Source organism: Lactobacillus sp. ESL0791, assembly GCF_029433255.1.
Lineage (GTDB): Bacteria > Bacillota > Bacilli > Lactobacillales > Lactobacillaceae > Lactobacillus.
In genome coordinates this window covers 346,029-403,699 of record NZ_JAQTHU010000001.1, presented here as the reverse complement: position 1 = coordinate 403,699, position 57,671 = coordinate 346,029, and the positions used below count along the sequence as shown (strand labels likewise).

Sequence of the window (57,671 nt, the reverse complement as noted above, 5' to 3'; positions counted from 1 at the left end):
ATGGGCCAAGGTCGTATTAGCAATCGTAAACGGGATTAAGCTAACGCCAAAAACATCATTTTCGGCCATTGTCACGGTCAGACTAATACCATCAATCGCAATCGAACCCTTTTCTACAATGTACGGTTCATACTTATGGGGAACGCGAAAGCGCAATTCAATTGAATTTTCCGTTTCTGTACGTTTAATCAGCTCGGCTGTTGTATCGATATGACCCGCAACCAGATGGCCATCTAACGTGCTTCCGAGTGTCACCGAAGGTTCTAAGTTAACCGTTGCCCCCTTGGCTAAACTACCTAAATTAGTGCGCCGCATAGTTTCCGGCATGACATCAACAGTAAAATTTTCACCGCTCCACTTGGTTACCGTTAAACAAATACCGTTGACGGCGATACTGGAACCCAGTGGTAGATTCTTTTGCGCCATTTTCTTTGAATTAATTTCTAGCAGCGCATGATTTTGCGTTACTGCTAAATTAGTTATTTTTCCTGTTCCCTGAATTATTCCTGTAAACAATTATTTTCTCCTCGCTTTCAAGCGCACATCATTGCCTAAGCGCCTGACATCAACCAGTTCATACTGCAGCTTTTCATTTAAGCCCGGGCCTTTAACGGCTGGCAAAGCGGTTCCGCCCAAGATCTGCGGGGCAAGATAAGTCACTACTTCATCCGCTAACTTGCTTTGGACAAATTGTGCCTGCAGATTGCTGCCGCCTTCAACTAATAGTGCTTGTAAGTCTTTGCTAGCTAAAAGCTGCAAAATTGCTTGCGGCGTCCACTGCTTTTTCACAAAAACATGAACATTCTTCGGTAATGATGTTGTAGCATCGGTTTCACTCAGCAGCCAAATCTCACCTGGCTCAGAAAATAAGCGGCTCTGCCAATTAATCTTCTGCACATCATGGGTCACAACTATGCGGATCGGTGGGATAGCTAAATTTTTAATGCGCACGGTCAATTCAGGATCATCAATTCTGAGCGTACGGGCACCAATTAAAATCGCATGCTGACAGCAGCGCAGCTTTTGCGCATCAAACTGCGCTTCCGGTCCCGTTAACAAGGTCCGCTCATTGCCCGCGCAATTAATCTTGCCATCAAGCGACATCGCATATTTCAAAGTTACCCAAGGGCGCCCGTTACGGTAGAAAAAGTTATAGGCAGGATTCAAATAATCGGTGCCACCAATCACTTCCGTTGCTACGCCATGATCCTCTAAATAATGCAAGCCTTTGCCCGCTACAATTTTGTGGGGATCAACTTGGCCAACCACTACTTTCTTAATCCCAGAAGCCACTATGCGCTGGGTGCACGGCGGCTGCTTGCCAAAATGGCAACAGGGCTCAAGCGTAACGTATAAAGTCGCGCCCTGGGCTAACTCTGGCTGCGGCAAATGACTCAAGGCATTAACCTCAGCGTGTTCATGACCATATTGGTGATGGTAACCTGTCGCCAAAACCCGATTGTTTTTAACGATTACTGCGCCAACTAGCGGATTAGTCCATGTCATCCCCTGTGCCTTAAGTGCCTCATTCGCCGCAATTTGCATAAAATCTTTTTCTTGCACTGCAATTATCACTCCTATACACAAAAAAACGCCTCGCTGAGAAGCGAGGCGCTAAATAATTAACCAAATAGATTTGTCCGAGTCAAACAATCAAAGTTAAAACAACCAAGATTAGCGACATGAGTCAAAAATCAATTTTTATTTCTTTTCTTCTCCCATCCAGACTTTAACTGTCGGTTCTAGACTTGCACTAGATCCACCGCTTGCAAGCGGGTCACGGACTCCAATTAGAAAATTGTTACCGTCGGTAGGGATTTACACCCTGCCCCGAAGAAATCGTATTCAATTAAAGACATAATAATACTCAAAGAATCATGTGTCAATAACGAAATTAAAAATGCATAGGATCCAGTGATGCCGCGTTTATAATCTAAGTGGAGCAGAAAAGTTAGGTTTTCTAACCGAGCATTATGTTTTATTAAGTATGCCAATTAATTCCTTTAGCATTTTTTTATTGTCTTTCTTATAAACTGCCACAACTTCATAACGCTGAGAATCATTATCACAAAATTCACAGTACTTCACTTCGGAATCCATAGCCATTTCATCCCTGCTAATCAATCCAGAAGGATAGAAAGCAATTGCCTTATTTAAAGCCACAAGCATGTGCATTTGTTCGGTACTAGAGACACGTTTAATTTCTTGATGATCAGGAATTGTGACTAAACTAGCAAGAAAGCACTCTAATAAAAAAGTTGAATTTTCTGGACAATAATAAATAATCGGTATATCTTTTAGCATCTCAGGCATCAACACATCTTGTCGGCTTAATGGATTGAGTTTGCTAATTCCCATAACCATATGATCGCAATAAACCACCTTATCACTTAAATTAGAGTTTGCTGATACACAAGTTTTGCCATAATTAATAGAAAACACAATATCCAAGTTGCCATTAATCACATTCTGCATTAGGCGTTCATTACTTTCTTCATGTATTACAATATTCAGTTGTGGTTCGGCATTCATTAATGAATAAAGCGATTTTTGAACAATTTTTCCCTCAAATGCTGAAAAATATCCTACCCGCAAGATTTTTTCTTCTTTATCATCTAAATAGTGCAAATCTGCGATTGCATCATTAAAAGTATTGACAATATCCTGAGCCGACGAACAGAAAACTCTACCTTGTGGTGTCAAAAAGATTTTATTACTACTGCGATCAAACAATTTTATTCCAAGTTCATTTTCCAAATGTGTAATTTGCTTCGAAATTGCTCGTTGAGATTGATAATTTATTTTTGCAACTTTCTCAAAGCTGCCAAATTGCACAACTTGTAGGAAAGTTTTTAAATATTCAATATTCATTTTTTATCTTTCTTTACCCGAACTAGAAGTTCGTCTACCCAAAAAATTCAGTGTCCAAATTATCGTTAACATTTATTATAATCAATAGTGAATAAGTGATCAATGGAGGTAATTTTTATGACACTAACAAAATATAATGCATATGATATCGTAGTTGCCGGCACTGGAGCCGCTGGAGTATCTGCTGCTCTGGAAGCCGCACAAAACGGGGCAAAAGTTTTATTATTAGAAAAAGGCCGCTCAACCGGTGGTAGTACTAATTATACTGAAGGTCTTTTTGCCGTTGACTCATATTTGCAAAAAGAACAGGGAATCAAAGTATCTGGAACCGATGTTTTAAACGAAGAAGTTGAATATTCAAAGTACAAAGCAGATTCAAGAATTTGGCGTAAATATGTTGATGATAGTGCCAACACTGTTAAATGGCTGAAAGACCAAGGTGTTAAGTATGAGGGCGTACAAGCAATGGGGGCTGGTGAAGCAACCTGGCACATTTATGAAGGTATGGGGGATGCAGTTATTCATAAGGCATTATTGCCGCAAGCCGAAAAATTAGGTGTTGAAGTGCTCAAATCAACTGCTGCAACAGAATTGAGAAAAGACGATAATGGAAAAATAACTGCTATTCAAATAGAAAATCAGGCCACAAAAGAAACCCAAACAATTGCAACAAAAGCAGTTATTTTAGCAACAGGTGGATACCTAAATAATTCTGATATGATGGAAGAACTAACTAGTTATGATACCTCGCGCTTAATCCCTGTCAGCTGTGGAAAAGGTACAGGCGACGGATTACGAATGGCTTGGAACGTTGGTGCCCAGAAATATAGTACCGGAATGGCAATGCTTTTCGGTGGATACTTAAAAGATCCAGATGAGCCATCTTTCAAGTATATGGCTTCACACATGGAAACTGCGGCAGGTCAGCAACCATTACTGTGGGTAAATGAAAATGGCGAACGATTTGTAAATGAAGAAGTTGTCTACAACTTTTCCTATGCAGGGAATGCATTGTATACGCAAAACAAGGTTTACAGCATCTTAGACCAAGCTGTCATCGACAGAATGATTAACAAAGGTAACTTTATGGGACTTGGCGTTTACGTCAGACGCGGAGAAAAATTAACCAAATTACAAGATGAATTAAATGATGCAGTAAAAGAAAATAAACCTTATATTTTTAAAGCCGATTCATTAAGTGAACTTGCAAGCAAAATGCACATTCCAGAGGACAAATTTAAGCAAACAATCGAGCAATATAATAATTTCTGCGCAGTAGGCGTTGACGGTGATTTTGGAAAAGATCCCCAATACCTAGTAAAAGTAGAAAAAGGCCCATTTTACGGATTTGAATTAAATGTTGGTGCCTTCTGTACAATGGGTGGGCTTCATATCTCAACTAAAAATGAAGTTCTTGACAATCATGGTCAAGCAATTTCCGGTCTTTACGCAGCTGGCAATGATGCTTCCGGTTTAACAGGCGACACTTATGGTCCGAACATGCCAGGTACATGTGTAGGATATGCCTTTTATTCCGGCAGAAATTCTGCAAAGAATGCTGTTGCGTACATCAAGCAAAATTAAAAGAAAAATCATAGTGGAATAAACTAGTTTATTCATTATCTTTCCCACATAAAAAGTCCGTCAGCAATCATCTGCTGCGGGCTTTTTTAGTGAGAATAGTTACTGGCAACTTTTTAAAGTTCTGCAATATATTTCTGGGCATTCATTGCCGCGTGCCGGCCCGAATTCACGTTATGCGCACACGCAGAGCCTCCCAAGGTTATCGTATAGACATTACGGTACTGCATCGTGCTGTCCATCCCCGATACATAAAGACCTGGAATTTTCGCAAAGTCTTCCCGAATGACTTCAAAATTACGGTTTGAGCCAACCCCGCCGACACCAATCAGGTTAGACGGATCCAGCCGGGCAATATAGAACGGACCCTCATCTAAAGCTACCAACATCTCTTTTTCCTTGTTGAATTCTTCATCCTTACCATTAGCAGCATACGAATTATACTTCTTAATCGTATCGGTAAAAGCAGCGACCGGCAGACCAACAGTCTTAGCCAGGTCCTCAATCTTATCTGCCTTGAACAGCGAGTTGCCATCGTTTGTTTTAACGGCTTCGGCCAAAATCTTGTCGGCACCGTCTATTCCTTTAGTTATCATGTCGTAAATCTTTTGGTTAAATACCTCATAAGTAACCTTAGTCGACTTGATGGCCATCCGTTGGTAAAGCAGATTGTACTTCTTAACATTCTCGTTTACCAGGCGGACACCATCTTGATTAACAAACACAACTGGTCCACCTGAAGGCAGCGACATGAAGCCGTTAATCGGATCGATATACAAATGAACCCCTTCGTGCGGCAACGCCTGAATATAATTCATCATAAATTCTGCCGATTCCAGAAGCATATCCTTTGCCCCCAGCGACATCGCCATCATATAGCCGTCACCTGTATTGCTTGGCATTGAACAATAATGCAGGTTCTCTGTCTGCCAGCCCTGTTTTCTGATCAATTCTGCGTTATGACCAACACCACCAGTAGCCAGCAGCGTTGCTTTGGCATTTATCTGAGTAATCGTTCCATCAGCATCACGGATATAGGCACCGGTTACCTTTGTACCATCATAAATAATTCCAATGGCACTAGAATTCAAAACAAAATTAATGCCAAGCTCATCTGCCCGTTTTTTCATATAAGGAACATAACCTTCCGAAGCAAAGCCGCCCTTAAACCAGTGAAAGGTCGGGAAGGCACAAGTACCGTGGTAATCATCAACTTTGGTCAGCTGAACCCCCTGTTTTAACAGCCAATTGATATTCTCGGCAGAGTTGTTGACCAAATCAACCCAGAAAGAACCATCAGCACGATATTGGCCTAGTTCCTGTTCCCGAGCAATGATTTCTTCTTTTTCAGCATGAATCCCTACGGCCTTTTGCATGTCGGTATTTATGCCGAAGATACCTTCAACGCCGCCGCCATTGCCAGCAACAAAACTGTTCTTCTCAACCACCGTTGTCTTCATTCCAAGCTCACCAGCCTGAACGGCTGCTGCTAACCCAGAAATTCCGGCTCCCAGAATTAAGAAATCTGTCTCCATCTGCCGATCGATCTTAGCTGGTTTACTGCACCATTTTTTATATTCAACTTCTTCTGCTTTTGCTGGTTCAGTTTCTGCAGTATTTGCTGAACTGTTGGTTTCACCATACTTAAATTCCTTAGGATCACCGCCAGCCTGCTTAATAACATCCGCAACCGCATCAATCAATCCCTTGCTTGAATAAGAAGCGCCGGTTAAGACATCTATAGCCAAAGACTGTTCTGAAATTATCTTTTGGGGGATTTGTGAAAACACTGCATCCTCAAGACTATTAGGAACTATCTCCTTATTTGTCGTAATTTTTTTGATTTGATTATCGGCAATCTCAACCTGCAAATTTGTTGTATTATTTTCATAACCTGCTGCAGTAACTTTATATGTACCTGATTTCAATTTTTCCATTATAATATTCTCCTTGTCTATTTTTATTATATGTTAAAAATATCACGTAAATTGCAAACAGTGAAATGAAACTGTATTATTATTAATAAAAAAGCTTTATTAATAATGGAGAAAAGCTATGAATACTGAATACTTAAGACTGTTTCTTAATCTTGCAGAGACGTTGAATTTTTCACAAACTGCCAAAAATGTTAATTTAACCCAGCCGGCAGTAACTCACGCCATCAATAAATTAGAACAAGATCTAGGCTTTAAATTATTTAACCGCAGCAAGCGCACTGTAGAGCTGACGGATGGCGGTAAAATTTTACATGACAACGTCCAGTCAATTCTCGTCAAATTAGATTCAACAATTGAAAGTGCGCGAACAGCGGAAGAAAAAGAATTTTCAGCCTTAGCAATCGGCTACACCAGTACCTACTACGAAATCAAAAAATTTCCCGAATTAATTAACCAATTTAATAGGCTGCACCCCACTTCCCGCCTATATTTGGAAAATTTTGATCACAATGTTTTAAAACAACATTTATTAAGCCAGCAATGCGATATTATTTTCTCAATGCAGGATATTATCAATTCACAAAATATTAACTTCATTCCGCTGATTAAAGGGCAATTTGCCTGTATTGTGCCTAATGATAATCGACTTGCTGACCGCAAATCCCTAAAGATTTCCGACTTAGAAAATGAGACAATGATTTTCTTTAATGCCAATATCTGCCCGCCGCGACAATTCAAGCTCCAACAGCTGATTAAGGAAGAATGTCCCAACGCTCATTACCTATATTCTGATTCGGTATTGCTGTGCCACACCTTTGTCAAAGGCAACCTCGGCATTGCTATGATGGTGGATTTAGCCAGCGTTAAAGATTCACCTGATTTTAAAGTCATCCCATTAGAATATCCAAATGAATATCCTTATGTTTATGGCCTGTCGTTTTTAAAAAATAGTATTAACCCCACTATCAAAGAATTTATTCCCTTCGTCATGAAGTACTTTATTTAACCTTTCTTCTACACTAAAGGCCCTCAGCAATCATCTGCTGCGGGCTTTTTAGCATGCTATCTTATTCTAAACTATTACTTATTTTATCTTATCTAGTGCATCTTTAACTGCATCTTTCAACCCACGCGTTGTGCTGGACGCACCCGAAACCGCGTCAACATCGTACGTATTCTTGGCAACCATTTCATCAGGTAATTCCTTAATGGCTTTCAAACCGTAATCATCGGATTCGGCTTGTTTCAAAACCTCGACGTTTTGCAAATTTTTCTGATCGTCAACAGTTACTCGGACAACAATCTCGTCGCCCATCCCAGTATTTGACTTACCAATATACTGATTCTTACCAGTTGCAAAATTGTCTTTTTTGATATCTGAAGCTAAGGAAACTTGTGGTTTAACCGCTGTCTCTGCATCAACTGTAACCTGATCATTCTTAACTTTAGCTGCATTTTCACCAGCAATTTTACCGAAGATCAAGCACTCGGCCAAGTTGCCACCGCCTTGGTACTGGTTAGCGCAAATGCCACCAAGTTCACCAGCAGAATACAGGTGCGGAATTGCTTGCCCTTTAACATCCAAAACTTCAGCTTGCGCATTTCTTCTCGGACCACCTTGAGTATTAAGCATTCCTTGCTCCATTTTTACTGCATAAATTGGGCCAGCAACAAACGCTCTGAGCGTTGTTGGATCACGATGAAATTCAGCATCATTCTTGGCAGCGGCTGCCTGATTAAAGGTATCGAAGGTTTCCCGTAAAACGGCCGGATCAACCTTAATCTTACCAGCCAATTCTTCAACGGAATCAGCTTTAATAATATTTTCTGTATAAGGAGCATATTGACCGATGAGCTCATCGCTATCAAGTTCCTTTTTCTTTACCTCATCAAAAATCAGATACGGATGTTCCTGGTTCATCGGCACCTTCCACTGACCGTGGTTCTTAATATGACCGTGACGATTTTCCTCAGCCTCATTAAAGTACCTGGTTCCATCATCACCAATCACAAACGAGCTGCCATTTGAAGCAACAACATTTTGCGGTCCAACTAGTAGTCGACCGCGTTTACCATCTTCAACAGCAAAAGCCATTCCATGAAACAAACCAACAGATTCAAAATTATGCATGTGCCACATATCGGCGCCAACTTCTTGAGCCATCTTGACTCCAGCACCCTTATTATACATAGTGCCTACTGGCGCAAGTTTCTTAGCTCCTAAATAGTCTTCAATCATCTGTTGATTATTTTCAAAACCACCAGTAGCAAGCACCACACCATTCCTAGCTTCAATCTTGAGCAGTTCATGGTCACGCTCAATGACAACACCGACAATTGCCTTAGAAGTAACATCCTGAATCAATTCCTTAGCAGGTGTATTATATAAAACCGCAATTTTATCCTGTCGATCAACCACCTGCTGTTTGAGGTTTTGCCACAAGGCAGCATCAAATAGTCCCTTATGAACAGTGGTAAAATCATAAGACTTAACACCATCATATTCTGGATATTCCCAATATCCACTCTGCATTTGTGGTAAATATTCCCGCAGGCTACACGGCTTTACGCCAAGATACTTTTGCACATAATCACGCATGTTAACCATCCCATTAACAAAAGTATCAACCATCTCTTCATCAAGTGTCATCGGTGCCGTCAATTTTTGATAATATTTTTTCATCTCGGCAAAATCATCGCCGCTACCGATTAATTGGGCTGAATACCTGGTATTTCCACCCTCATGACCTTCCGGTGCGGAATCAACCATTAAAACCTTGGCACCATTATCAGCAGCAAAACGCGCGGCAGTTGCGCCGGCACCGCCAAAACCAAGCACAACAACGTCATAACTTGCATCATAGTCAATTTTCGAATTTACAATCATCACTTACCTCATCTTTCACAATCAGTGACTTAATCACGATTACTTATATTCTGATTACTGATCATATTATATAATCTTAGTCTTCAATATATTAAACGCTTTCTTTCACTTAACAAAAATTTATCATTTGTGCAAAAATTAGCAATTTACTGCAAAAGAAAATCCCTAATTTTTCAAGATTAGGAATTTTACACAATTATATAAACTCAAATAGTAAATTCGTTTTAATTGGAAGCACCACTAGTTGTATCAGTAGCAGGCTCAACAGGTTTTTCTTCTGTTTTATTATCCTTTAACACCGTTAAGTTTTCACGTCCCTCAACTAAAAACGGTGTATCTTTCATTAAAAGCAGGTCTACCAACGCATCAGGGAAAGCCAGACTCTGTGCTGATTCGCGTGTAATTTCTGTTCGAATTTGCTCGACATTGCCCGTTTTAATTTTTTCAGTAAATTCAGGTTCAACCAGTGATTCCCGCCCGATTGCAATAATGTCGCCGTGATTTAAAGCATCTAATGCATCATCAGCAGTATGAACGCCTGAAGAAATAATAGTTGTCACACGATCGCCAACAGCCTCTTTAAGCATTTGACCATAGCTTTGCGAGCTGCCTTCAGGACCAACATCATACTTACTAAAAAGTGAATAATGGATGTAGTCGATCCCCAAATCAGCAAGCTTATTTGCCAATTTCAAACCATCTTCCACAGAATAGCCCTTAGTCGTGGCCAAATTTGCAGTCATCCGACTCGGCATATTTTCTTCGGGAGTCATTCTAAAGCCAATAATAAAATCAGGCTTAATTTCAGCAGCTTTTTTGACGGCTTTGACAACAGCTAATGGAAAGCGCATCCGCTTCTCAAGACTGCCACCCCAATTATCAGTCCGCTGATTATAAAGCGGTGAGAAAAATTCATGTAACAAATACCAATTAGCACCATGAATCTCAACACCATCAAAGCCAGCTTTAATAACCCGCTTGGTCGCAGATGCAAAGTCATTGATAACATTTTCAATATCTTCTTCGCTCATTTCCTTTGTAGGAACCCCATCAGAGTCTGTCGTCGGTAATTTGCTTGGTACTTGAACAAAGCCGTATTTAGCCGCAGTACCTGAGGCTTGCTTACCAGCATGATGAAGTTGAACAATCGCTTTATTGCCGTCTTTTTTCATTATTTGCGCTAATTTAGTCAGCCCTGGAAGAAATTTATCATCGTTCAGGCCCAATTCGTTATCATAAAAACCATATTCCGAAACATAAGAAGCACCCGTTATCAATAAGCCTTGTGCTTTTGACCTAGTTCCAAAATAATTTAATGCTGTTTGACCAACGGTCCCATCTTTTTCTCCATAAAGCGACAGCATCGGCGACAAGGCTGTTCTAGCAGGAATCGTTACCCCGCTTCTCTGGAAAGTTAAGGGTGTCAGTAACTTTTGATATTTATTAGTCATTTTACAAAACCTCATTTCTATCATCCAAATAAATATATACGTTCATACTATTACAAACATTCATAAAATTGCAGTATGTGTCTAAGATCTTAATTAATTATTTAAAAAGAGATAAAATTCACAAAACAAAGAAAAATAGAAGAAAAAAGAACGCTAAAAACTCGTTTTAGCGTTCCTTTCGTAATGAAAATTTTTTACTTTATCTTATCCAGTGCATTTTTAACCGCATCTTTCAAGCCGCGGCTTGTGTTGGAAGCACCTGAAATGGCATCAACGTCATATGTATTCTGCGCAACCATTTCGTCGGGCAATTCCTTAATTGCCTTCAAACCATAATCATCAGATTCGGTCTGTTTCAAAACTTCAACCTTCGTTAAACTCTTCTGGTCATCAACGGTTATTCGCACAACGATTTCATCACCCATACCGGTGCTTGATTTGCCAATATACTGGTTTTCACCAGTTGCAAAATCTTCTGTCTTAATATCAGAGGCTAATGAAACTTTGGTCTTAGCAGAAGTTGCCGTTTGCCCAACCGCATCATTTTTAACTTTGGCCGCATTTTCACCAGCGATTTTACCGAAAATCAAGCAGTCAGCCAAGTCAGAGCCCCCTTGATACAGGTTTGACATGTTGCTGCCCAACTCACCAGCACCATACAAATGTGGAATTGGTTTCTTATCAGGCGTGAGAATTTCTGCATGTGCATTTCTTCTTGGGCCTGCTTCCGACCAGCCGATCGTCTGCACCAACAGAGCTGCATAGTAAGGACCAGCTTCCGCAAACTCCCGCAAAGTTTCCGGTGCGCGGTGGAAGGCATAGTCATGCTTATTCTTAGCGAAGAAGTTAAATTCATCAATCGTCGACTGTAATTTTTCGGCAGGGACAGACATCTTTTCTGCTAATTCTGGAATTGAATCAGCCTTAATAACATGGTTTAGCGCCTTATTATCAGGGAAAGTTGTGATTTTACTAATTTCATCATATTTTGTTTGATCAAAAACAAAGTACGGCTTAATCGGATTAAGCGGCTTATACCAAGAACCATGATTTTCCACATAGCCTTCGCGTGCCAGCTGGTCTTCCTTAAAGTAACGTGTGCCGTCATCGCCAACCGTAAAAATACTGCCAGTATAGAAAGTTGGGTTGCCCATGTAAAATGGTGCGCGTTCCATATCAGGCTCCCAGAAGGCGAAGGCCTGCTGCATCCCGCCAGCGGCATACATCGACATGTGCCACATATCGGCACCAACTTCGTGTGCTAAGTCAATTCCTTTACCCTTATTATACAAACCACCTAGTGGCACCAATTTATATGAGCCAATGTAGTCTTGAACCATTTGCGGATTGTTTTCAATCCCGCCGGTAGCCAAGACGATACCATTTTTAGCATGAATATTGACCAAAACGCCATCTTTTTTGATTTGCGCGCCAACAACCATGCCGTCTGCAGTCTGCAAAATGTGTTCAACCGGTGCTGAATACCAGACATCAATCTTGTCCGCACGGTCTAAAACATTCTGCCGCAGCACATTCCACAGCGAAGCGTTAAAGATTCCCGGCGCAAGTGTAATCATGTCATAGCTGCCTGAGCCTGGAGCATTGGGGTGATCTGCCATATTGCCATCTGGCGGCAAGCCCAAAACTTCCGTTTTGTAACTGTGAGTAACTGGCGCACCCAAATATTTCTTGAAGTAGTCCTTCATGTGCGTTATTCCGTGAACAACCACTTGCTCAATTTCGGGATCAATCGTAAAATGCTGTGCCAGATACTCATAATACTTTTTGTAGTCTTCTTCACTAGAACTGTAACCAAGAAGTTGACCAGCATACCTGGTGTTGCCGCCCTCGTGGCCTTCCGGTGCGGAATCAACCATCAAAACCTTGGCGCCATTATCAGCCGCAAAACGCGCAGCGGTAGCGCCGGCCCCGCCAAAGCCAAGAACGATCACGTCATAACTTGCATCATATTCAATTTTTGAATTTACAATCATTAATTTATCTCCATTTTGCCATCAATTAAAACTATTTTTTGGAAAATTCAGCGGCATTTTTGCCCGCAATTCGGCCAAAGACGGTACAAGTCGTCAGCATTGTCCCCGTTGATGGGTAAGTGTGAACAAAAATCTGCCCGGTTGCATCTTCGCCAGCAGCATACAAGCCAGCAATCGGCTGCCCATCTGTGTTCAAAACTTGTGCTTCTGGATTAATCGTCAAGCCGCCAAAACCAGCAACGGTTGTTGGATACCCTTCAATTACATAATATGGGCCTTCCGGAGAAACGGCAATAATGTCATCTCTGCCAAAATCAGGATCTTTTTTACCTGCAAAAGAATTGTAGCGTTCAATTGTTGCTAACAAAGTTTGCTCATCAGCTCCAATTAGTTTCGCAACATCACTGAGTGAATCACATTTAATGCTGCCATCAGTGTGGCTAGCAGTTTTATATTGCGGCTGATTTTTATCAAAAATCCAGAAGAAGCGGGCACCGCCTGAGTTCTTTGCATCATTGTACATTATTGAATAATGCTGACCTTCCTTAGTAAACCTCTTTCCTAGATTATTTACGGCAATCGGCGTATTCAGTAAAATCAACGTGTTGGCACCAACAGTGACATCAAGATAGTTAGCAGTCATGATACCCATTACGCCATCTTTGAATTCAAGTCCAGCATTAAACTTCTTAGTCAGATCAACATAATCACCATTATTGTATGGACTAGACATTGAGCGGGCACCCTTAGCACTTGGAGCATATTTATCACGCGTTTTGGCCGAACCATCAAAACCGCCAACTGCTAGCACAATGGCTTTGCAGCTAATTTCATAATCATCATATTTACCTTTAGTGGTAACACCAACGATGTTGCCATTTTCGGTTTTAATTTCTTCGTGCGTTTGGTTGTAAAAGATCGGAATCTTTAATTCCTTAACCCGGTTAAAAACTGGCTCCAAGATGGCAACCGGCCCCTTTTGAAAATCAATATGGGTCCGCGGGTGCGGTGAAAGTCCCAACGGCATCGCCGTAAATTTAACTCCGTACTTGTCAGCATAGTAATTGACCGCACTTGCAGAATTTTCCGCAATCGTCTTGACTAGTTCGTGGTCAACGCTGCCGCCCTCACTTTTGGCAAAATTCTCATAAAACTTAGTCAAATCAGCCGGATCATTATCCTTGTCTTTATTGAATTCACTGCCTGTTGCATACATGAAGCCACCGGAAACAACGGAGTTGCCGCCAAAACGACCTGCCTTTTCAAGCAGCACGACGTCAGCGCCGTTTTCTTTAGCAGTTATTGCGGCATCCAATCCTGCAAGTCCTGTCCCAAAAACAACAACATCGGTTTTCACTTGGTGCTGGTGCTTAGTGATTTTTTCTTTTTCATTAAATTCATCAGTACCGGCTCCAGCCTTGGTTAAGGCCTTTCTTGCCGCATGTAAAATTCCGTTGGAGGTAAAAGTTGCCCCGGAAATTGCATCCACTGCCGTACTTTGATCGGCAACGATTTTAGCCGGAATTTCTGCCAACGCCTTAGCCGAGATAAGCGGGGTTTCAGCATGTTTAGTAACTTCAACCTTCGCAATTTTGTTGTCGTCAACCGTGACTGCGACAGTTATTTCATCATTATGACCCTGTGCTGCAGCTTGATAAGTTCCGTTTTTAACCATTATTGTCCTCCTTATGCTTGATATTGATCGTCAAAAACAATTACCGGCTTAATTGTTGTCCCAGATAGCGAATCTTCAATTGCCTGATTAATTTGTTCAGGTTTGTAAAACTTAGTAATTTTATCAATTGGGAATTTGCCAGCACGGTAAAAATCAATTAATTCAGGAATAAATTGCTGCGGCACAGCATCACCCTCAATTACTCCCTTAATCGTGCGGGAAAAAGTTAAAATATCAATCATTGGGCTGATCTCTTTCAAGGATTTTGTCCCCATGGCAACGACTGCAAACTGACCCTTAATTGTCAATGCTGAAATACCTGCCTTAATGACATCCGGTTCGCCCGTTGTGTCAACTGCATAATTCAGGCCGGCAGAACCAACTATTTCGTTAATTTTCTTAACGATATCTTCCTTAGTGTTGTTAATAGTATCGGTTGCGCCAAACAGCTTGGCAGCCTTCAAGCGCTCATCATTTTTATCAACGGCGATGACGTGCTTGCAGTTGGACACTGCGGCAGCCATAATTGCGGCCAAGCCAACAGAGCCTGTGCCCAAAACCACTAAGTTGGAATTAATTTCAGGCTTTAAGGAATTCAAAACCGTGCCGGCACCGGTCATGTAACCACATCCCAAAGGCCCAGCTAATCGCAAATCCAGATCATCCGGCACTTTCACCAAGTTATTTTGATCAGCAACAATGTGATCGCCAAATGATGACTGACCAAAGAAGACACCAATGTTTGTGCCGTCAGCTTTATGCAGGCGGTAAGTTCCATCACCCATCGGTCCACCGCTTGTGTTCAACTGGTTAAAGTTAACACATGAGCCTGGTAGGCCAGCGCGGCAGAACTTGCAGGTGCCATCGGACGCAAAACCCACGGCAACGTGATCGCCCTTTTTAAAGGCCGTGACATTGGAGCCGACTTTTTCAACAATTCCGGCGCCTTCATGACCTAACAAAAGCGGTGTTTTTACAGGAAAACCGCCATGTTGAAATTCAATATCGCTGTGACATATTCCGGATGCGACAGTTTTAATTAAAACTTCATTGCTTTTTGGTTCATCCAACACAATATTCTCTAACTCTAGGTCCTGATTTGGCTTATTTAAGACTGCTGCCTTAATCTTCATGATACTTTTCTCCTTTACAAATAATTTTTATCACATGAATAGCACCAAACTATTCATCTTTACAAGTAGTATTATATAATTGCTTTGTTCAAAATAAATAAAGCGATTTCAAAGCTTAATAAAAATTTATACTTTGTGTAAAAGTTTCAAGTAAACCAAAATTTTTTCATAAATAGCTCTTCAAGCTTGGTCAGAATTACTTGCTTCTGTAAGATCAAAAAAATCCCTAACCCATTTAACGGATTAGAGAATTTTCGTGATTGTTTTAAAGTAACGCGCTAATTAATCTTATCTAATGCATTCTTTACAGCGTCTTTTAGGCCACGGCTGGTATTTGATGCACCAGAAACAGCATCTACTTCATAACTATTCTGTTTGACCATTTCTTGCGGCAGTTCCTTGATCGCTTTCAAACCATAATCATCGGATTCGGCCTGTTTAAGTACCTCAACATTTTTCAGGTTCTTGTGGTCGTCAACTGTTACCCGCACAACAATTTCGTCGCCCATGCCAATTTGGGACTTGCCGATATATTGGTTTGTACCAGTAGAATACTCCTCTTCTTTAATGTCAGATGCCAAATCAGCAGCAGACAGTTTAGTGGCATTCAAATTTGCTTGCCCGTCTGTCGTGCTATCAGCCTTTGCTTGTGCAGCATTTTCACCGGCAATTTTACCAAAAATCAGACAATCAGCTAAACAGCAGCCACCTTGGTAAAGATTTAAAACAGCACTTCCGGCTTCACCAGCAGAGTACAGATGCGGAATCGCATTGCCGTTCACATCAATTACTTCTGCTTTTGAATTGCGCTTAATCCCACCAAGCGTTGTTGTCAAAGCAAGCATCAGCGGAATTGCATAATACGGTCCTTGATCAAAAGCGGTCATGTTTTCTGGTTTTCGATTGAATTGGTAATCGCGGTGTTCTTCTGCAAAGTAATTGAAGTCATTGACAGTGCGTTTTAATACTTCCGGATCGGCGGAAATTTTACCGGCTAGTTCTTCTAGTGAATCGCCTTTGGTTACCTGTGCCAATGCTTTTTGTAAAAACTCATTTTGATTTTGCGATAACTGCTCATATTTCTTTTGGTCAAAAATCATATGCGGATGAACTTGTTTGTAAGGCGGTACCCAAGTCCCATTATTATCAACAAAACCTTCACGAAGCGAAGAATCTTCTTTGAAGTATCTTGAGCCGTCATCACCAGCTAAGAAAATACTGCCTTTGTAAAATTCCTCATAGTTGGCTAGGTATGGCGAACGTTTACCTTCAAAGTACTTATAGGTCATGCCGTAGTAAATCCCGTTGCTTAAATAATTGCCCGGGTGGAAAAGATTAGCATTTGCTTCTAAGCCCAAATTGATGCTGGCGCCGTGATTATACATTGCACCCAAAGGAGCCATTTCTTTTACACCAAAGAACATTTGCAACTTAGCACGGTCATTTTCGAAACCGCCAGCAGTAATAATCACACCATTATTGGCATGAATGTTAACCAGCTGACCATTCCTCTTGGCCTGAACCCCCATCACAGTCTTCGTTTCCGGTGACTGAATTAGGTGACAAACAGGCGAATTGTACCAAACATCAATTTTATCCGTTCTCTTAACTACTTCCTGCTGCAGAGCCTTATATAATGCGCCGTCAGATAAATTCGCGTGCATGCCGATAATTGCCGTGTCACGCAGTTTGGTATATTCAGGAAAAGAAGGCATCGCCTCCATAATCGACTGCAGCCCGCCAATTGATTCCATTGCATTCTGAGTATTTAACTTTTTCAGTTCCTGAATTTGAGCATTAGCTGACTTGCGGTCGTAAATAAACGGCTCAACCCCAAGATACTTTTCAAAATATTCTTTCATGTGTGAGACACCATCAGCCATGGTATCAAGCAGCTCTTCATCGTAATCATATGGTGCAGCTAATTTCTTCAGGTATTCTTTAAATTCTGCGGTCGCACCCGGCTCATATGCGACAAACTGACTGGCATACCTAGTATTGCCGCCTTCATGTCCTTCAGGTGCAGAATCAATTAATAACACTTTAGCGCCATTATCTGCTGCAAATCTTGCTGCAGTGGCACCGGCACCACCAAAACCTGCAACAATGACATCATAATCAATATCCCAATTTATGTTCTTTGTATATTGCATAATAAAATATATCTCCTGTCTTTATATAGTTTTGCTATTGATAATAGTATCACATATTCATGCCATTGATGCAAGCGGTTTAGTAAAAAATTATTGATGCATTCGCATGTTACAGAAAAATTTAATGATTATTTGTTTCACATTATTCTAAATTAACAGTATTAAAAACTGCTTAGTTTCAACCACTTCACAAATTATGCCTGATAATTTATTGAAATATATTTACAAATATTTTATTATTAAAAACAAATAACATTATGTACAAGAAAAGAAAATTAATGGATCATAACAAGTTTTTTGCTAAAATGCCTATAAAAAAATTCCCCAACTTTTGCGGTTGAAGAATTCTCTTTATTAACTATTTGATTTTTATTTCAAAATGAATTTTAAGCCAGCAGCTAAGATGCCGCCAACAAGCGGCCCAAACATCGGCACCCAGGCGTAACGCCATTCAGCATTGCCACGGTTCGGAACCGGCAAGATTGTGTAAACTAGGCGCGGACTCCAATCACGGGCTGGATTAAGCGCGAAGCCCGTTGTTGAACCCAAGGCTGCGCCAACCGCTGCCAGGGTAATGCCACAAATAAATGGTTTCAATCCTTGGGTGAAATCACCTAGGTTCAGCAAAACAAAAATAAAGGCAAAAGTCCCGATCGTTTCGGAAACAAAATTCCAAAATGGGGCATTAATTGCGGGACGGGTAGCAAAAACACCAACGTGATTGCCTTCTGCTTCATTTTTACTTGCCTTAAAGTGCGGATAATAATGCAAAATCACTAAGGCTGCGCCGACAAATGCACCCAAAAATTGTCCTGCTAAATAAGGAAAAACTTTTGCCCACGGGAAAAAGCCAAAAATTGCCTGGCCAATAGTTACAGCCGGATTCAAATGCCCTTGCGAGCCAAAAGTCCCCGCAACGTAAACGCCCATGGTCAATGCCAAGCCCCACGAAATAGCCATGTACAACCAGCTGGAATTACGCGCATTCGCTTTTTGCAGGTTTTGTCCGGCACAAACACCCACTCCTAGTAAAATAAAAATCATCGAGCCTAAAAATTCACCGATAAAGCCATTCATTCCATACCTACTCCTCTACTTTTTTAAATTATGTCGCAGTTAATAATAACAAATTTGCTTATTAACGTACTTAATGATTATGTTAGAGTATAGATATTCAGTCTACTTTTTTGCTCACTAAAAATAACAAATCGTCAGCATGCTTGCTTACAATCTGCTTTTTTATCATCCTAATATTCTTAAATTTATCTTCTCTCATCAGTCTCTTCTTGATCAAGCCAATCTTGAAACTCAGCTTTGGTTGAAGTATAGACATCGGCATATAAAAAGCCTTTAAACATCTCATAGCCAAATTTTATAAAATGTTTTTTAGCATTTTTAGAAATTCGTCGTGCAATATAATCGCGGCTTGGACTATCATTTTTATTTAGCAATTCAGGTGCATAATCAGTAACATAGCCTTGATTTTTACTTTGAACTAAATTTTTACCTTCATTATAAACAAGGACAAAATAACAAGAACTTCTTATTTCCTGCATAGTTATATTGAGCAGTTCAGATAATATAATTGCACTGTCATACATCTTTTTCTCAACATTGAACTTATTAAACTTTCCATTCTTAAATTCAATAAAAACATACTTGCCAGCAACTTCTAACAACGCATCACTAGAACTTGGTTTCCCTGGTATATTTTGATATACCTCTCTGAGCATTACATTCTTAATTGCATCAAAATTATATGCTACTTTTGGTGAAACAAACATGTACTCATGATTATCATCGTCATAAGAGCATTCTTTAATCGTGCTTTTACAATGTCTAACGAGTGATAATTCTGTCAGATGCTTATTAATTTTCATATTTACTTCTCAAATTTTCCAGTTCCTGAAGTGGTTGTGCCAACTTAGCATAAATTTTTTCGATATTATCACTCACATCTTCAACCGTACGTTCATCAGTATCTTTATCCATATCTGCCAAATAATATTTGGTACTAACATGATATTTAGCAGAAAAAACTTCAATTGCCTCAATAAAATATGGGCTATGAGTTGTAAGTAGAATTTTCATGTTAAATGTTTTCTGAATGAGAACAATTACTTCTGCTAGTTTAATCTGCCATTCTGGATGCAAATGAATTTCCGGCTCATCTAAAATAATTACACCGTCATTTTCTAAGCTTCCATTTTCAAGCAGTGTTTTCAAAATAATAAACGGTTTTAATCCAGCCGAAGTATTCCCAATGTTTAGCGAAGTAGCCTGACCTGCCTTAACATATTGACATGACCGATTAAATGGGGCCGTATTAATTTGTAATTCACCATCAGCCACTAAATTAATTTGCTTAAAAATTGGTTTTAGTCTTTGATCAACAGCTACCTGTTCAATAACATTTTTTTCATTATTTTTAGCTAAACTACGAATCAGCTTGTTCTCATGCCGATTTTTATCTCGTTTAGGTCGTAAGTATCCTAAAGATACATTATCAAGTGCAAACGGATCATCAATATATTCAATACTATGATTCAAATTAAACAGATTATTGATGTTAGTTACACGATTATTGGTAATTTGAATTTCTAATGTCTGATCATCTACTTCTAAAGAAATTATCGCTTTACCATGATTATTTTCAGAAATATCATTAATTTGATCATGAAATTCGGATCTTAAAATATCACTTAAAATCTGCTTTATTCCATCAGTTTCGGACACATTAATAATTGCAAGTAAGGAAGCACAATCTTCATTAGAAATGTCAACCTTAGCATATTCTGGAATGTTTTCTATTCCAGTAAAAAACATTTCAAAAAAATTATTAACAAAACTTTTTGTTGCCGTTAAATTATTTTTCTGATCAAATAAAACACGTTTATTTTGATCGTTTTCAACTTGGTCGCAAAATTTTTCAACAAACGAATTTATATTTACGAAAATATTTCTTGAACCAGCACCATTACTATCTTGCTTCGAAAATAATTTATTAAAAAATGTATTCAGTGCAGCCTTTTTCTGCATCTCTAAATTTTCTTTATAATTGTTTAAGCCTTCAAACACAGAATACAAGCTTTTACCGATTGTGCTCTTCCCAACATTATTTTCACCTGCCACAATCGTTATGCCGTTAAGTTCAATTTCAGAGGTACCGCTACCGGCGATATTCTTTAGTTTTAGTTTCATTTCTTAGCCTCAATCAGCAGTACTAATTTTATTAGCACTATATTTATCACTCTACTTAACACAAATTATAACAAACAATTATCTTTTTAACTCTGCAAAACCATATTTCAAAATAAAAACTCTCTCCTGCAAAACAAGAGAGAGTCTATCAATTATTCAGTTAAACCTTAGTCATCCAACTTTTCCTTATTGGTAACATTAAGCTTGTCATCGAAGGTGTAAACCACTGGTTCACCAGTCTTCATTTCCAAGTTCATAATGTCAGCATCAGAAATGTTTTCAATATACTTAGTCAATGCCCGCAGAGAATTACCATGAGCAGCAATAATCACGTTCTTGCCAGCAAGCAAATCTGGAGCAATGTGATCTTCCCAGAAAGGCATAACCCGCTCAAGGCAGACCTTCAAGTTCTCAGTCCGCGGGATAATGTGTGGGTCAAGGTCAGCATAACGACGGTCATGAACCTGACTGTATTTAGAATCGTCCGCAATCTTTGGCGGCAAAACATCGTACGAACGACGCCAAATATGAACTTGTTCGTCACCATACTTTTCAGCCGTCTTCTTCTTGTTCAACCCCTGCAAGCCGCCATAGTGACGCTCATTCAGCCGCCATGACTTAGTTTCAGGAACCCAAAGCTGACCGCTTTCTTCAAGTGCATAGTGTAAAGTCTTGATCGCACGGGTCAAAACAGAAGTATAAGCTTGGTCAAACTCCAAACCGTGTTCCTTAATCAATTTACCAGCATTCTTGGCTTCCTTAACGCCCTCTTCTGACAAATCGACGTCAATCCAACCGGTAAATTTATTTTCAAGATTCCATTCACTTTGACCGTGACGAATTAAAACTAATTTCGACATGAAATATTCTCCTTTTTACAAATTAAAGTTTTCACTTATCATTTTACACATTTAGCGAAATTTTTCATAGGGTTAAGGACTAAAAATACCGTTTCTTAAGTTTTAGTTTTACGATAGAATAGTATAATAAGAAGCAAAGAAAAGAGAAAATTTAATCATGAAACTTAAAAAAATAATTACGGGCTTGCTGTTAACCGCAGCCTTGTTTGGCTTAGCCGCTTGTGCTAAACAAAAAAAGGCAGCCGAACCCGTTTTAAATAAAACCCAAGTAATCAAAATTGCCAAAAAGGATTTCAAGAGCGGGCAAGTCAAGCAGGTCATCAGCTTTGGTACCGATACCACCAAGCAGATCATCACTTCTAGTGCCGCCTTCGGCGGTAACCCCACTGTTTTTCATATCAACTACCAAACGCAATCTAAGGGACAAACGCAAACTTCGGAAGAATGGATTGACACAAACAACATCTACTTCAACGGCCAGAGCAGCTGGTATAAGGCCGGACTTGAAACCCTTACCGGTCATAATTATGCCCAGATGATTGACGCCATCATGGATAACAAGATGCTGGCAGATCCACCGACAGCTTTAACCAAAGCTTACAAAATGAAGCGGAGCAGAAACACTTACACCCTGACTGCCACAATTAAAGATCACGGCATAATGAAGCAGGCAATCGACCCGATTTTCACCACCAATAACCAGAGTGCCAAGCAGGAACAATCCTACCGCAGCATTCAAAAGTATGGCAAATACCAAGATATGCCGGTCAAGCTTGTTGTCAAAAATGGTAAGCTCTTTAGCTTTACCTACACGGTCAACATGAGCATTGATAAAACAATGACGATGAGCGTCAGTCAAACATATAACAACTTTGGCAGTCATGATTTTTTAAAAGTGCCAAATAACGCCTTAGCTGCCAAGCCACTGCCAAAAAGCAATAATCAAAACAAAAAGTAATTAATAAATAACATAATAAAAAGCATGGAGCCTAAATAGTACCTTCATGTTTTTTATATAATTATTAATAATAGCGTTTTAATATAGTCTGTTTTCGGTTATAATTAATTAAAAGAATTAAATATGGAGGTAGATATACTATTATGAAACTAAAAAGATTACTTGTCGGTCTGGCAATGACATCGGCACTATTCACCGCAGGCTGTTCGCAGCAAAACAATACCCTAAGCAAGGAGCAGGTCGTTTCAATTGCCAAAAAAGACTTAAAATCTGCCAAAAGCGGCAAACTCCAGGAAGATATGACGATGACAATTGCTGATAATAAAAGAAAAGTCAGTAGCAACGCAACTTTTTCGACGGCTAACGCAGTTATCATGCACTATTACGTAAAAACCAATGCTTCGTCTTCTTCTCAAACGGAAGCTTGGATGGATGCCAAGAATATCTATATTAAGAATCCCGCTCAAGATAGCAAGACAGCTTGGTACAAACAAGCCCTTCCAGCCGGTACCCAAGAGTCAATGAAAAAAATGATGGATAATCAAGCAATGCCGCAAATCGCAAAAAAGTTATCTACCGAAATAACTAAGGTTGGCAAAGTAAAGCAAACAAACGATAATGCGACGTTAACCGCCAATATTACCGACAAGGATTTCTTAGAAGATTACATGGACTCCAGTGCATCCCTGGGTTCACAAAATCCGGCACTTTCCAGCTCTTCCAAGGCTTTGGAAAAATATCTGAAGCTTAAAGAGCTTTCAATCAAAATGATGGTCAAAAACAAAAATCTTACTGCTTATAATGCAACAATGGAAATGGTCTACAGCAACGCCAGCGACAAAGACAAGAGCCACAAGCTTGATTATGTAATTACTGTTAAGTACAGTGACTTTGGCAAATATGATTCATTAAAACTTCCAAGCAACGTTCGCGCAGCCAAGAAAATTAAAACTAATAGTGACAAATAAGCATGAATAAAAATTAATGGGTGCGTGAAAACGCACTTATTTTTTATTCACTAATTTAAGGCATTCTGTTACCATTAAGGTACACTAAGAAATAATCTACAAGATAAGAGGTTTAAGCATGAAATTAGGAATCGTCGGCAGCGGCATGATCGTTCATGATTTTTTAACTACCGCAAACCAAATTAAACATTTAGAATTAACAGCCATCTCGACCACTAAGCGCAGCGAAAAAATTGGCCAGGAGTTGGCCCAACAATATCACATTAACAAAACATATACCGATAACGAGCAGCTTTATCGCGACCCGGATGTGGACACAGCTTATATTGCTGTTCCTAACTCACTCCACTATCACGAGGTCAAGGCCGCACTTGAAGCCGGTAAAAACGTCATTTGTGAGAAACCCTACGTTGAAACAACGGCGGAAGCAGCGGAACTGAAAAAATTAGCGGACCAAAATAACTGTATCATTTTGGAAGCAATCACCAATATCCACCTGCCTAATTACAAGAAAATCAAGCAGGCGATTGCGCAAATTGCACCGTTACATATTGCTTCCCTCAACTACACGCAATACTCCAGCCGTTATGACAACTTTTTAAAGGATATCATTGCCCCAGTCTTCGATCCAGCCAAAAAGGGCGGTGCCTTAAACGACTTGAATATTTATAATATTCACTTGGCAGTTGGCCTCTTTGGCAAGCCGGACAAGGTGCAATACTATCCCGTCATGCAGAAGGGTATCGATACTTCGGGGATTCTTACCCTAACCTATCCTGAAATGCAGGCAGCCCTTATCGCTGCTAAAGACAGCTACACAAATCCGCGCTCTTTTATTGAAGGAGAGAAGGGAACCATTTATTTTGACGGAGCAACCGGTGTTCTTGATAACTTTACCGTTGATCTGCGTAAGAGCAAGCCTGAACATTATAACTACAACCAATTTCCGCACCGCATGGCCAGCGAATTTACTGACTTTACCAAAATTATCGATCAGCACGATGTTAAAAGTGCTGACAAGCTTTATGAGCACAGCATGACTGTCATGGAGGTTTTGGCTGCTGCTCACGAATCGGTTAAATAAATTAATTTTTCGCTTCAAAAAAGACGACACCTGTTAATAAAACAGATGCCGCCTTTATTTTTTACTTAAAAATTACTGGCCTTCACAAATTCTGTCGGACTAATTTGAAAATATCCTGTTCCTTGAATCAGAACCTGACCACCATAAGTTTGTACAACGCTGGCTTTCAGCAGCTTTGTATTGCCGCTGCGCTTTCCTGCCGTATCGTAAACATAAGCATTGCGTGTCAATTTACGTTTGTTGCCATTAACGTTGCTGGCAACGACATACTCATTTGTTCCTATCTGCAGGTACTTTTTGCCGTTAATAATCTGCTCGCCGCCAACTATAACCTGAGTGCCGGCCGTTTTTAGGCTTGAAGTAGTTCGCCTGCCCTTTTCATCATAGGTATAAGCATCATGCATCAAGGTTTTGGCTCTACTAGGTGCTTGACTAACCGTATCACTGCTTGTCGTATTTGGATTATTCGGATCTACCGGTGTCGGCTCTGTGCTATTTGGCGTTGGATTGCCTACCGCTCCATTTTGAGCATCATTAGAATTATTGGGCGCTGGGCTTGGATTATCATTAGGAGTATTGGATGGACTTGTATTGCCACCCTGCAGATCATAATAATACTTAATCAACGAATAAAATTTATCCATTGAGTAACCCCACTTAGCAAAATAACCGTCAGGATCGGTATGGTTGGTCCCGCCTAAGAATCTGGTAACTGCATGATGAGACCAAACAGTTCCCTTGCCTGTCTTAGTGGCATTGCTCGGCTTAAGATGATATTTATGAAGCATCTTAGCCGCAAAGATTGCATCGTTATTCACGCTTTTGGCAAAATTAGCACGGCTGCTTTCCTGACAAAGTTCAAGCTGAATAAAGCGGTTGTTGGCTTTCGGTCCCCCGCCCCAGACGCCATACTTTGTGGTCATCATCTGAATGACGCCCTTATGGTCAATAAAGGCATGCACGTACGAATACATGCTGCGCCAAGCACGGTTAAAATAAATTGCTTCATTATAAGCGCTTGCTTTGGGTGTTGCCGTTTCGTGAATAACTATTCCCTCGGGTTTGCCTTTACGGTATTTAATCTTATTGCCGTTAGCATAAAAACAATTATATTTAATACCCTGTGTTTTTAAAATCTTATGTAAATAACTAGTGCCTCCATAGTTATACTTTTTGGCCGCTGCATTAATTGATGCCGCATCTGCTTCTTCATCCGCAAATGCTTGGTTAACTTGGGCAAGCGGGATAAGCAGCATAGTGCTAACAGTAATTGTGGTAACAGCTTTTTTTAACTTCATCTAGTTTTCAATCCTTATCAATAATTTCGAAGTATAAATTTAACTAAAATTAGACTTTTTAACGTATTGTCCAATGCCGATCCGATAATATTTTACCCCATAGATGGTAACCGCACTGCCATAAGTAGCAAGCGACTTACCCTTCTTTTCAATAAGATGATTATCACGGTTGGCATAATCATTGTAAACATAGGCGCTACGTTTCAGAAGACGCATCACGCCATCAATATTGCCGGCAGCGATGTAATGGCTAGCAGCGATGCGGTAATATTTTTTGCCATTAATTGTCTTAGTACCATAGGTAGGAACGATTTTGCCCGTACGTCCAGCCTTAAGGGCTTTGGCGCCCTTTACACGTTTACCCTTGCTATTATAAATATAGGCATTATGCAGCAGCGTCTTATTAGTTTTGGCTACCCCTGTGGGCGCCTGTGAAGCTGGTGGCAAGGCACTATTTAAATCAAGCGAGGAACCGTTAATCCACCCTTGCCCAGAAACATACATCCGCTTGCTGCCATTATAATAAGTAATTGTTTTCGTGACGGTCACATTGGCGCCCTTGGTAACCGAGCCGGTAGTAGCAGAAATTGCGTGGTCAGTTGGCCAAGCGTAAGTCGAGCCGGATTTGGTGACCACATAGCTGGCAGAGACATTGGAAATTTGCGGGTCATATTGAGTAAGATTATAAGCTGTAATGCGCTGGTTCAAAGTTGTATTGTAGTTATGTGCTGTGGCATAGGTTCCGGTTAATGCTTGTGTTGCATCAGAATATGACTTAGCATCTTCAAGCCACGCACCCTTATAGCGCTGCGGTTGCCATGAAACACCCTTACGCAGTTTTTTACCATTATCATCAAACGAGCCTGCGTACGAACCATATTTTCTAAACTTAGCAATAATATAATGACTCTTGCCGTTTTTATCTTCCTCACGGGTCTTTGCCGAATAAGTTGCACCCTGCCAGCTGCTGTCAGCCTTCATGCCAAAGAGATTATTGGCATTAACAGCAAGTCCCGATGTGCCCCAATTGGATTCAACGATTGCCTGGGCAATCATCACCGAGGGATATAAGCCATATTTTTTGGCAGTTTTCTGTGCCAACTTCGCAGCTGTATTTAAAAATTGTGTCTGACTAGCAGTCGTACCTGCTTCGACGGTCGTCACCGTTTCATTAGCAATCAGTTTGTTGGTAACTGGTATGACAGCCGATGATAATAAGGCTGCGGCAGCAAAACCAGTGATAAATCTTTTCTTCATGAATTTCCTCCTTGTCAACATATTCATTGTATCTAGCTAATTGGAGCTAGACAATAGCTAAACGCTAATTGTAGTTAAAAAGTAATATTATCGTGTATTATATTACAAATGACTTTCAATAATCTTCTGCTAATGTTTGACGTAATCTGCACAGCAATTTACGCTTAACGCGTTGCAGTTGCACCCTAGTTAAGTCACATTCAGTGGTCAATGATTTGAGCGTTTTCCCAGCAATGAGATGCTCTTGAAAGATTACTCGTTCTACCTGAGTCATTTGGTCCATTTCCTGTTGTAACACGATTAGTTCGTCCCAGTTAAATATTATGCCCACATTTATTGCGTTCACCAGCTGACAGTTATGTTCATTGAACCGTTGCAAGCGCCGCAAGTGATCGGTGGTATACCAGATAATCTTGCGAAAACTTAAACGATCAATGTCTTTTTGGGATAATTCAGGATGACTTTCTAACATATGCGCGTAAAGACAAATTCCTTCCTGCAGCAGATCCTCATAATTGGCATAATTTGGCCAGATATGAGCACTTTTTAACGCTCCAGCAACTAGTCGTTTATTCTCCCATGCTATTAAAAAATTTCTTTGCTTAATCTTCATTTTGTGACTGTTCCTATTCTTTAGTATTGTCACAAGCGCTTGTGCACTATTAGATTAGCAAAGCATATTTAAATAAGATAATCCAAGTCTGCACTATTTAATGCTAGTTATTGATTAAAAAGCTATCCGATAAGTAAATCTGAAATACAATCAGCAGCGAACTTGTCCTATTTAATCATGGGGTGAAATTTTGGGCACAAAAAAACGGATAATTATCCGTGCCCATAAAAATATTGATTGATTTAAAAGAGATTGTCACCACGCCTAGACAGACGATAGACAAAGTAGTGATCTTCTCTAATAAGTTGGAGTTCAAACAAGTCTGCCATACATTCACCATATTTAAGATATTTATGCTGAAGCACATCGTTCCAAATATCCCTGATTGTAAAAGGCTCGTGAATAAAATGTGGCAAATAATATTCTGCTTTATCCAGCAGTGATTGCGATCGCTTCTTTACCACGTTCCAACCCAAAATATTTTCCAAATGCGCTTGTCCAAGCTGAGAGAGTACATAATTATAATAAAGCGAATCACTGATTTTGCGTTTAATGTAACGCCCGCAATTAACAAACTCAAATGTATAATTAAGCCCATTAATTGGCAGCGACTTGAATTTAACCCGATTTATTTCGCTGACTTGGTAATTAACCATTTGATGAAGTGACAGCCAATCCGTGTTGCCAGTTGTGTAGCCATGAGTAGAAAAATATGCTAAACGTCCTGTTGCCAGAACATAATGTGACTTAAAGTTTAAACGTTGCGCAATTTCTTTTTGAAAAGTGAGTCCAGCAAGAAAGTGGTTTTTAATTAAATCGTTGATTAATGCCTGACTGCTGCGCTTACTCAAAATAATTCCTTGCTCACGGTCAATGACAACACTCTTAAACTGATTTAATAGCGGCTTTCGTTGAAACTCATACAGAGCAAGCATGTTAGAATTTACCTGATAAGATGGATCAATATGAATATACGCGGTTAATTCAGTATCACGTCCAACATGACTTTCAATAAATTCCTTGCTCCAATGACAATATTTTGGGTTTAGTGGTAAAGCAGAGCCTTTACCGAAATTTGTCGTTACAGGCAAACCTTCGTCCTCCTATTCTTAAAACTCGATAGTCTATATTCTAATTATCTACTTCCTTTTCTATTATTATATCATATTACTTTTATAATATCATAGTATTTTAAAAATAAAATATTAATTATTTACTTTACATGCTAAAAATAACAATAATCTTATAAAAGCTTGTAATAAAAGGCTTCAAAATACTTAATTTGTAGATAAAGGCTTTTGTGATAATTATATTTTATTTAACAGCGCAAATGAAATATGGAAGGAGAATTACTTCACTAGAAATTGTCAAGCTTTAACTTTTTGATAAAAATTAAAGTAGCCTTGTGATAACAGTTTGATGGTTGGTAATAAATCAAGGGTAAGCACAAAGTAAACACATATACTTGAAGGCATACAATTAGTAACACAAAAGCGTCAAGATTCTTCCATTCTTGACGTTTCTGTTGCTTAAGCGATTTCTTGGCTTGCAATCTTTTGTTCCCATAGCATGTAATTACTCACATCTTTTCCTTGGAGAAGTTCCCTAATTTCGTCAGCTCCTCTAACAAAAGTTTTAGATTACAAACGCATCTAAGCTATTTTCAGTCGTACTTTCAATTAATGTTAACCAAATTGCATTGGTTTCTACTCCTGTTGCCCATTTGCATAAGAAATGGCATTACCCAAATTCAGCTAGTAGTGTGAAGTGCTCTATAATTGTTAGACATAGAACCAATATTCGGCGAAACTAGAAATAGAAATTGTTACTAAGTAATCTTGATGGGCCAGTTTAGAGACTTTAGCGTATCAGATTAGTTATTCACCTAATATATCTTTAGTCTTAGATATGTTAACCGAACTTAAGGATAACTTACCTAACAATAGCCAGGCTAAACAGTTAATTCTGCATACAGATCAAGGAATACAGTGTCAAAGGTTCAAATTAAAACAAATGAACATCACCCAGAGAATGTCACGCAAGGGACATTGTCATGACAATGCTTCAGACGAGACAATCTTTAACTTAACGAAGCGAGAAACAATTATTCGACTTAAGATTGGCTCTTTAGACAAAATGAAAGAAGTTTTGGCTAAATATGTTTATTGGTATAACAGTATTAGAAGATCAAAAAAATTAAAATACACGACTCCAGTAAAATACCAAAATCGTGTATTAGCAACAATGTAAATTTAAAAATGTTTAATTTTTCGGTACTTGGCGATCAGCCTAAATCTTCTGCTTACACAAAAAAAGCGATGAATTAACATCGCTTTTCTTTATAGTTAAGATAAACTACTTAATTAGAAGTTAGCAACCTTGATGTATTGCTTACCTTCACCAATTCTGTAGTACTTCTTACCATCCTTGAATGTGTAAGGATCGCCATAAACAGTTACAGCTGAACCCTTCTTCATACTCTTCTTACTGTGCTTCTTGCTTGTTGAGTAAACATAAGCATTATGCTTCAAAGTAAGCTTAGTACCATCAATGTTAGTAGCTACTACGTATTGATTGTCACCAATTGCGTAAGCCATAACACCATCGCTTAACGCAACAGGATCACCAGTTACTTGAACATCAGTGTATGAAGCAATTCTCTTAGTACCTACACGTTTATGATCTTTATCGTAAACGTATGAAGCGTGCATAACTTTCTTAGAAACTGAAGCAGCAGGCACATATGAACCATCAATGTACTTAGTCTCAACGTATTGATCAGAACCAGATTTATTAACTCTTGAATACTTAACTCCACTTACAATAATAGGATTTGCATCTGTCTTATCAAAAATAGCAATTTGTGTACCATCAGCAACAGTTGAGCCGTCACCGGTATTCTTTGTTACAGTATTACCATTAATGGTATAAACCGGAATAGATAGACCAGCACCAACTTTAACGGTCTTATAAGTAGCACCAAATTCACCAACAGCAATATTAAATGTAAGAGTGGTCTTCACGCCAGCAAAGTTAGCAACAGTGATACTTACAGGATACTTACCAGCAACCTTAGTATTAACCTTACTTACATCAACATTATCTGCTGTAACCGGAATTTTAAGTGTATTACCATCAGTACCTGTGCCGTCTCCATTTGCACCTCTAGCAGATATAGCAGTAAACTGATCTGCAATTGTTTTCTTATTAACTGTAGCGCCAACTGGAGTATAATACCAATCAGCATTTTCAGCAGCAGTTTCAACACCAGTAGTTAAAGTGTTATCTTTTAAGAACTCGCCAGCTTCACCATATCTAAAGATTGGAGACTTAGTACTCGAATCTTGTTGAGTGAAGTCTAATGTAACTGGTAAGGTCAACGAATTACCATTTGTAAGTGTATAAACAACTTTAACATTTACAGGAGCTGCAGGTGCATCAAAAGTACCATCATCTTTAACTGTAACACCAGCTGTCTTTAAAGCATCCTTAACTGCATCCTCTACTGATGACTTAAAGGATGCAACTGGTTTAGCTGTTGATGCGCTTTGAGTGATATTCATACCAAATGTATAAATAGTACTGCCATTATTCTTACCATCAACAATTTGCTGTGCAATATCAGATACCTTATATGAACTGCCAGTTTTTACAGGAGTTAAAGTAGCTTTTGATATAGTTGTAGCATTAGTACCTGTGCCCGTTGTTACTACAGGGTAACCAGGAAGGCTTGAATCAACAGGAGTAATTTCCTCACTGGCTACATTAATAGGACCGCCGGTACCATTACTGGTAATATTACCATAAGCATCTGAAGTCGCTTGTGCCTTATTTACTGTATACTTTTGACCAGCTGTTAACCCACTTAAGGTGACACTAGGTACATAGACACGATATGTATGGCCTTTTACAAATGTAGTAGCAGGTTTTGCATCAGCTTTTAAAGCAACGCTTCCTTCTGCTACACTGGTAAAGTCAGTTACATCATAAACACCAAACTTACTATTAGAACTACTATCAAATTTAGTTGTACCAACATTTGAAGTTAAGCTGGCACTCACTGTTGAAACTGAGTCACCAACTTTTAAACTAGCTACATTCTTAACTGGAACAGTAACTGTAATATCGCTTGTAGTTGCAGGTGTAGTAGATGATGAGCCACCAGGTATTACGATTGGTGTATCAGCCATTACAGTTGAAACTGAAGTAGCAACAACTGGAGCAACTGTCATTAAAGCAGCAGCAGCAGCGCTAATAATTCTTAAATTTTTCTTCATGTGGTCTTTCCTCCTTGTGTATATACAAAATCGTAATAGGCTATAGGTTCAGCTTGTCAGAGCCTATAATGTACAAAACCCTTCAAGATAAGATTCATGAGTTTATAACTCCCATGAGGTAGTGTATCTCACTGAAGAATCAGCATGCGTACAGGCCTTGCGCCTGAAGCATAGCCCTATTACTTACCACGATTCATATTGTACTAACCTTTTCGGTAAAATGCAAGGCATCTACAAGTTTAAAACACTTTTGTAATAATTTTTTACAAGCATTAAAAGTCTTTTATTTTGCTGATATTGAAAAAGCCTTGCGGCACAACAAAAAGGTTCTCCTAATTAGTAATTGTTTAATTATCGCCTTCTTAAATATCCTCTAATTTTACAAAATTATAACAAAACTGGTCACTTTAGTAATAATAGCTTCTTCAACATTCACTTCTAAACTTGCTGTTGTTTTCGTTCTAACATACAGTCAAGCTACAATTTAAATTCTATTAGTAATATTGTTGTGTTTTGTTACACTGTGCCCTCCCTTACTAATGCTCATTTTCTTTTCTTCCATCACAATGCCCATGCTATAATATTCTTGTAAATTAAGAGAAGACCTAGTGCAAGGCTTTCTTGAACTTACTGGCTCATCCGCTTTAAAGGCGGTGACTGAATTATAATTACTAAAAAGCTGTCTTATAACCTGCCGAAGTTATTGATGAGACAGCTTTTTGCGTTACTTGTTGCGATGATCGAGATATTCGACTAAAGCAATAACAAATGTGCCAAACGTCAACATTAAAATTAACGCCTGAAAAACACTCACGTGCTGCTTCCTCTTTCCGTTGATTTCTTCCATTATCCATAGAAGCCACCGCTTTTGTTGCCCTAATGCTCAATATCGTCAATCAAAGCACATTCATCAAATAAACCATGGTTAGCGGCCATCATAATGCATAGATTATGGTATGATTTTTATAAAAGCAAGCAGACAGCAATGCACTTTTAAAGAAGGTATAAACATGAATAAGATAAAAACAATTAAAAAACTGACTGCAGTTTCAGTTGCATTGATGGCAGCAGGCACACTCGTACCTGCCCTCAATATTAATAGCAACGTCACAGCGGCCAGCAAAAAAGATAAAAACATCAACATTCCCAGCGGTGTGCGCGTTCCCTGGAAGATAGTGCACAGAACAAAAAACATCCCAAAAATTAAAAAATTTACCTTGAAGCGTTTAAAACAATATCATCTAACCGGTAAGCGCTGGAAATCGCCGACGATCACTTATAATGACTCTGCCTTATCCGCTACTCAGCAAAATTTAACCGCGGAGACAGCTGAACAAATCAATCAGCTGAAAATTGTGCACCTTAAGCAGACAACAAAAAAAGCAAAAATCACCATTAAGATTGATGAAGCCGACATTAACCATCCTACTGATGTCGGCAACACATCATTTGATATCGGCACTGATATCCACAAGGGTCTATACAATTATACTCACGCCAAAATTACCATGCACGATAAAATCATCTACCACCAGTTGCAATCGGCAGATGCCCAAAATGGTGAAAGCAGTCCTACCTACCAGCTCTACTTCAAGCATTTTATGGCACACGAATTGGGACACGTCCTCGGCCTGACACATACCGGCAATTTAACTACCAGCACGATGACTTCAAACTTGGTTAATAATGCTTCCGGCACAACCTTGTTAACACCCGATTTTATTCAATCTTTAGCTGTTTTATACGAAAATTAGGCAAGAAGTCCCGCTAGTCATCTAAGAAAATTCCATCTATAATGTAGAATAGATATTAATAAGGAGGAAATTCTCTTATAATGAAAAAATCAACTATTTGGACCATCGTGGCCGTAGTCATCATTGCCCTCGGCGGCGGGATTGCCTATGTTACTCATAATACAGGCAATAATACTGCCTACGGTCAAGCAATGGCCCGCGGCAAAGACGCGGTTGCCAGCAAAGAGTACCATCAAGCAGCCGATAGCTTCGAGCAGGCCGAAAAAATCAAAAATACCAGCGAGGCGCAGGCTTATAAGTCACAGGCTAACGATATGCTGGCTGCAATCAGTGACACCAAAGAAGGCTCCTATTCTTCTGCCCTTTCTTCTGTTAAAAACGTAATCAGTCAGCAAAACGGTTATTCTGTTTTAAAGGAACAGGGACAAAAACTAAAGACAACGATTAGCAATGTCAAAGATAATTACGAGCATGAAATTAAACCGCTGGTTAATGATGCCGAAAAGGCCGAAGAAAACGAAAAATATAGTAAAGCCGTGAACGCTTATAAAAATGTTTTGGCTCTTCCTTACATTAATGGTAAGTATTACGCCAAATATAAGAAAGAAGCTAAACACGGAATCAAGCGCAATAAGCAATTGGCAAAAGAAAATAAAACTAGCACTCCTTCGTCCTCAAACAGCAATAATGCCTCGTCTTCAAGTGGTGGTGACACGGGCAATGCCGGCAAAACCGGCGAAGGTGCGCCTGGTGATCACACAGTCAACGGCAAAACCGTAACACCTGCTGAGATTAAAGAAATTAAGGCGCAGGTAGCAAAAGCAGGTGAAGATGCTAATGCTTGGAGCCCACAGGACCTAATTGACCTGTACAGAAGCAGTAAACGCACTAGTCCAAGTCAAATCACCAAGCAAGATATTGCTAATTATTTAAAGAAGTAATTGTCAGTTTTACCGCTTGACGATAAACAATATTAGCAGCTCAAATACTGCAATAGTTGCTTTTACCCAGTAAAATCGGTAAAATTACTAAAGACTTTTCGATTTTCCATTTTTTAAAAAGGAGTGCACACTTTGACTGACGAAGAAAAGAAGATTACAAGTAACGAACCTGACGTTGAGGAAGAGAAAGAAAAAGAAGATTTTGAAGTTATCATGCCGGAAGCTTCATGGACAACCATGGATGCCGAAGAATTTAAAGAGCAGCCAGAAGAATTAAAGGTATTCGCCAACTTTTATATTTCCCAATTCTCCCAACGCGATTTAGAAATTATGGATGCTTATGATACCTCATCAAACACGGTTGACATCAATCACTACCTGCTTGATAACATTCATTTCACCCGTAAAAATTTGGTAAAGCATGCATTGCAATATCATGATTACAATTTCCAAAGTTTGCTAGATGAAATTGCAAAAAAGGATAAAATTAATCCTAAGGAAATGACTTCCTATGAGGACTGGAATACCTGGTACGAAAAACGCCGGCGTGAAATTCCAAATTCTTTGTCATAATTCACTTGCGTAAAAGGCATAAAAAGAACAGAATATATATGATTAAAAAAGAATGTCAATAGGGCGTTCTTTTTTTATGGCAACTGTATATACGCAACTAGAGGAGTTTACACAAAGTATGGAGCAAAAAAAGAAACACATTACAGCAGCCGGCTTACTGATCACAATCGGTATCGTCTACGGCGATATTGGGACTAGTCCTCTCTACGTAATGAAATCAATCATCAGCGGTAATGGCGGCATAGCTGCCGTTAATCGCGAGCTAATTATCGGTTCGATTTCATTAATTCTTTGGACTGTCACCCTACTGACCACGGTCAAATATGTGCTGATCGCATTAAATGCTACTAACCATGGTGAAGGCGGCATCTTTGCCCTTTATGCTTTGGTACGCAAAATGGGTAAGTGGCTGGTTATTCCGGCTCTTGTGGGCGGTGCAGCATTGCTTGCCGACGGAACCTTGACCCCAGCCGTGACCGTTACAACTTCAATTGAAGGCTTGAAAAAAATGCAGTTCGGGTCAAGCATTCCCGTTCCCAACCAAACTGTTGTCATCGTCATCACGATTATTATCCTGCTTTTGCTTTTTTCAATCCAAGCCATGGGCACAAGCAGCATTGGCAAAGCCTTTGGACCAATCATGTTTGTCTGGTTTACCTTCTTGGGTGTCATTGGCATCTGTAACATGGCGCAAGACTGGTCAATTTTGGAAGCCCTCAACCCCATTTGGGCTATCAAGGTGCTATTCAGTCCTGCTAACAAAGTTGGCATTTTTATTCTGGGTTCGATTTTTCTGGCAACCACCGGTGCCGAAGCCCTTTATTCTGACGTGGGGCATGTCGGCAAAGGTAATATTCGCGGTTCTTGGCCATACGTTTTTATTTGCTTGACACTTAACTACTTGGGGCAAGGTGTGTGGATTTTACAAAATCCACATTACCAAACTCACGGCGGCGAACTCAATCCCTTCTTTGAAGCCGTTCCGGCTAACCTGCGTTTTTTTGCGATTATTTTGGCTACTATTGCCGCAATCATTGCCTCGCAGGCACTGATCACCGGCTCTTTCACACTGGTTTCGGAAGCGATTGGCTTAAAATTTTTACCGCGGATGAATATTAATTACCCATCAACCGAACAGGGGCAAATTTATATTCCATCCATCAATAAGATGCTCTGCGTTGCCACCATTGCAATTGTGATATTCTTCCAAACATCGCAACACATGGAAGCAGCTTACGGCCTGTCAATCACGGTAACCATGCTGATGACGACTCTGCTTCTTTACGAGTACTTACATAAAAAGAAATACCCGTTTATCCTGCGTATCTGCTTTTTAGTGGTTTTCGGCTTTATTGAGTCAATGTTCCTGATTTCCAGCCTAACCAAGTTTTTGCGCGGCGGCTATGTAACGGTTCTGATTGCTGGTTTTATCGGCATCATCATGTTCATCTGGTACTTTGGCAACAAGGTACGCGATGCCCACGAAGAAACCAACGCTTACGTACGGCTTGATGAGTACACTGACATGCTGACCGACCTCAGTCATGATGACGATTATCCAACCTATGCCACTAACCTAGTTTACATGGCCAATGTCAAATACAACAAGTTTATCAAACGGGAAATTCTGTATTCGATTTTGGATAAACGGCCAAAGCGGGCCAAGGCCTATTGGTTCGTGACGGTTAACATCACCAATGAACCTTTTACCGCTAAGTACGCCGTTAACACTTACGATACCAAAAACGTGATTAACGTTCAGCTGTACCTTGGATTCAAGCAGCAAACTAGTGTCAATGTCTATCTGCGTCAAATTGTTCACGATTTAATCAAGGACGGAACAGTTGAGGCGCAACCGCAAGAATACACAACCACGCCCGGCCGAGAAGTCGGCGACTTCTCATTCGTTATCGTCAATGATGTCGTTAGCCCTCTAACCAACCTTGTTGGTTATGACAAGTGGCTTGTGCAGTCCCGGGTCTGGCTGCAGAACCTGTCTTCCAATCCAGCCACTTGGTTTGGCCTGGAATATGCCGACACGGTAATTGAACGGGTACCGCTGATTTTAGGCAGAAAGCGTACGGAACAAAAAATTCGGCGCGTTGCGGCAATCAATTACGCAAAAGCAAAGACCAAAATTGATCTATAGTTGCAAGCAAAAAGTATTATCTAGCAAGAAACTAGGTAATACTTTTATTTTGCCAATTGATGTAAATATTTTAAAAATTCGAAATTTCAATTATTCTCCCAAACAATATCTACCAGGGAACTGGGTTCATCCAGATAACATCAATTACTATTTTTTTAATTTGAGAATTAAAATTTAATATTATGCAAACTCTATTTTGACAGATTTACCAAATGCACTACCAATTTTAGACATTGTATCCATACTAGTATTCGCACCATTCTCAATCCGCGCAATTGTTGATTGTGGCACTCCTGCTTTGTCAGCCAATTCCTGTTGCGTCCACCCATACTCTTCGCGTTCCTGCCGAACAGCTACAGCACTGTCCAATTTATTCAGTTCGGCTTGAACACCCTTAGCAAATTCTGGATCTTTTTCATATTCTGCAAACATCTCATCAACATCTTTCACTGCATTTTTTCTCATAATTATTCGGCTCCCCTTTCTTGATAATATTCAGCTCTGATTATTTTTGCATGATTAATTTCTCTAACAGCTGTTTTCTGAGTTTTCTTAATAAATCCATGGGTAATCATACAATCATTATTATCAACATGAAAATATAAACCTCTTTGAATATTACTGCCTAACTTAGACCTAATTTCATACAAATTAGCATCAAGCCGTTTTATCCATTCTTGCTGTATTGCCACCAACAAGCCATATTCTTCAATAGCCTTAATAGTAGCATCAAGTTTTTGCTGATCTTTTTTAGGTAATTTAGCAAAAAACTCATTGAATTCATTATGACCATTAGGACGCGTATAACTCTTAAATTTTGGCTTTTTCATATTTTAAGTATAGCATGAACAAATTTAAAATCAATATTTGCTATATTTGTTTTACCATTAATTATGACTATTTATTTTGCCAATTTATATGAATTCTTGCTTCTTAATTGCTTTAATCAAGCGAGCCACATTCTCAGCCGTGACGGCAACGTCATGTTTTGCATCCCGTATTGCCTGACTCAGGTTTTTGGCCCCTGTTGGCGTCGCAAAAATCGCACTAATGATGTCATCTTTATACAGGGCACTGATATCCTTGCCGATAGTCCCGGCAAGCGCCAGCACGGGAGCCTGAGGGGCCACTTTTTTGGCCGTCATTGCCACCCCGTAAGGTGTTTTGCCAAACTGAGTCTGATAATCAATCCCGCCTTCGCCAATAATCACCAGGTTGGCGTCCTTCATTTTTTCCTTAAGATTGCTAAACTTAATCACAATCTCAACGCCCTTAGCCATTGTCGCATTAGTAAAAGCAAGTAAGCCAGCACCTAAGCCACCGGCGGCACCGGCACCCGAAAGATTCTTAATCTCCTTGCCCAGCTCGGACTTAATCACGTCAGCATAATGCGCAAGGTTTGCGTCTAATTGTTCAACCATTGCCGGTGTGGCGCCTTTTTGCGGGCCAAAAATCCGACTAGCTCCATTCGGACCCACCAGCGGATTTGTCACATCCGAAGCAATCAGAATTTCGACATCCTTGAGACACTGATCAACCTTGCTGACATCAATTTGTGCTAAATCAACTAGCTGACCACCACCAAAGGCCAGCTCTTGCCCTCTTGCATCAAGTAATTGGTAACCAACGGCTTGAGCCATGCCCGCGCCGCCATCATTGGTAGCAGAACCGCCAATACCTAAGATGATCTGCTTGACACCATGATCGAGCGCATCAATGATTAATTGCCCCGTACCAAAAGTGGTCGCAATCAGTGGATTGTGGTTTTGCTGATTGACGTACTGCATCCCGCTAGCTGACGCCATCTCAATGACCGCGGTATCCGAGCTGCCAAGCAGGCCATAGGTTGCCTGGACTTTCTGTCCCAAGGGGCCAACAACTTCTTTTTGAATAAATTTCCCGGAGGTCGCCGCTGTCAAAGCATTTACTGTGCCCTCACCACCATCGGCCATTGGCACCAGAGTGTATTCCGCATGTGGTAAAATTTTTTCCATCCCACTTTTAATAGCTTGGGCCGCTTCCGCTGCCGTTAGGCTGCCCTTAAATGAATCCGGTGCAATCACAATTTTCATACTAAAATTTCTCTTTCAAAAAGTCATATTACATGCATAAAGCTCTACAAGACAGTGGTTGCAATCATGGCACTAACTTCTAACAAGTAATTCGTAAGTAAGTGCCTAGAAACACTCCATTTTATCTTTTAAATTACCAAATTTTAACCCGCTTATCCGGATCAAGCCACATCCCGTCTGTTGGCTGAACATCATACACTTTATAAAAATCGTTTTGGCACTGCACCTGCACATTGGCGCGAAGCGCATCAGGCGCATGATTGGCATATGCGGCACAAGGCAGAATTGATTCTTCAGTCTGCTTACAAACATTAGTCCGCGCGTAATTTTCAAATAATTCCCGCAAGTCTAAACCTTCCTCTTTAGCAGCAGCAAGGGCAACGGTGAGACCGCCTTGATCGGCAATATTTTCAGCAACGACTTGCTGACCATTCATTTTTGCTGGACCATACTCAATGCCATCAAACAAAGCCGCTTCCGCCGCCACCCGCTTACGAAATTCGGCCAAATCTGCTTTTGTCCACCAATTTTTCTGGTTGCCTTGCTCATCATACTGGGAACCATTATTATCAAAGGCATGCGTAATCTCATGCCCAATCGTTTTGCCAATCCCGCCATAATTAGCAGCACAGCTTTGCTTCGTATCATAAAACGGAGCCTGCAAAATTCCTGCCGGAAAAGTCAGATCATTTAGCTGTGGATCGTAGTAAGCATCAACAGCAGTTGCAGTAAGAGGCCACTTATTGTGCACAACCTTTTGCTGCAGCTGCGCCAAATTATACTTGTTAATTACGAATGAAAAACGCTTAAGATTACTGTATAAACTGCCGCCTTGGCTTGCGGGAATTATTTTTAACCTATCATAAAATTCAGGAGCCTTATCAGGATAACCAATTTTCAGCTTCATCGCCCGCAACTTAACAATGGCTTTTTTCTTAGTTGCCGCTGACAACCAAGAATTATCTCGTAAAATTTCTTCGTAAACATCTAGCAAATGCTGCACCATGGCCGTAACTTCTTTTTTGGCAGCTTCACCCAAATAAGTGCGACCATAATAAATACCGATAACCTCTTCATAGCAGCCAGCAGTAATTTGATATGCTTGGTGTTGCGGAGAAGATAGTTCTGCCTGACCCGCGCTAATTTGCATGCAGGGAAAAATTACCGCGCGAAAATCCTGTGATAAATAAGCTGCCGCATCGAAAACAAAACCGACTAGCAGCCAACTTTTAAATTCAGCAAAATTAGCTGTATTGAAAACTTCACTAAGATGAGCAAGATAATTAGGATCCTTTACAATGATTTGGTCTGGGACTTCACCCACCATTTCTTTTAAATAATTTTCAATCGCAAAGTCGCCAAATTGCTGGGCAAAATCCTGCCGTTTCATCGGGTTATAAGAAGACGCGTAATTCGCCCATTCTTCACTAGGCTTGATCAAACCGGCAATTTTATGGTCGAATTTAATGGCCTGAGCAACATTTTCTTGCAGCTCAGTTTCCGACAAGCCAATCATCTGCAATAATTTTATTGTTTGCTTACGAAAAACGGCTAACGTTCTTTCATCAATGGGAAAATATGTCCTAGAAACACTAAAGTATAAACTATTTACTTGGGTATTTGTTTTATCAACGCCAACATAAAATGAAAAAGGCGGATCAGCAATCAGACTGATTTTAGCTGCCTTCCTGTTATAATCGGCAAAGTCCTGCAAGTTTTCAATCTGTGCTACATCTTCTTTGATTGGAATGGCACCATCACGATTGCGTTTAGTAAAATCCCGCGCCAATTTATATAATTCCACCGCATCAGCAAGATGCTGGATTGCGGGAATTTTCTTTCTATCCTCGGCAAAATCTTCAAAATCGTGCATTAACAACTTTTCTATTTTTAGCTCAACTTCACTATAAGCACTTATTGCATATTTATCTACGGGAATTTGCGTTTTGGTCAGCCAGTCTGAATTAACCGCTAAATACAAATTATCTTGGGGACGTGTGCCGATATGTGGTTCAAGAATATTACCCATGCCGCCGCGGTTATCAACTTGTTCTTTCATTTAGTGAGCCTTTCATATAATTGATAAAATTTAAATTAGATAAATCATAACATTTCAATTTTTAAAAAGGTAGCGCAAAAATTGCCTAAATAGCATCTTTCAATTTGCTTTGCAATGGTACCACGTGATACTATACTGATGAGGTGATAATCATGATGAAGCAAATAAAGTTAAATATATTCACTAAAAATTTCATTCAACCTAAATATCCAAATCATGAGTTAAAGCGTTCAATAGATAGCCATAATTACGTTCACTTTACTAATGCAGACGAAGGATTAAAGTGGCTCAGTGACTGATATTCATAAAAATAATCAGTAGCACACAAATGGTTTTATCAACACTGGTTCACATGCAGACTTATTTAAATAAAGGGATAATTTCAAACCAAATTTGAATTATCTCTTATTTTTTCCCACTATAAAAGCGCTGCTTCCCGATGAAACAGCGCTTTTATTTTAAACTACCAAATCTTAACCCGTTTGTCCGGGTCAAGCCACATCCCATCTGTCGGCTTAACATCAAAGACCTGATAAAAATCATCTTGGCATTGCGCCTGCACATTAGCCCGTTCGGGTTCTGGACCGTGAACATCAAACGAAAGAATTGCCTTAATCGTTTCCGGAGTGGATTTCATCTCCCAAATTCGCGCATAATTTTCAAACAATTCCCGCAAATCATCGCCTTCGGCTTTCGCAGCTTCAACCGCTGCGGTTAAACCACCTTGATCGGCAATATTTTCAGAAACCATCTGTTTACCATTTAACTTAACCGGTCCATATTGAATACCATCAAACAAGTCAATTTCTGCTTGCGTCCGCTTCTTAAACTCAGCATAATCTTCCTTTGTCCACCAGTTTACCATATTGCCATGCTCATCAAACTGCGCACCATTATTATCAAAAGCGTGCGAAATCTCGTGGGCAATAACCGAACCGATACCACCAAAATTAGCCGCCCTGCTTTGGTGCAAATTATAATATGGTTTTTGCAAAATAGCCGCTGGAAAAGTCAAATCATTTCGCTGACCATCATAGCAGGCATTAACCAGATCCCCAGGCATTTCCCAAGTAGTTGTATTTACTGGCTGCTGTAACTGCTCAGCATTATATTTTGCCCGTTCATTCCTAAAGGCACGGCGGTTTGCATACAATGTTCCGCCTTGAGCTGCTGGTGTTACCTGCAGACGATCATAAATGGCTTCAATTTTATCTGGATAACCAATTTTCAGCTTAAGTGCACGCAACTTGACGATTGCCTTTTCTTTGGTTGTGCTTGAAAGCCAGTTATTATTTTGCAAGCGTTCTTCATAGACCTTAAGCATCCGGTAAATCATGTCCGTCACGTCTTTTTTGGCATCCTCGCCAAAATAAGTTTGCCCATAATAAGCACCAACAACTTCAGAAAAGTCGCGATCAGCAATTTGAAAAGCTTGTTTTTCGCCGCTTGCCAGCTCTGGTATTCCGTATAAAGCATGGGTAAACGGGAAGCTGGCGTCACGAAATTCTTGCGACAGATTTTCTGCATTGTTATTGATAAAGTTAACAATTAGCCAACCTTTAAGCTCGGTAAAATTAGCCTCGTTAATCAAGTCATTAACATGTTCTAGAAAACGTGGTTCACTGACAATCAGGCGCTGCGGAAGCTCTCCGTACACTGCTTGCAAATAATCATTAATTGGGAAATTAGCAAATTGCCCTGCGAACTCCTGAATTTCCAGCGGATTATAGATGGCAGGCTCATCGGCCCATTCTTCACCAGATTTAACAATTGCTGCCAGTTTCTTATCAAAATTAATAGCATTTTTGGCATATTCAGCCGCTTTTTCGCTAGTGACACCTGCCAGTTCAAGCAGCTTGACCGATTGCTTTTCTAACACTTCTAATAACTTAGCTGCATCCGGTGTCTGATAGGTTGTTGTATCAGGCAAAAACACTTCAGGGCCAGCAAAATAAACAACATTGACTTTGGTATTTTTCATATCAGGTGCAACATTCGTTCTAAACGGTAAAGTGGTAATTTTGCCTAGTTCAACCGCTTTAGCATTAAAGTCAGCCAAGTCTTTAACTTCTTCAAGAGTAGCCAAATCTTCCTTAATTGGTTCGGCACCCTCTTGATTACGCTTAGCAAAATCACGCGCCAGCTGATATAAAGCAACCGCCTTATCCATATTAGGAACACTTGGCATAGCTTTTTTACCAGCAGCAAAAGCGGCAAAATCATGCATCAAAGCCTTTTCCAGCGCAACCGAAATCATTGTAAATGACCCGTAACGGGAAAGGTCTGCCGGAATTTTAGCCTCCTCCAGCCACTGCGAATTCACTGCGAGATACAGGTTATCTTGCGGACGTGTGCCAACTTTTGGTTCAAGAATATTGCCGCTGCCGCCGCGAACTTTTTTAATATTTTTCATTTAATTAATTCCTTTCTATTAACAAATTTAAATTATCTTAATAATAGCATTTTACTTTTACACAAGCAAAAAAGCCCTGTTTAAACTAACTTTTCAGCTTGTTTAAGCAGGACAATTCCAAGTATAATAATTTTAAATATGCAATTTTTGCTTTAAAGCTGTAGCCATGAACTGGCTATAATTAATATCGTGTTTGTCAGCTTCATCGGCAAGATATTTAGGAATGGTAATATTTTTCCTAACTTTTTCATGTTTGACTGTGCTTACAATTTCTGTTCTAGTTACTTCAAATGGCAACTGAAACGCTTCATCATATTTTTCAGTATCAAAATTAACACGTTTTTTAAAAGCACTGGGTTTGGGAAAATTTGTTTTACCATCTAAAGCCAAAATCAACGCATCTTTACCATAATTATAGGCTTCCGCGGGGGTGGATCCAAAAGTTATCACTTCAGGAAAATCAGCAAAGCTCACTTCCCAGACATCATCAGCAATGTTGTGCGCTAACGTACCAAAATATTTATATGACATACAATAAATACCTCACTTTCTTGGAGTATAACAAACAATTATTTAATTCCTGCTTGTTTCATCATAGAATGCTCAATCCCCTTCGGTAATTCTCTTTCGTGCATTGGAACTATAACTTCTCTAGCTCCTTTTGTATATTTTGTATGAGAACCTGTCTGTGATACTTTTACAAAACCATTTCTTTTGATAAGTCTCACAAACTCCTTTGTTTTATCGGCACGATGCTTCCTTTCTGCATAATAAAGAAATTAAATTTTTTCAAGCTTCACTTACTTATATTCTTAAATACGCAAAAAAAGCCCCGTTCTCAAAAAGAACAGAGCAATCTTAATTTTATTCTAAATTACCAAATCTTAACCCGCTCGTCTGGATCAAGCCACATGCCATCACTAGGTTTAACGTCAAAGACCTTGTAAAAATCATCCTGGCACTGAATCTGCACATTGGCGCGCAGTGGACCTGGTGCATGAACATCTACTGCTGTTTGCGTTTTAATTGATTCGGTTAATTGTTTGTTAGCCCAAATCCGTGCAAAATTAGTAAACAGCTTCTTTAAATCTTCATTTTCATTCTTAGCAGCTTCAACTGCAGCAGTTAACCCACCCTGATCGGCAATATTTTCAGAAACAATCTGTTTACCGTTTAGCTTCACCGGTCCGTATTGAAGGCCATCAAAAATATCGATTTCAGCTTGCGTCCGCTTCTTAAATTCAGCATAGTCTTCCTTGGCCCACCAATTTCTCATGTTGCCAAACTCATCGAATTGCGAACCGTTATTGTCAAAGGCATGGGAAACTTCGTGCGCAATAACCGAACCAATGCCGCCATAATTAGTCGCCCGATCCTGTTTCAGATCATAGAATGGCGCCTGTAAAATTGCTGCCGGGAATGTCAGATCATTTCTTGAAGGATCATAACAGGCATTGACAAGGTCCCCTGGCATTGCCCAAACTGTCCGGTCGACTTCCTTGTGTAATTGTTCAATATTATACTTTCGTTCTTCAATGGTAAAAGCACGCTCATTAGCATACAAACTGCCGCCCTGACTAGTAGGGATCACCTTTAAGCGATTGTAAATTTCTTCAATCTTGTCAGGATAACCAATTTTCAATACCAAGGCCTTTAATTTAACAATTGCCTGCTTCTTGGTTGCCTCTGACAGCCAATCATTATTTGCCAGACGTTCTTCATAAACCTTGAGCATCCGGTGAATCATATCAGTCACGTCTTTTTTAGCATCTTCACCAAAATAGGTTTTGCCGTAGTAAACACCGACAACTTCGCTAAAATCACCGTCGGCAATATGAAAAGCCTGCTTTTCACCGCTAGATAGTTCCGGTTGCCCTGACAAGGCCTGGCTGAACGGAAAAGCTGCTTCCCGGAATTCTTGGGACAAACTCGAAGCCACATCGTTGATAAAGTTGACGAGCATCCAACCCTTGATCTCAGCAAAATTATCTTCATTAATAATTTCATTAACATGATCCAAATAGCGCGGTTCAGCCACAATAATTCTGTCTGGAATCTCACCAATTGCCTCTTTCAGGTAATATTCTATCTTGAAGTTCTTGAATTTTGCTTCAAAGTCCTCAATCTTCATTGGGTTATAGGTTGCCGGGTAATCTGCCCATTCCTCAGCCGACTTAACGACTTTAGCTAACTTGGCATCAAATTTAAGCGCATCATCCGCATACTTTTCGGCTTGAGCTTCACTTACGCCAGCCATCTTCAATAAGTTAACGGATTGCTTCTTTAAAATTGCCAATAATTTTTCAGCATCCGGTGTCTCATATGTCGTTGTATCCGGCAAAAAGAGCCCAGGTCCGCCAAAATTGAGGACATTAACATTGGTATTTTTCATATCTGGGTCAACACTAAACGAAAATGGCAAAGCAGCAAAGGTCGCCAATCCAGGTGCATTCAAGTTAAAATCAGCAAAATCCTTGATTCCTTCAAGAATTTCCAAATCTGGTTTAATTGGCGTTGCACCATCACGGTTACGTTTATCAAAGTCCCGCGCAATTTTATATAGTTCTACTGCCTTATCAAAATTAGGAACATCTGGCAGTTCTTTTTTACCATCAGCAAAATCAGCAAAATCTTTCATCAACTGCTTCTCAACCGCAACAGCAATGCCATCAAACGATGCCATCCGTGCCCGATCAGATGGAATCTTGGTCTTTTCAATCCATTCTGAATTGACTGCCAAATACATATTGTCTTGCGGCCTTGTACCAACTTTAGGTTCAATGATATCGCCGCTGCCGCCGCGAACACCGATAATTTTTTTCATTATTCAAGAATCCTCTCATTATTAAAAGTTTAAACTAGACTTATCGTACCATTTTACACAGCAACTAACTGTTAAAATGCGTTTACAAAATCATTTGTATAACTTGAGCCGCTTACGCAGTTTGCTGTGCAGAGGCAAAATCAAAAGAATCATCAAAAAAATGCCAGAAGCAGCCGTAATAAAGAACGGGATATAACCGGCACGATCAATGATTGCTCCACCAAACAAAGGCCCAAAAGCTTGGCCAATTCCCCGCGAAACGTTAATTTCTCCTTGATACTTACCCTTACTAGTAATCGGCGACAGTTCATTAACGTAAGACGGAATGGCCGGAAAAGCTGTGGCTTCGCCCAACGTCAAAATGAACATTGAAAGTGCAAAATGAGCAAAATCGCGCGCAAAAATCAGGGTTACAAACGAAATAGCAAACATCGTTGTCCCAAAGATTATTTGGTGGAAAAGGTTTTTAAATAGATGCGGGTAGCGGGCCAAAATAATTTGCGCAATCACGATAATCGCACCATTGAAAGTCCATAACAAACTGTACATGTGAAACGGAATCCCCAAAGAAACCATGTAAACCGACAGATTTGATTCCCAATTCATATACATCAACCAAATAACAATCAAAGTAGCAGAAAAGCCAATCGTCATCAATAAGTTGTTTTTCGGCATTGGCTCTGCCTTCTGTTTATGTCCTTCATGACTAACATTAGATTGCCGCTTTTTGTGAAAAGCAATAATCGGACGGTAATTAATCACGGCATTAACAGTAGCAACTACAAACAATGATGCCGCAATGATAAAGAGCAATTTAATCGAGTAATCATACAGGTAGCCCACGGCCAAGGTTCCGGTTACGGTTCCTAAATTTTGTGCAAAATAAATAATGTTAAAGACATAACGCCCAGGATACCTGCGCAGACTAGTCGCAATTGAATTAATGAGGGTTCCGTTCCAGCCACTGATAAAACCAGTGAGGGTTAGCCAGACCCAATATTCCGGCCAGCCATGAAAAAAGGCCATCAAAAAAAGAATCAGCGCATCCAAGCTCAGCCCGGCTACAATCATTGGGTAGGGGTTGCAGCGGTCATAAAGCCAGCCGCCGACAAGCGAACCCAGAACATTACTGGCACAGTTGCAAAAAAGCACAACCCCAATCAGCGACAGGCTGATGTGCAACTGCTTATTCAAATAAACAGAAGTTAACGGCCAAACAAAGCTCGAGCCAATCCATGTCGTGAGCTCACCAAGCAGTAACCAGTGTAATTTAATTTCTTTATCTTTGTTTTCCCCATGTGTCAGTTTCATCCATCCATTCCTTTCTGTCTATTTCAATCTAACAAGCTGCATAAAAAAAGAGCAGCTCTTCCGATGCAAAGCATGTTCTTTTAAATTAACTATACGGTTAAGCAATAATATTTACTTAAAGAATTGTCCCTTATTTACTTGGTAAAACTTCTTGTACCTGCCATAGTAGTTATGAAACATATATTTCATTAGCAGCCAGCGCTTGAAACTGCGATCTTCATCGTAGAAAACCGTTGTGCCGTAACGGCCCTCATTAATCAGCTCCTCAGCTGTCTTTTTGGCTTCATTGTCAGCCGCATATTCCAAAAAGATTTTTTCTGGAACCCCCAGCCACAAAACATGCTTTGATTTTAACTTATTGCCAAAAATAGTTTCTTTATCTTTCAAACTGTCATTAACATAATCGTCAACATAATATTTTGCTAAGTTATAGCCATTTAAAGTAACATAAAAGCTGGACCGACCCTGACGCAAATTGATCTCAAAAAATTTGTATTGACCATCGCGCACATCATATTTAATATCAAAGTTGGCCATTCCCGTGTAATCAAGTTGTTCCAAAAATGACTCAACTTCCTCATATAATTTTTCATTATAGTCGGGCAAGATTGCCATGTAATTGCCAATCGACTGCGGTGTCGGGTCTTCAAGAAGCGGGTGTCCCATACACATCATCTTGACGTGGTGCTCCTTATCAACGTAGGCATTAACAACACGCATGTTGGAATCATCCCCGGGAATAAAGTCCTGCAGAATCAAATCTTCTTTATAGCCATTACCATAAATTTTCCCGACAATTTCTTTCAGTTCAGCCTCATCGTGGATGGTGAAGGCCTTTTTTCTGCCCTCAAAATGCACATCCAGCCAGGAAACGGGATCTTCCGGTTTCAATTCAATCGGATAAGAAAACGGCAGATTTAGATAATTACCGCTCTGGAAGTCGGTCATTGTCACAATTTTAGTCTTCGGATAAGGCAAGCCATGCTTTCCCGCAATTTCATAAAAGCCTTCTTTCGAAATTAGCTTTTCCAGTAAATCATAGTCAGTGTACGGAACAACAAAGACTTTTTCCAGCTCATCCTTGTGCTTAGATAAAAGTTCAGCATAGCCATCACCGCAGGCAATCAAAATCACCGGTTCTTGGTGGTCCCGGTAAGCCTTCATCTTAGCTCGCATTATTTCAATAAAAGTTGGGTCCTCGCTGAAGCCCGCATGCAATTCAACACTGACAATTTTCGAATAACGTGTTGCCGCCAACTGACTTTCGGCTATTGCTTTAACTTTAATTCCGTAAGCTTCATTAAATGACCGCGCCATGCCATAAACATTCATATCACTGCCAAGCAGAATGGGCGTAAAATCTTTATCCATCTTAAATTAAGCTCCTAACTAGACTAATTTCCCTTGTTTAAGTAAATTAGCTACTTCTGGTTGAACGTGCTGATATTTTGCAACCGCACCATCATAATCAACAAAGAATAATTTATACCAAACTAAGAAAGTATAAATTGTCCAAATCTGCCGCCGGTGCGAACCATCGCCATGATAATTCTCATCCAGCAAAGCTAAAATCTTTTTTTGTTCAAAAATATCGTTGACAAAATCTTCTTCAAATAATTCCCGCACCTGTTTATCAAAACGAGGTTCTTGCAGCCACTGCTTAATCGGAGTCGGAAAACCTAACTTCGGCCGCTTAGCCCATTCTTCCGGCAGGACCTTTTCTGAAGCCTTGCGCAAAGCGTACTTGGTATCATGTTTATTCATCAGATACTTGGTCGGGATTGAATTGGCCAATTCGGCAATCTTCCGGTCCAGGTACGGTACCCGTAATTCAAGTGAATGCGCCATCGAAATCTTGTCGGCTTTTTGCTCAATGTCGTTTAACATAAAGTGATGCAGATCAATATACTGCATTTGCTTAACGTTATCAATCCCCTTAACTTTTTGAAAGTCCTTTTGGTAAATGCCATTAACCGTCAACTTATTGCGGTATGTCGGCTGCAAAATATTATTAGCATCCTCGCTAGTGAAAATTGTCGGATAATCCATGTCGTAAATAATCGACTGGCCAACATAAAATTCATTGGGCTCTGCCAAATTGGTATAAAGGTGCACTTTACCAGGGAAATTAGGCATTTTTTTAACTGTATGTGCTAATTTAACCTGTGTTTTCTTAGATAATTTTTTTAAGCCCGAAGTGAAGACCTTGATGACGCTGTTATGCGTGTGCATTCCGTAATTGACATAACCCGCAAATAATTCGTCGGCACCCTCACCAGACAAGGCCACCGTTACGTGCTTACGCGCCATTTTACAGAGATACCAGAGCGGGATAATCGACGGATTAGCGTCAGGCTCTTCCATGTGATACTGCATTTCCGGAAAATCACGCATCGCCTCATCGGCTTTCACCTTATCCGAGAAAAACTTCCAGCCTTTAATATCGGCCAAGGCTTTCGCCTTTGAAGCTTCATCATAGGTGGCATCATCAAAGGAAATCGAAAACACATCATCGGGGTCCAAGATACTGGTGACGTAACTTGAATCAACCCCTTCAGACAGGAATGCACCCACGGGAACATCGGCATTATGGTAAAGCTTGACCGTTTCCTGCAGATCTTCATTAATCTTGTCAATCGTCTCTTCAAAACTCAGATTATTTTCCTTGTACTCGGCATCCCAGTATTGGTGGGTCTTCATTTGACCGTCGTGATACTCAAACCAATGACCAGCTGGAAAACGATAAACGCCTTCAAAGAAGGTCTCATCCAAGTCGTTATACTGGTTCATTAAATAAGGCTTAACCGCCTCAACGTTCAGGCGCCGTTTAAAACCAGGAAAGGCAAACAGGCTCTTTAATTCTGACGCAACCATCAGATGACCATTTTCGTTGCTGTAATACAGCGGCTTGATACCAAAGAAATCACGAGCACCGTACATTGTCTGCGTATTATCATCCCAGATAACAAAGGCAAACATGCCGCGAACCCGCTTCAGCAAGCCGTCCATGCCCCACTCCTCAAAGCCGTGAAGCAAAACCTCCGTATCGGTTTTAGTAGTAAAAGTATGTCCTGCCGCGAGCAGTTCTTTGCGCAGCGGCTTAAAGTTATAAATCTCGCCGTTAAAAATAATTGCCCGGGAATTATCTTCATTATAAATTGGCTGGCTGCCGCCGCGCAAATCAATGATCGACAGCCGCCTGAAACCAAGCGCAACTTTATCATTGGTATAAAAGCCATCGGAATCGGGGCCACGATGCTTGATCGCCGCCATCATTTTGCCGATAGCTGCCTGTTTATCATTTATTTCTGGATTGTAAAAAGCGACGATTCCGCACATATTTCGAACTTCCCTTAATTGTTTTTGCTAATTAAATATTTAACTATTCTATTATAGGATAAAGCCACCTATTTACCAAATAGCAGGCCCGCAAGCCTTAACTAAATGTATAAAAATCTTCTTTTGGAAGCAGCGCCATAGCCAAAGCTTTGAATGCAGTGCCGCTTCAAATCAATATTGACAATATACCCTGCAAACTCGTTAGCATGATCAATCTGCCGGTTCCAATTTTTATTGTATTTAGTCGTTAACACATGGTTAGGACCCATCAAAGCAGAGCAATTAAACAGAATGTACTGAATACCATTGATCCGGTACTGGTCTTCACGGTGACGGTGCCCGCAGAAATAGGCAATAACGTGAGCATTCTTTACCTTTGTAAAATCAAAGTCATTGGCTAAACGAAATTCCGGTGGAACATCGGAATTAGAATGCATCCGGCCCTTTTCGCCCTGATTAAAGGCAACCAGTAATTCATGCAGCGAACGGCCGTTATACTTCAGCGCATTCGAGCCCTTGCGGTTGATTGGATTTGCGTGGCTCATCAAAATTATCTGCTTATTTGATGACTGCTCCAAAATTTCAATAATTTCTTCAATTTGGTCTTCACGCACAGCTAATGTCAGCTTGGTGTCATACTTTTTCTGCCCATGAGCATCCAAAACATAGGGCAGATCCGAGGTATTCACCGAAATAAACCGGACATCATCAGCATCAAAATAACAAACACCGTGTTGTTTAGTCACATAATGCAAAGCCCGCTGCTGGTACATATCGGGCCACATGATATTCTCAAATTCGCCTTCAGGAAAAGAAGCATGGAGGTCATGGTGCTCATCAAACTTATCATTCTCATCGTGGTTACCTTTAACCATGATATAAGGAATCTTGGTCGACTTGAAGGCATCACGCAGCTTAGTTAATTCGCTCTCACCCAAAAAGCCGGTATCTGAACCGTCAATCCAGTCACCTAAGTGTACTTTTAAGTCAAGAACGCCGGTACCATCAAGATAGGAAAATTCGTTAACGTGCGTCAAGCCGTTCCAGCCATAAAAATCTGTGCTGTCTCTATCCTTAAAATGTGTATCACTGATTACACTGACATTAACGGAATTATTGCCGCTACGCGTGTGTTTGTTAACATAATTAACAAACTCATCCAAATACTGTTCTACTTGATAACGCCGACCAGTAATCCGGTTTTGAAAAGAGCGGTAGCGACCAAGTTCCTCATTAAACTTACGTACATATTCTGGTGCTAAATTTTGCGAGCTGGCAAGGCTAAGAGCTTGATGCAGAACGCCTTTTTCATCTTTATAAACAGTTAAATCATAAGATTGCCCATCTGGTGTGCCTGCATCTTTGCCAACTTGATATTCGCCAACCGTCATATATTTTTGCATCGGGTCAAGCTCCGCGCTCTTCGGCTGCCGTTTCATCCGATTTTTTGCACCTAGAACTTTATCAACTAATCCCATCGTATATTTAAAAATTCTCATAATGTCACCCTAAAAGACAAAGAAAAAGCCGACTTTAATGTCGACTAAAAAAGCTATGCGTTGTGTGCCAAAGCATAAGCTGCAAGCCCCAGTGACAGGACTGCATCTTTTGACAATACAGTCTGCAGATCGCGTGCAGCAATTGCCTCTACCGCACCAATTACCTTCAAGCTGTAAGTAACAACGTGATAATCGACTTCCGCATTATAAAAACCATCTTCATAAGGGTTTTCATGATTGTAAGTTAAGTTGATTTTATCCTGATCGACATAACCGTCAACGTGGTTAGTCAAAATGCGATCATGCAAATCAATCAACTTATCTGAAAGTTTAATCAGAGTAAGTTTGTGGTCACTTTCGGTTTCATAATACTGTTCTTCAGTCATTCCAAAATAAGTCTTAATCGGTTTATTTAAAACACCTAGGTCATCGATTGCTTTATAAACAGCCTCAGCATCAAAGCTCTGTTTTTTACCTAAAATTTTATCCTGCGACAAGGCCAAATCATCAGCCAACATCATTGTATCTAACTTTTCCATGTAGCCCTCCTCAATTTATCTTATATTATATCAAAAAAGGCAATTTATCGCTTCTAAACAGCAAAAATTGCCTTAATTTAATATTTCTTAACTTTGATAAAAACTATAAACTAGTTTTTTCGAGAATTGCAATATTAAATTGAACACTTTTTAAGCAGAAACTTGGTAAATCCGATCAAGCTCCCGGTCAAATAGCTCTTCTGGAGTATGGTAAGCGAGAATTTTTCTTGGAAGTCCATTGCACCATTCTTGGATTTCTGAGATTTGGGTGAGAGCCCATTTCTTAATTGCCTGTCCTTTGGGAATGAAGCGCCTGATTAAACGATTATGGCATTCAACTCCACCTTTATCACAAGCGGTATAGGGATGAGCAAAGTAAACTAGCGTTTCAGAAATTTGTTCCAACTGGGATAAATCTGCAAACTCAGACCCGTTATCAGTAGTAATCGTCTTAAAGATTTCATTCCAATGTTCACCGTATTCCTGACGTAAGTTTTCTAAAGCTGCCATGACACTAGCAGCAGTTTTGTCTTTAATCTTGATGATAAAGAACATGCGTGTCATTCGTTCGTAGAAGGTAAGTAGAACTTCATCGTCCTTGGTCTTATTACCAAGAACTAGATCACATTCCCAGTGACCAAATTCCAACCGTTTAGCAATTGCTGGATCGCGCTCTTCAATACTACGGCCTAACTTCTTTTTGTTTTTACGAACACGTTTAATCTTAGTATTACGGCTCAATTTTTCAGGTAAGTCAGTTGGCTTAATTTTAAGCAAGCCACGTTCAACGTAGTTATACAAAGTTTTAGAGCAAACAGCCTGCTTGCTGGTAAATTTACCAGTAGCTGTTGCCTCGCCCCAGATAGCATCAAGTGACCACTTGTGAGAACCAAAGAAATTTTGCTCTACGTAATCAATGAACCTATGTTTAACTAAAAAATCAAGTTTACGACCGCAATTAGCACGATTATCTTCATATTTTATCTGAGCAGTTTTTGCATCATAGCGGTGCTTTTTGCCATGATAAAGGCTGATTTGCCCCTTTCTGAGCTCATACATAACAGTACTGGGTGAACAATTCAGTTCACGGGCAATAAAACGTAAAGACTTACCTTGTTTGCGTAAAACTTGGATTGTCACACGATCCTCAAAAGTGAGATGTTTGCCTTTTTGGCGAATATTCATGTTAGAATGTAATTGGTCCATTGGAATCCTTTCTGAGTGTTTGGTGATAATTACATTCTAACAGAAGGAGCCAATGGGCTTTTTAGTTGAAACACCAAGATTTACGCTCAGTGTTCAATTTGATTATACAATCCCCCAAACTAGTTTTTTTACTAAATCAACTTTTTCCGAATCGCACCAGAAATCCAATCAATTACAACTACCATAACGATGATTCCCAAAAGAATAATGCCAACGCGGTTCCATTGCCGGTACTGCAAGGCAATGATCAGGGGATAGCCAATACCGCCGGCACCAACTAAGCCCAACACCGAAGCTGAACGGATCGAAACATCGAACCGGTACAAAGTATTCGAGATCAGCGCCGGCAGCAAATCCGGCAAGGTCGCAAACATGGTAATGTTAAATTTAGAACCACCGGCGGCAGCCACCGCCTCATTTGGCCCGTCGTCAAGGTTTTCAATTTCTTCAGAAAAGAGCTTTGCCAGCATCCCCACTGAGTGAAAACCTAAAGCCAAAACTCCGGCAGCAGATCCCGGCCCAACGGCCTTAATAAACATTAGCGCCAACACGATTTCCGGAAATGACCGAATAACCGCCAGTACAATTTTCCCGCTGCGAGAAACATACCAATGCTTATGTTTGGTATGGGCGGCCCAAAAGGCAAAGGGCAGCGAGATAATTGCAGAAATAAAAGTACCCAGAAAGGCGATACAAATTGTCTGCCAAAGTTCTGAAACTAGGTCTTCACCGCTGCCATTATAAACATAAGACCAATCAGGATGAAAAATCCCCGCAAAGATGGCCCCGGCGATTTGTCCGGCAGTTGCTTTAATTCCGCCAAAATCAATGCCAGTGCAAGACCAAATAATAAGTGCAATCGTCAAAATTGTCAGAACGGAATATTTAATGCGCTTTTTATAATCAACGGGTTTAGCTGGTAATTTTTTTATACTAGTATTCATTAGTCCATCAACGCCTCCCGTGATTTAGACGAAACGTAGTCAATCAGCACCACGACTAAAATAATTACGATAATAATTGTTCCGGTTTTCCCATAGTCAAAGACCTGCAATGTCTGCTGCAGATACAGACCAATGCCGCCGGCACCAATATAACCAAGAACAGTCGAAGCCCGCACATTGATCTCAAACGCATACAAACAGTAAGAAATAAAATAGGTCATGACCTGCGGCAGCACCGCGAACATGATGATCTGCAGCTTATTGGCACCAACGGCTGTCAAGGCTTCAATCGGACCCGGATCAATCGTTTCAATTGCCTCATAGAAAAGCTTGACGACCACGCCAAATGTAAAAATTGAAAGAGCCAAGATTCCGGCAACGGGACCAATCCCCACAATCGCAACGAAAATGGCCCCAAGAAGGAGGTCGGGAATTGTCCTGATAATATTCATGATAAAGCGCAAAACACTGGTTACAATCTTATTTTTAACAATATTCCTGGCAATCAACAACGAATAAACAAAAGCCAACACCGAACCAATAATTGTTCCCAGCACCGCCATTTTAATTGTTTCCAGCAGCAATGGAATGACGCTGCCAAGATAGGACCAATCGGGATGCAGCATTTGCACAAAAATATCACCGAACTGATCAAAGTTTGCAAACAATGCGCTAAGATTTGTATGCGTTTCATTGGTAGAAATAACTAGTCCAACGATAAACACCAGCAGCCAGATTAGGTTCATGACGTGCAGCTTTTTCTTGGGCAGAACTGCTAAATTTTGCTCACTATCAGTCATTTTCGTCACCGCCATTATAAATTTTAGTGAAAATAGCTTCAGGTGTATCAGCCATTGCACCGTCATAAATGACTTCACCGCCGCGAATCCCAATGACCCGCTTGCCAAATTCACGGGCAAGGGCAACACTATGAAGGTTAATGACCACCGTCATGCCGTGATCCTCATTCAGCATCTTTAAATCTTCCATGATTCGGTGAGAAGTTTGCGGATCAAGGGAGGCTGTCGGCTCATCCGCTAAAATAATCTGTGGATTTTGCGTCAAAACACGGGCAATAGCGACCCGTTGCTGCTGCCCGCCGGATAATTGATCAGCCCGGGTATAAACTTTATCTTCCAGCCCAACCTGCTTCAAAGCCTCATAAGCACGGTTTTTGTCCTCACTGCTAAACAAATTCAGCGTGCTTTTCCAAGTAGGATAATAGGCAACCCGGCCCGTAAGAACATTGCGCAAAACGCTTGAACGTTTAACCAAGTTAAAGCTCTGAAAAATCATGCCGATATTTCGTCTAAGCAGCCGCAGCTTTTTACCTTTAGCTTTGGTAATCGATTCGCCGGCAATTAAAATATCACCCGCAGTGATATCAATCAAGCGGTTGATTGACCGCAGCAGAGTTGATTTGCCCGCGCCGGATAAGCCAACAATCACAACAAACTCGCCCTGATTAATTGTCAGATTGATATCTTTTAGGCCGACAACTCCCTTGTCGTAAACCTTTTTTACACCGTTTAATTCAATAATTGGTTCTGCCATTGCAGCCATCACCCCTACTAACCAAATCCTTACTTCTTTGTTGATTCGATAATTTTGTCGTATTTACGGACAATATCAAAATCGCTGTCCTTCACATAATCATAGCCTTCATGGGTATAAATGCTTTCGATTACTTTGTGGCCCTCTTTTGATTTGGCAATCGAAATAAAGGCTTTGGCCAATTTATCTTTGAACTTCTTAGAAATATTTGGCGTAACGCCAATAACATCGTTAGGAATCGGTTTAGTAAAGTAAATCGGCACCACCTGGCTCATAATCTTCGGGTTATCCTTTTG

At 40.1% G+C, this 57,671-nt stretch carries 47 protein-coding genes, 1 pseudogene and 1 riboswitch (2 of these 49 cut by a window edge); of the genes and pseudogenes, 10 read left to right on the top strand and 38 right to left on the bottom strand.

Annotated elements, in window-relative coordinates; genetic code table 11:
• The 3 genes from PT285_RS01980 to PT285_RS01970 all read right to left on the bottom strand — a co-directional run.
• Positions 1–516, bottom strand: the 5' portion of a protein-coding gene (locus PT285_RS01980; RefSeq protein WP_277147485.1) for a riboflavin synthase. 93 nt of this gene lie to the left of the window's left edge; only the first 516 of its 609 coding nucleotides appear in the window; its start codon is at positions 514–516; the stop codon falls past the left edge of the window.
• Positions 517–1,563, bottom strand: coding sequence for a bifunctional diaminohydroxyphosphoribosylaminopyrimidine deaminase/5-amino-6-(5-phosphoribosylamino)uracil reductase RibD (gene ribD / locus PT285_RS01975; RefSeq protein ID WP_277147483.1), 1,047 nt, complete (start codon positions 1,561–1,563; stop codon positions 517–519). It abuts the gene before it with no gap.
• Between the two features lie 143 nt (positions 1,564–1,706).
• Positions 1,707–1,842: riboswitch (FMN riboswitch) on the bottom strand.
• A 129-nt stretch (positions 1,843–1,971) separates the two neighbouring features.
• The gene (locus PT285_RS01970; protein ID WP_277147481.1) at positions 1,972–2,871 is read right to left on the bottom strand and encodes a LysR family transcriptional regulator; all 900 of its coding nucleotides are present in this window, start codon (positions 2,869–2,871) and stop codon (positions 1,972–1,974) included.
• A 117-nt stretch (positions 2,872–2,988) separates the two neighbouring features.
• Between PT285_RS01970 and PT285_RS01965 the strand changes: the two genes are divergently transcribed.
• Positions 2,989–4,455: an FAD-dependent oxidoreductase gene (locus PT285_RS01965; protein ID WP_277147478.1), complete on the top strand. Its 1,467-nt coding sequence runs from the start codon at positions 2,989–2,991 to the stop codon at positions 4,453–4,455.
• Positions 4,456–4,568: 113 nt separating this feature from the next.
• Here the strand turns inward: PT285_RS01965 and PT285_RS01960 are convergent, their stop codons facing one another.
• Positions 4,569–6,389: an FAD-dependent oxidoreductase gene (locus PT285_RS01960; RefSeq protein WP_277147476.1), complete on the bottom strand. Its 1,821-nt coding sequence runs from the start codon at positions 6,387–6,389 to the stop codon at positions 4,569–4,571.
• A 118-nt stretch (positions 6,390–6,507) separates the two neighbouring features.
• Here PT285_RS01960 and PT285_RS01955 point away from each other — a divergent pair, with 118 nt between their 5' ends.
• Entirely contained in the window at positions 6,508–7,395 is an 888-nt protein-coding gene (locus PT285_RS01955) for a LysR family transcriptional regulator (protein ID WP_277147474.1), read from the top strand.
• 78 nt (positions 7,396–7,473) lie between these two features.
• Here PT285_RS01955 and PT285_RS01950 read toward each other — a convergent pair whose 3' ends face one another.
• From PT285_RS01950 to PT285_RS01905, 10 genes are all read right to left on the bottom strand, one after another.
• On the bottom strand, positions 7,474–9,276 hold the full coding sequence (locus tag PT285_RS01950) for an FAD-binding protein (protein WP_277147472.1): 1,803 nt from the start codon (positions 9,274–9,276) through the stop codon (positions 7,474–7,476).
• 224 nt (positions 9,277–9,500) lie between these two features.
• The gene (locus tag PT285_RS01945) at positions 9,501–10,727 is read right to left on the bottom strand and encodes an NADH-dependent oxidoreductase (RefSeq protein ID WP_277147470.1); all 1,227 of its coding nucleotides are present in this window, start codon (positions 10,725–10,727) and stop codon (positions 9,501–9,503) included.
• Positions 10,728–10,921: 194 nt separating this feature from the next.
• The gene (locus PT285_RS01940; RefSeq protein WP_277147468.1) at positions 10,922–12,721 is read right to left on the bottom strand and encodes an FAD-binding protein; all 1,800 of its coding nucleotides are present in this window, start codon (positions 12,719–12,721) and stop codon (positions 10,922–10,924) included.
• Between the two features lie 31 nt (positions 12,722–12,752).
• Positions 12,753–14,396: an FAD-binding protein gene (locus PT285_RS01935; RefSeq protein ID WP_277147466.1), complete on the bottom strand. Its 1,644-nt coding sequence runs from the start codon at positions 14,394–14,396 to the stop codon at positions 12,753–12,755.
• A gap of 11 nt (positions 14,397–14,407) precedes the next feature.
• Positions 14,408–15,529, bottom strand: coding sequence for an NAD(P)-dependent alcohol dehydrogenase (locus PT285_RS01930; RefSeq protein WP_277147464.1), 1,122 nt, complete (start codon positions 15,527–15,529; stop codon positions 14,408–14,410).
• A gap of 278 nt (positions 15,530–15,807) precedes the next feature.
• Positions 15,808–17,682 (bottom strand): FAD-dependent oxidoreductase, encoded by a 1,875-nt coding sequence (locus PT285_RS01925; RefSeq protein ID WP_277147462.1) that lies wholly within the window; start codon positions 17,680–17,682, stop codon positions 15,808–15,810.
• Between the two features lie 369 nt (positions 17,683–18,051).
• Positions 18,052–18,759, bottom strand: a complete 708-nt coding sequence (locus PT285_RS01920) for an MIP/aquaporin family protein (RefSeq protein ID WP_277147460.1) — start codon at positions 18,757–18,759, stop codon at positions 18,052–18,054.
• Between the two features lie 185 nt (positions 18,760–18,944).
• Positions 18,945–19,562 carry a hypothetical protein gene (locus PT285_RS01915; RefSeq protein WP_277147458.1) on the bottom strand — a complete coding sequence of 206 codons (618 nt, stop codon included), beginning with the start codon at positions 19,560–19,562 and terminating at the stop codon, positions 18,945–18,947.
• Entirely contained in the window at positions 19,552–20,883 is a 1,332-nt protein-coding gene (locus tag PT285_RS01910) for an AAA family ATPase (protein ID WP_277147456.1), read from the bottom strand. Before PT285_RS01910 ends, PT285_RS01915 begins: the two co-directional genes overlap by 11 nt.
• A 167-nt stretch (positions 20,884–21,050) precedes the next feature.
• On the bottom strand, positions 21,051–21,743 hold the full coding sequence (locus PT285_RS01905; protein ID WP_277147454.1) for a 2,3-diphosphoglycerate-dependent phosphoglycerate mutase: 693 nt from the start codon (positions 21,741–21,743) through the stop codon (positions 21,051–21,053).
• 157 nt (positions 21,744–21,900) lie between these two features.
• Here PT285_RS01905 and PT285_RS01900 point away from each other — a divergent pair, with 157 nt between their 5' ends.
• The 3 genes from PT285_RS01900 (at position 21,901) to PT285_RS01890 (ending at position 24,753) form a co-directional block, all read left to right on the top strand.
• Positions 21,901–22,701, top strand: a complete 801-nt coding sequence (locus PT285_RS01900; protein ID WP_277147452.1) for a DUF6612 family protein — start codon at positions 21,901–21,903, stop codon at positions 22,699–22,701.
• Between the two features lie 143 nt (positions 22,702–22,844).
• Positions 22,845–23,669 carry a hypothetical protein gene (locus PT285_RS01895; RefSeq protein ID WP_277147450.1) on the top strand — a complete coding sequence of 275 codons (825 nt, stop codon included), beginning with the start codon at positions 22,845–22,847 and terminating at the stop codon, positions 23,667–23,669.
• A 118-nt stretch (positions 23,670–23,787) separates the two neighbouring features.
• A complete protein-coding gene (locus PT285_RS01890) occupies positions 23,788–24,753 on the top strand; it encodes a Gfo/Idh/MocA family protein (protein ID WP_277147448.1) in 966 nt (321 codons plus the stop codon).
• A 65-nt stretch (positions 24,754–24,818) separates the two neighbouring features.
• Here the strand turns inward: PT285_RS01890 and PT285_RS01885 are convergent, their stop codons facing one another.
• From PT285_RS01885 to PT285_RS01870, 4 genes are all read right to left on the bottom strand, one after another.
• A complete protein-coding gene (locus PT285_RS01885) occupies positions 24,819–26,051 on the bottom strand; it encodes an SLAP domain-containing protein (RefSeq protein WP_277147446.1) in 1,233 nt (410 codons plus the stop codon).
• Positions 26,052–26,090: 39 nt separating this feature from the next.
• Positions 26,091–27,308, bottom strand: a complete 1,218-nt coding sequence (locus tag PT285_RS01880; protein WP_277147444.1) for a glucosaminidase domain-containing protein — start codon at positions 27,306–27,308, stop codon at positions 26,091–26,093.
• Positions 27,309–27,423: 115 nt separating this feature from the next.
• Complete coding sequence (locus tag PT285_RS01875) at positions 27,424–27,921, bottom strand: sigma-70 family RNA polymerase sigma factor (RefSeq protein WP_277147442.1); 498 nt, start codon at positions 27,919–27,921, stop codon at positions 27,424–27,426.
• A 242-nt stretch (positions 27,922–28,163) separates the two neighbouring features.
• On the bottom strand, positions 28,164–29,012 hold the full coding sequence (locus PT285_RS01870; protein WP_277147440.1) for a hypothetical protein: 849 nt from the start codon (positions 29,010–29,012) through the stop codon (positions 28,164–28,166).
• Between the two features lie 754 nt (positions 29,013–29,766).
• Here PT285_RS01870 and PT285_RS01865 point away from each other — a divergent pair.
• A pseudogene (locus tag PT285_RS01865) lies at positions 29,767–30,171 on the top strand (transposase); the annotation flags it as partial.
• A 113-nt stretch (positions 30,172–30,284) separates the two neighbouring features.
• Here PT285_RS01865 and PT285_RS01860 read toward each other — a convergent pair.
• A complete protein-coding gene (locus PT285_RS01860) occupies positions 30,285–32,198 on the bottom strand; it encodes an SLAP domain-containing protein (protein ID WP_277147438.1) in 1,914 nt (637 codons plus the stop codon).
• A 724-nt stretch (positions 32,199–32,922) separates the two neighbouring features.
• The gene (locus PT285_RS11405) at positions 32,923–33,045 is read right to left on the bottom strand and encodes a putative holin-like toxin (RefSeq protein ID WP_374211453.1); all 123 of its coding nucleotides are present in this window, start codon (positions 33,043–33,045) and stop codon (positions 32,923–32,925) included.
• Positions 33,046–33,208: 163 nt separating this feature from the next.
• Here PT285_RS11405 and PT285_RS01855 point away from each other — a divergent pair, with 163 nt between their 5' ends.
• The 4 genes from PT285_RS01855 (at position 33,209) to PT285_RS01840 (ending at position 37,615) form a co-directional block, all read left to right on the top strand.
• The gene (locus tag PT285_RS01855) at positions 33,209–33,952 is read left to right on the top strand and encodes a matrixin family metalloprotease (RefSeq protein ID WP_277147436.1); all 744 of its coding nucleotides are present in this window, start codon (positions 33,209–33,211) and stop codon (positions 33,950–33,952) included.
• Between the two features lie 80 nt (positions 33,953–34,032).
• The gene (locus PT285_RS01850; protein WP_277147434.1) at positions 34,033–34,893 is read left to right on the top strand and encodes a hypothetical protein; all 861 of its coding nucleotides are present in this window, start codon (positions 34,033–34,035) and stop codon (positions 34,891–34,893) included.
• Positions 34,894–35,025: 132 nt separating this feature from the next.
• Positions 35,026–35,466 (top strand): hypothetical protein, encoded by a 441-nt coding sequence (locus tag PT285_RS01845; RefSeq protein WP_308203011.1) that lies wholly within the window; start codon positions 35,026–35,028, stop codon positions 35,464–35,466.
• A 118-nt stretch (positions 35,467–35,584) separates the two neighbouring features.
• The gene (locus PT285_RS01840; protein ID WP_277147432.1) at positions 35,585–37,615 is read left to right on the top strand and encodes a KUP/HAK/KT family potassium transporter; all 2,031 of its coding nucleotides are present in this window, start codon (positions 35,585–35,587) and stop codon (positions 37,613–37,615) included.
• A 180-nt stretch (positions 37,616–37,795) separates the two neighbouring features.
• Here PT285_RS01840 and PT285_RS01835 read toward each other — a convergent pair whose 3' ends face one another.
• From PT285_RS01835 to PT285_RS01750, 18 genes are all read right to left on the bottom strand, one after another.
• The gene (locus tag PT285_RS01835) at positions 37,796–38,080 is read right to left on the bottom strand and encodes a helix-turn-helix transcriptional regulator (RefSeq protein WP_277147430.1); all 285 of its coding nucleotides are present in this window, start codon (positions 38,078–38,080) and stop codon (positions 37,796–37,798) included.
• Between the two features lie 2 nt (positions 38,081–38,082).
• On the bottom strand, positions 38,083–38,445 hold the full coding sequence (locus tag PT285_RS01830) for a type II toxin-antitoxin system RelE/ParE family toxin (RefSeq protein ID WP_277147428.1): 363 nt from the start codon (positions 38,443–38,445) through the stop codon (positions 38,083–38,085).
• An 84-nt stretch (positions 38,446–38,529) separates the two neighbouring features.
• A complete protein-coding gene (locus tag PT285_RS01825; protein WP_277147426.1) occupies positions 38,530–39,687 on the bottom strand; it encodes a glycerate kinase in 1,158 nt (385 codons plus the stop codon).
• Positions 39,688–39,820: 133 nt separating this feature from the next.
• On the bottom strand, positions 39,821–41,746 hold the full coding sequence (locus PT285_RS01820) for a M13-type metalloendopeptidase (protein WP_277147424.1): 1,926 nt from the start codon (positions 41,744–41,746) through the stop codon (positions 39,821–39,823).
• A gap of 463 nt (positions 41,747–42,209) precedes the next feature.
• Entirely contained in the window at positions 42,210–44,159 is a 1,950-nt protein-coding gene (locus PT285_RS01815) for a M13 family metallopeptidase (RefSeq protein ID WP_277147422.1), read from the bottom strand.
• Positions 44,160–44,291: 132 nt separating this feature from the next.
• Complete coding sequence (locus PT285_RS01810) at positions 44,292–44,690, bottom strand: type II toxin-antitoxin system HicB family antitoxin (RefSeq protein WP_277147420.1); 399 nt, start codon at positions 44,688–44,690, stop codon at positions 44,292–44,294.
• A 38-nt stretch (positions 44,691–44,728) separates the two neighbouring features.
• Positions 44,729–44,887, bottom strand: coding sequence for a type II toxin-antitoxin system HicA family toxin (locus tag PT285_RS01805; RefSeq protein WP_277147419.1), 159 nt, complete (start codon positions 44,885–44,887; stop codon positions 44,729–44,731).
• A 146-nt stretch (positions 44,888–45,033) separates the two neighbouring features.
• Complete coding sequence (locus PT285_RS01800) at positions 45,034–46,983, bottom strand: M13 family metallopeptidase (protein ID WP_277147417.1); 1,950 nt, start codon at positions 46,981–46,983, stop codon at positions 45,034–45,036.
• Between the two features lie 90 nt (positions 46,984–47,073).
• The gene (locus PT285_RS01795) at positions 47,074–48,294 is read right to left on the bottom strand and encodes an MFS transporter (RefSeq protein ID WP_277147415.1); all 1,221 of its coding nucleotides are present in this window, start codon (positions 48,292–48,294) and stop codon (positions 47,074–47,076) included.
• Positions 48,295–48,405: 111 nt separating this feature from the next.
• Complete coding sequence (locus PT285_RS01790) at positions 48,406–49,665, bottom strand: carboxylate--amine ligase (protein WP_277147413.1); 1,260 nt, start codon at positions 49,663–49,665, stop codon at positions 48,406–48,408.
• 18 nt (positions 49,666–49,683) lie between these two features.
• Complete coding sequence (asnB, locus tag PT285_RS01785) at positions 49,684–51,633, bottom strand: asparagine synthase (glutamine-hydrolyzing) (protein WP_277147411.1); 1,950 nt, start codon at positions 51,631–51,633, stop codon at positions 49,684–49,686.
• 101 nt (positions 51,634–51,734) lie between these two features.
• The gene (locus PT285_RS01780) at positions 51,735–53,132 is read right to left on the bottom strand and encodes a metallophosphoesterase (RefSeq protein ID WP_277147409.1); all 1,398 of its coding nucleotides are present in this window, start codon (positions 53,130–53,132) and stop codon (positions 51,735–51,737) included.
• Positions 53,133–53,185: 53 nt separating this feature from the next.
• Complete coding sequence (locus PT285_RS01775) at positions 53,186–53,671, bottom strand: hypothetical protein (RefSeq protein WP_277147406.1); 486 nt, start codon at positions 53,669–53,671, stop codon at positions 53,186–53,188.
• Between the two features lie 150 nt (positions 53,672–53,821).
• A complete protein-coding gene (locus PT285_RS01770) occupies positions 53,822–54,877 on the bottom strand; it encodes an IS30 family transposase (protein ID WP_277147404.1) in 1,056 nt (351 codons plus the stop codon).
• 131 nt (positions 54,878–55,008) lie between these two features.
• Entirely contained in the window at positions 55,009–55,821 is an 813-nt protein-coding gene (phnE, locus tag PT285_RS01765) for a phosphonate ABC transporter, permease protein PhnE (RefSeq protein ID WP_277147402.1), read from the bottom strand.
• Complete coding sequence (gene phnE, locus PT285_RS01760; protein WP_277147400.1) at positions 55,821–56,621, bottom strand: phosphonate ABC transporter, permease protein PhnE; 801 nt, start codon at positions 56,619–56,621, stop codon at positions 55,821–55,823. The genes phnE (PT285_RS01765) and phnE (PT285_RS01760) overlap by 1 nt, the downstream gene beginning before the upstream one ends.
• Positions 56,614–57,384, bottom strand: a complete 771-nt coding sequence (gene phnC / locus PT285_RS01755) for a phosphonate ABC transporter ATP-binding protein (protein ID WP_374211452.1) — start codon at positions 57,382–57,384, stop codon at positions 56,614–56,616. Before phnC ends, phnE (PT285_RS01760) begins: the two co-directional genes overlap by 8 nt.
• Before the next feature lie 20 nt (positions 57,385–57,404).
• Positions 57,405–57,671 carry the 3' portion of a phosphate/phosphite/phosphonate ABC transporter substrate-binding protein gene (locus PT285_RS01750; protein ID WP_277147396.1) on the bottom strand. It continues 663 nt past the right edge of the window, so 267 of the gene's 930 nt are visible here — the last part of the coding sequence; its start codon lies beyond the right edge, outside the window — the gene reads right to left on this strand; its stop codon occupies positions 57,405–57,407.

Coding starts and splice junctions, on each gene's coding strand:
- PT285_RS01780 (WP_277147409.1), bottom strand. CDS start 53,132: ATGAGAATTTTTAAATATACGATGGGATTAGTTGATAAAGTTCTAGGT.
- PT285_RS01885 (WP_277147446.1), bottom strand. CDS start 26,051: ATGAAGTTAAAAAAAGCTGTTACCACAATTACTGTTAGCACTATGCTG.
- phnE (WP_277147400.1), bottom strand. CDS start 56,621: ATGACTGATAGTGAGCAAAATTTAGCAGTTCTGCCCAAGAAAAAGCTG.
- PT285_RS01880 (WP_277147444.1), bottom strand. CDS start 27,308: ATGAAGAAAAGATTTATCACTGGTTTTGCTGCCGCAGCCTTATTATCA.
- PT285_RS01810 (WP_277147420.1), bottom strand. CDS start 44,690: ATGTCATATAAATATTTTGGTACGTTAGCGCACAACATTGCTGATGAT.
- asnB (WP_277147411.1), bottom strand. CDS start 51,633: ATGTGCGGAATCGTCGCTTTTTACAATCCAGAAATAAATGATAAACAG.
- PT285_RS01830 (WP_277147428.1), bottom strand. CDS start 38,445: ATGAAAAAGCCAAAATTTAAGAGTTATACGCGTCCTAATGGTCATAAT.
- PT285_RS01860 (WP_277147438.1), bottom strand. CDS start 32,198: ATGAAGAAAAATTTAAGAATTATTAGCGCTGCTGCTGCTGCTTTAATG.
- PT285_RS01955 (WP_277147474.1), top strand. CDS start 6,508: ATGAATACTGAATACTTAAGACTGTTTCTTAATCTTGCAGAGACGTTG.
- PT285_RS01930 (WP_277147464.1), bottom strand. CDS start 15,529: ATGAAGATTAAGGCAGCAGTCTTAAATAAGCCAAATCAGGACCTAGAG.
- PT285_RS01960 (WP_277147476.1), bottom strand. CDS start 6,389: ATGGAAAAATTGAAATCAGGTACATATAAAGTTACTGCAGCAGGTTAT.
- PT285_RS01775 (WP_277147406.1), bottom strand. CDS start 53,671: ATGGAAAAGTTAGATACAATGATGTTGGCTGATGATTTGGCCTTGTCG.
- PT285_RS01915 (WP_277147458.1), bottom strand. CDS start 19,562: ATGAAAATTAATAAGCATCTGACAGAATTATCACTCGTTAGACATTGT.
- PT285_RS01855 (WP_277147436.1), top strand. CDS start 33,209: ATGAATAAGATAAAAACAATTAAAAAACTGACTGCAGTTTCAGTTGCA.
- PT285_RS01850 (WP_277147434.1), top strand. CDS start 34,033: ATGAAAAAATCAACTATTTGGACCATCGTGGCCGTAGTCATCATTGCC.
- PT285_RS01940 (WP_277147468.1), bottom strand. CDS start 12,721: ATGATTGTAAATTCAAAAATTGAATATGATGCAAGTTATGACGTGATC.
- PT285_RS01910 (WP_277147456.1), bottom strand. CDS start 20,883: ATGAAACTAAAACTAAAGAATATCGCCGGTAGCGGTACCTCTGAAATT.
- PT285_RS01820 (WP_277147424.1), bottom strand. CDS start 41,746: ATGAAAGAACAAGTTGATAACCGCGGCGGCATGGGTAATATTCTTGAA.
- PT285_RS01790 (WP_277147413.1), bottom strand. CDS start 49,665: ATGGATAAAGATTTTACGCCCATTCTGCTTGGCAGTGATATGAATGTT.
- PT285_RS01825 (WP_277147426.1), bottom strand. CDS start 39,687: ATGAAAATTGTGATTGCACCGGATTCATTTAAGGGCAGCCTAACGGCA.
- PT285_RS01815 (WP_277147422.1), bottom strand. CDS start 44,159: ATGAAAAATATTAAAAAAGTTCGCGGCGGCAGCGGCAATATTCTTGAA.
- PT285_RS01875 (WP_277147442.1), bottom strand. CDS start 27,921: ATGAAGATTAAGCAAAGAAATTTTTTAATAGCATGGGAGAATAAACGA.
- PT285_RS01900 (WP_277147452.1), top strand. CDS start 21,901: ATGAAACTTAAAAAAATAATTACGGGCTTGCTGTTAACCGCAGCCTTG.
- PT285_RS01950 (WP_277147472.1), bottom strand. CDS start 9,276: ATGATTGTAAATTCGAAAATTGACTATGATGCAAGTTATGACGTTGTT.
- phnE (WP_277147402.1), bottom strand. CDS start 55,821: ATGAATACTAGTATAAAAAAATTACCAGCTAAACCCGTTGATTATAAA.
- PT285_RS01795 (WP_277147415.1), bottom strand. CDS start 48,294: ATGAAACTGACACATGGGGAAAACAAAGATAAAGAAATTAAATTACAC.
- PT285_RS01835 (WP_277147430.1), bottom strand. CDS start 38,080: ATGAGAAAAAATGCAGTGAAAGATGTTGATGAGATGTTTGCAGAATAT.
- PT285_RS01905 (WP_277147454.1), bottom strand. CDS start 21,743: ATGTCGAAATTAGTTTTAATTCGTCACGGTCAAAGTGAATGGAATCTT.
- PT285_RS01840 (WP_277147432.1), top strand. CDS start 35,585: ATGGAGCAAAAAAAGAAACACATTACAGCAGCCGGCTTACTGATCACA.
- PT285_RS01945 (WP_277147470.1), bottom strand. CDS start 10,727: ATGACTAATAAATATCAAAAGTTACTGACACCCTTAACTTTCCAGAGA.
- PT285_RS01935 (WP_277147466.1), bottom strand. CDS start 14,396: ATGGTTAAAAACGGAACTTATCAAGCTGCAGCACAGGGTCATAATGAT.
- PT285_RS01890 (WP_277147448.1), top strand. CDS start 23,788: ATGAAATTAGGAATCGTCGGCAGCGGCATGATCGTTCATGATTTTTTA.
- PT285_RS01925 (WP_277147462.1), bottom strand. CDS start 17,682: ATGCAATATACAAAGAACATAAATTGGGATATTGATTATGATGTCATT.
- PT285_RS11405 (WP_374211453.1), bottom strand. CDS start 33,045: ATGGAAGAAATCAACGGAAAGAGGAAGCAGCACGTGAGTGTTTTTCAG.
- PT285_RS01895 (WP_277147450.1), top strand. CDS start 22,845: ATGAAACTAAAAAGATTACTTGTCGGTCTGGCAATGACATCGGCACTA.
- PT285_RS01920 (WP_277147460.1), bottom strand. CDS start 18,759: ATGAATGGCTTTATCGGTGAATTTTTAGGCTCGATGATTTTTATTTTA.
- PT285_RS01970 (WP_277147481.1), bottom strand. CDS start 2,871: ATGAATATTGAATATTTAAAAACTTTCCTACAAGTTGTGCAATTTGGC.
- PT285_RS01800 (WP_277147417.1), bottom strand. CDS start 46,983: ATGAAAAAAATTATCGGTGTTCGCGGCGGCAGCGGCGATATCATTGAA.
- phnC (WP_374211452.1), bottom strand. CDS start 57,384: ATGGCTGCAATGGCAGAACCAATTATTGAATTAAACGGTGTAAAAAAG.
- PT285_RS01770 (WP_277147404.1), bottom strand. CDS start 54,877: ATGGACCAATTACATTCTAACATGAATATTCGCCAAAAAGGCAAACAT.
- PT285_RS01965 (WP_277147478.1), top strand. CDS start 2,989: ATGACACTAACAAAATATAATGCATATGATATCGTAGTTGCCGGCACT.